Annotated in this window: 49 protein-coding genes and 3 pseudogenes (2 of these 52 cut by a window edge); 19 read left to right on the top strand and 33 right to left on the bottom strand. The window is 53.7% G+C overall.

The genetic code is table 11. The annotated features are described in order from the left end of the window. Positions 1-270: the 5' end (the start) of a trans-aconitate 2-methyltransferase gene (tam, locus tag L466_RS09880; protein WP_020884139.1), read on the bottom strand. 489 nt of this gene lie to the left of the window's left edge; only the first 270 of its 759 coding nucleotides appear in the window; the start codon lies at positions 268-270; its stop codon lies off the left edge, out of view. Positions 271-352: 82 nt separating this feature from the next. Further along, the gene (locus L466_RS09885) at positions 353-937 is read right to left on the bottom strand and encodes an NUDIX hydrolase (protein ID WP_032681003.1); all 585 of its coding nucleotides are present in this window, start codon (positions 935-937) and stop codon (positions 353-355) included. Between the two features lie 86 nt (positions 938-1,023). On the opposite strand from L466_RS09885, the gene L466_RS09890 reads away from it, so the two are divergent. Then, positions 1,024-1,797, top strand: a complete 774-nt coding sequence (locus L466_RS09890) for a DeoR/GlpR family DNA-binding transcription regulator (RefSeq protein WP_032681002.1) — start codon at positions 1,024-1,026, stop codon at positions 1,795-1,797. A 60-nt stretch (positions 1,798-1,857) separates the two neighbouring features. Here the strand turns inward: L466_RS09890 and L466_RS09895 are convergent, their stop codons facing one another. After that, positions 1,858-2,220 (bottom strand): TIR domain-containing protein, encoded by a 363-nt coding sequence (locus L466_RS09895; RefSeq protein ID WP_032681001.1) that lies wholly within the window; start codon positions 2,218-2,220, stop codon positions 1,858-1,860. A gap of 225 nt (positions 2,221-2,445) precedes the next feature. On the opposite strand from L466_RS09895, the gene L466_RS09900 reads away from it, so the two are divergent. Then, the gene (locus L466_RS09900; RefSeq protein WP_032681000.1) at positions 2,446-4,065 is read left to right on the top strand and encodes a mechanosensitive ion channel family protein; all 1,620 of its coding nucleotides are present in this window, start codon (positions 2,446-2,448) and stop codon (positions 4,063-4,065) included. A gap of 1,052 nt (positions 4,066-5,117) precedes the next feature. On the opposite strand, the pseudogene L466_RS0122540 reads toward L466_RS09900, so the two are convergent. Continuing rightward, positions 5,118-5,432, bottom strand: a pseudogene (locus tag L466_RS0122540) (LysR family transcriptional regulator); the annotation flags it as partial. A 139-nt stretch (positions 5,433-5,571) separates the two neighbouring features. On the opposite strand from L466_RS0122540, the gene L466_RS09905 reads away from it, so the two are divergent. The 5 genes from L466_RS09905 to L466_RS09925 all read left to right on the top strand — a co-directional run bounded on the left by L466_RS09905 (position 5,572) and on the right by L466_RS09925 (position 9,605). Next, positions 5,572-5,874 carry a hypothetical protein gene (locus L466_RS09905; protein WP_032680999.1) on the top strand — a complete coding sequence of 101 codons (303 nt, stop codon included), beginning with the start codon at positions 5,572-5,574 and terminating at the stop codon, positions 5,872-5,874. A gap of 94 nt (positions 5,875-5,968) precedes the next feature. Beyond that, positions 5,969-6,526 (top strand): NAD(P)H-dependent oxidoreductase, encoded by a 558-nt coding sequence (locus L466_RS09910; protein ID WP_032680997.1) that lies wholly within the window; start codon positions 5,969-5,971, stop codon positions 6,524-6,526. Positions 6,527-6,544: 18 nt separating this feature from the next. Then, positions 6,545-7,564: an aldo/keto reductase gene (locus L466_RS09915; protein WP_032680996.1), complete on the top strand. Its 1,020-nt coding sequence runs from the start codon at positions 6,545-6,547 to the stop codon at positions 7,562-7,564. A gap of 29 nt (positions 7,565-7,593) precedes the next feature. Beyond that, positions 7,594-8,325 carry a putative quinol monooxygenase gene (locus tag L466_RS09920; protein WP_032680995.1) on the top strand — a complete coding sequence of 244 codons (732 nt, stop codon included), beginning with the start codon at positions 7,594-7,596 and terminating at the stop codon, positions 8,323-8,325. Between the two features lie 77 nt (positions 8,326-8,402). Next, positions 8,403-9,605: a serine hydrolase domain-containing protein gene (locus L466_RS09925; protein WP_032681996.1), complete on the top strand. Its 1,203-nt coding sequence runs from the start codon at positions 8,403-8,405 to the stop codon at positions 9,603-9,605. Between the two features lie 155 nt (positions 9,606-9,760). Here the strand turns inward: L466_RS09925 and L466_RS09930 are convergent, their stop codons facing one another. The 5 genes from L466_RS09930 to L466_RS09950 all read right to left on the bottom strand — a co-directional run bounded on the left by L466_RS09930 (position 9,761) and on the right by L466_RS09950 (position 16,461). Further along, positions 9,761-10,072: a hypothetical protein gene (locus L466_RS09930; protein ID WP_032680992.1), complete on the bottom strand. Its 312-nt coding sequence runs from the start codon at positions 10,070-10,072 to the stop codon at positions 9,761-9,763. 221 nt (positions 10,073-10,293) lie between these two features. Next, on the bottom strand, positions 10,294-13,428 hold the full coding sequence (gene silA, locus L466_RS09935) for a Cu(+)/Ag(+) efflux RND transporter permease subunit SilA (RefSeq protein WP_032680991.1): 3,135 nt from the start codon (positions 13,426-13,428) through the stop codon (positions 10,294-10,296). 10 nt (positions 13,429-13,438) lie between these two features. After that, positions 13,439-14,689 (bottom strand): efflux RND transporter periplasmic adaptor subunit, encoded by a 1,251-nt coding sequence (locus tag L466_RS09940; protein ID WP_032680990.1) that lies wholly within the window; start codon positions 14,687-14,689, stop codon positions 13,439-13,441. An 11-nt stretch (positions 14,690-14,700) separates the two neighbouring features. After that, positions 14,701-15,042 carry a cation efflux system protein CusF gene (gene cusF / locus L466_RS09945; protein ID WP_014170083.1) on the bottom strand — a complete coding sequence of 114 codons (342 nt, stop codon included), beginning with the start codon at positions 15,040-15,042 and terminating at the stop codon, positions 14,701-14,703. 33 nt (positions 15,043-15,075) lie between these two features. Beyond that, positions 15,076-16,461: an efflux transporter outer membrane subunit gene (locus tag L466_RS09950; protein WP_032680989.1), complete on the bottom strand. Its 1,386-nt coding sequence runs from the start codon at positions 16,459-16,461 to the stop codon at positions 15,076-15,078. 190 nt (positions 16,462-16,651) lie between these two features. Between L466_RS09950 and silR the strand changes: the two genes are divergently transcribed. Beyond that, a complete protein-coding gene (silR, locus tag L466_RS09955; RefSeq protein WP_032670366.1) occupies positions 16,652-17,335 on the top strand; it encodes a copper/silver response regulator transcription factor SilR in 684 nt (227 codons plus the stop codon). After that, complete coding sequence (locus tag L466_RS09960; RefSeq protein WP_032680988.1) at positions 17,325-18,785, top strand: Cu(+)/Ag(+) sensor histidine kinase; 1,461 nt, start codon at positions 17,325-17,327, stop codon at positions 18,783-18,785. Before silR ends, L466_RS09960 begins: the two co-directional genes overlap by 11 nt. Here the strand turns inward: L466_RS09960 and L466_RS09965 are convergent. After that, complete coding sequence (locus L466_RS09965; protein WP_032680987.1) at positions 18,772-19,695, bottom strand: LysR family transcriptional regulator; 924 nt, start codon at positions 19,693-19,695, stop codon at positions 18,772-18,774. The genes L466_RS09960 and L466_RS09965 overlap by 14 nt on opposite strands. A 116-nt stretch (positions 19,696-19,811) precedes the next feature. On the opposite strand from L466_RS09965, the gene L466_RS09970 reads away from it, so the two are divergent. Beyond that, the gene (locus tag L466_RS09970; RefSeq protein ID WP_032680986.1) at positions 19,812-21,221 is read left to right on the top strand and encodes an MFS transporter; all 1,410 of its coding nucleotides are present in this window, start codon (positions 19,812-19,814) and stop codon (positions 21,219-21,221) included. Positions 21,222-21,256: 35 nt separating this feature from the next. Here L466_RS09970 and L466_RS09975 read toward each other — a convergent pair whose 3' ends face one another. The 3 genes from L466_RS09975 to L466_RS09985 are packed head-to-tail and all read right to left on the bottom strand — an operon-like array spanning position 21,257 to position 23,984. After that, the gene (locus L466_RS09975; protein WP_032680985.1) at positions 21,257-22,252 is read right to left on the bottom strand and encodes a DUF2891 domain-containing protein; all 996 of its coding nucleotides are present in this window, start codon (positions 22,250-22,252) and stop codon (positions 21,257-21,259) included. Between the two features lie 26 nt (positions 22,253-22,278). Next, positions 22,279-23,265 carry a DUF979 domain-containing protein gene (locus tag L466_RS09980; protein ID WP_014170090.1) on the bottom strand — a complete coding sequence of 329 codons (987 nt, stop codon included), beginning with the start codon at positions 23,263-23,265 and terminating at the stop codon, positions 22,279-22,281. After that, positions 23,262-23,984 (bottom strand): DUF969 domain-containing protein, encoded by a 723-nt coding sequence (locus tag L466_RS09985; protein WP_014170091.1) that lies wholly within the window; start codon positions 23,982-23,984, stop codon positions 23,262-23,264. Before L466_RS09985 ends, L466_RS09980 begins: the two co-directional genes overlap by 4 nt. Before the next feature lie 244 nt (positions 23,985-24,228). Here L466_RS09985 and L466_RS09990 point away from each other — a divergent pair, with 244 nt between their 5' ends. Continuing rightward, positions 24,229-24,777 carry a winged helix DNA-binding protein gene (locus tag L466_RS09990; protein ID WP_014170092.1) on the top strand — a complete coding sequence of 183 codons (549 nt, stop codon included), beginning with the start codon at positions 24,229-24,231 and terminating at the stop codon, positions 24,775-24,777. On the opposite strand, the gene glgX is transcribed toward L466_RS09990, so the two are convergent. Genes glgX through treZ form a run of 3 tightly spaced genes read right to left on the bottom strand, consistent with a single transcriptional unit; the run spans position 24,778 to position 31,122 of the window. Next, a complete protein-coding gene (gene glgX, locus L466_RS09995; protein ID WP_032680984.1) occupies positions 24,778-26,853 on the bottom strand; it encodes a glycogen debranching protein GlgX in 2,076 nt (691 codons plus the stop codon). Positions 26,854-26,869: 16 nt separating this feature from the next. Further along, entirely contained in the window at positions 26,870-29,338 is a 2,469-nt protein-coding gene (treY, locus tag L466_RS10000) for a malto-oligosyltrehalose synthase (protein ID WP_032680983.1), read from the bottom strand. After that, positions 29,335-31,122, bottom strand: a complete 1,788-nt coding sequence (gene treZ, locus L466_RS10005; RefSeq protein ID WP_032680982.1) for a malto-oligosyltrehalose trehalohydrolase — start codon at positions 31,120-31,122, stop codon at positions 29,335-29,337. The genes treY and treZ overlap by 4 nt, the downstream gene beginning before the upstream one ends. A 132-nt stretch (positions 31,123-31,254) precedes the next feature. Here treZ and L466_RS10010 point away from each other — a divergent pair, with 132 nt between their 5' ends. The 4 genes from L466_RS10010 (at position 31,255) to L466_RS10025 (ending at position 34,758) form a co-directional block, all read left to right on the top strand. Beyond that, on the top strand, positions 31,255-31,782 hold the full coding sequence (locus L466_RS10010) for a GNAT family N-acetyltransferase (RefSeq protein ID WP_020884118.1): 528 nt from the start codon (positions 31,255-31,257) through the stop codon (positions 31,780-31,782). A 178-nt stretch (positions 31,783-31,960) separates the two neighbouring features. Continuing rightward, positions 31,961-32,704 carry a 5'-nucleotidase, lipoprotein e(P4) family gene (locus tag L466_RS10015; RefSeq protein WP_369797155.1) on the top strand — a complete coding sequence of 248 codons (744 nt, stop codon included), beginning with the start codon at positions 31,961-31,963 and terminating at the stop codon, positions 32,702-32,704. A gap of 142 nt (positions 32,705-32,846) precedes the next feature. Beyond that, positions 32,847-33,833, top strand: coding sequence for an MBL fold metallo-hydrolase (locus tag L466_RS10020; protein ID WP_032680980.1), 987 nt, complete (start codon positions 32,847-32,849; stop codon positions 33,831-33,833). A gap of 13 nt (positions 33,834-33,846) precedes the next feature. Beyond that, positions 33,847-34,758, top strand: coding sequence for a LysR family transcriptional regulator (locus L466_RS10025; RefSeq protein WP_032680979.1), 912 nt, complete (start codon positions 33,847-33,849; stop codon positions 34,756-34,758). Here the strand turns inward: L466_RS10025 and L466_RS10030 are convergent. Continuing rightward, a complete protein-coding gene (locus L466_RS10030) occupies positions 34,749-35,633 on the bottom strand; it encodes a LysR substrate-binding domain-containing protein (protein WP_032680978.1) in 885 nt (294 codons plus the stop codon). The two genes, L466_RS10025 and L466_RS10030, sit on opposite strands and share 10 nt — an antisense overlap. A 115-nt stretch (positions 35,634-35,748) precedes the next feature. Here L466_RS10030 and L466_RS10035 point away from each other — a divergent pair, with 115 nt between their 5' ends. From L466_RS10035 to L466_RS10045, 3 genes are all read left to right on the top strand, one after another. Then, positions 35,749-37,239: a UbiD family decarboxylase gene (locus L466_RS10035; RefSeq protein ID WP_032680977.1), complete on the top strand. Its 1,491-nt coding sequence runs from the start codon at positions 35,749-35,751 to the stop codon at positions 37,237-37,239. A gap of 153 nt (positions 37,240-37,392) precedes the next feature. After that, complete coding sequence (locus tag L466_RS10040) at positions 37,393-37,680, top strand: VF530 family protein (protein ID WP_032680976.1); 288 nt, start codon at positions 37,393-37,395, stop codon at positions 37,678-37,680. A 7-nt stretch (positions 37,681-37,687) separates the two neighbouring features. Next, positions 37,688-38,980 carry a glycoside hydrolase family 10-like protein gene (locus L466_RS10045; RefSeq protein WP_014170106.1) on the top strand — a complete coding sequence of 431 codons (1,293 nt, stop codon included), beginning with the start codon at positions 37,688-37,690 and terminating at the stop codon, positions 38,978-38,980. Positions 38,981-39,027: 47 nt separating this feature from the next. Here L466_RS10045 and dsbG read toward each other — a convergent pair whose 3' ends face one another. The 8 genes and pseudogenes from dsbG to L466_RS24020 all read right to left on the bottom strand — a co-directional run. Beyond that, positions 39,028-39,786, bottom strand: a complete 759-nt coding sequence (dsbG, locus tag L466_RS10050) for a thiol:disulfide interchange protein DsbG (RefSeq protein ID WP_032678179.1) — start codon at positions 39,784-39,786, stop codon at positions 39,028-39,030. 42 nt (positions 39,787-39,828) lie between these two features. Continuing rightward, positions 39,829-40,440, bottom strand: coding sequence for a DsbA family protein (locus L466_RS10055; protein ID WP_020884110.1), 612 nt, complete (start codon positions 40,438-40,440; stop codon positions 39,829-39,831). A 7-nt stretch (positions 40,441-40,447) separates the two neighbouring features. Continuing rightward, complete coding sequence (locus tag L466_RS10060; protein WP_032680975.1) at positions 40,448-42,481, bottom strand: protein-disulfide reductase DsbD family protein; 2,034 nt, start codon at positions 42,479-42,481, stop codon at positions 40,448-40,450. 47 nt (positions 42,482-42,528) lie between these two features. After that, positions 42,529-42,900 carry a hypothetical protein gene (locus L466_RS10065; protein ID WP_014170111.1) on the bottom strand — a complete coding sequence of 124 codons (372 nt, stop codon included), beginning with the start codon at positions 42,898-42,900 and terminating at the stop codon, positions 42,529-42,531. An 87-nt stretch (positions 42,901-42,987) separates the two neighbouring features. Then, positions 42,988-43,548 carry an RNA polymerase sigma factor gene (locus L466_RS10070; protein WP_081308093.1) on the bottom strand — a complete coding sequence of 187 codons (561 nt, stop codon included), beginning with the start codon at positions 43,546-43,548 and terminating at the stop codon, positions 42,988-42,990. A gap of 5 nt (positions 43,549-43,553) precedes the next feature. Beyond that, the gene (locus L466_RS10075; protein WP_014170113.1) at positions 43,554-43,973 is read right to left on the bottom strand and encodes a hypothetical protein; all 420 of its coding nucleotides are present in this window, start codon (positions 43,971-43,973) and stop codon (positions 43,554-43,556) included. Positions 43,974-44,163: 190 nt separating this feature from the next. Continuing rightward, a pseudogene (locus L466_RS23490) lies at positions 44,164-44,433 on the bottom strand (baseplate assembly protein); the annotation flags it as partial. A gap of 238 nt (positions 44,434-44,671) precedes the next feature. Continuing rightward, a pseudogene (locus L466_RS24020) lies at positions 44,672-45,045 on the bottom strand (phage baseplate assembly protein V); the annotation flags it as partial. Positions 45,046-45,343: 298 nt separating this feature from the next. Between L466_RS24020 and L466_RS10080 the strand changes: the two are divergent. Further along, on the top strand, positions 45,344-47,107 hold the full coding sequence (locus tag L466_RS10080; RefSeq protein WP_032680972.1) for a GmrSD restriction endonuclease domain-containing protein: 1,764 nt from the start codon (positions 45,344-45,346) through the stop codon (positions 47,105-47,107). A 513-nt stretch (positions 47,108-47,620) separates the two neighbouring features. Here the strand turns inward: L466_RS10080 and L466_RS0122520 are convergent. The 8 genes from L466_RS0122520 to L466_RS10115 all read right to left on the bottom strand — a co-directional run. Then, positions 47,621-48,049, bottom strand: coding sequence for a WapI family immunity protein (locus L466_RS0122520; protein ID WP_081750647.1), 429 nt, complete (start codon positions 48,047-48,049; stop codon positions 47,621-47,623). A 199-nt stretch (positions 48,050-48,248) separates the two neighbouring features. Then, a complete protein-coding gene (locus L466_RS10085) occupies positions 48,249-49,799 on the bottom strand; it encodes a methyl-accepting chemotaxis protein (protein ID WP_032680971.1) in 1,551 nt (516 codons plus the stop codon). A gap of 97 nt (positions 49,800-49,896) precedes the next feature. Continuing rightward, complete coding sequence (locus L466_RS10090; RefSeq protein ID WP_032680970.1) at positions 49,897-50,913, bottom strand: LacI family DNA-binding transcriptional regulator; 1,017 nt, start codon at positions 50,911-50,913, stop codon at positions 49,897-49,899. A 28-nt stretch (positions 50,914-50,941) separates the two neighbouring features. After that, positions 50,942-52,348, bottom strand: a complete 1,407-nt coding sequence (locus tag L466_RS10095) for a sucrose-6-phosphate hydrolase (RefSeq protein WP_032680968.1) — start codon at positions 52,346-52,348, stop codon at positions 50,942-50,944. Continuing rightward, positions 52,348-53,718: a sucrose-specific PTS transporter subunit IIBC gene (locus L466_RS10100; protein ID WP_014170153.1), complete on the bottom strand. Its 1,371-nt coding sequence runs from the start codon at positions 53,716-53,718 to the stop codon at positions 52,348-52,350. Before L466_RS10100 ends, L466_RS10095 begins: the two co-directional genes overlap by 1 nt. 67 nt (positions 53,719-53,785) lie before the next feature. Beyond that, positions 53,786-55,303: a carbohydrate porin gene (locus L466_RS10105; protein ID WP_014170154.1), complete on the bottom strand. Its 1,518-nt coding sequence runs from the start codon at positions 55,301-55,303 to the stop codon at positions 53,786-53,788. 173 nt (positions 55,304-55,476) lie between these two features. Continuing rightward, entirely contained in the window at positions 55,477-56,382 is a 906-nt protein-coding gene (locus L466_RS10110) for an aminoimidazole riboside kinase (RefSeq protein WP_032680967.1), read from the bottom strand. A gap of 89 nt (positions 56,383-56,471) precedes the next feature. Continuing rightward, positions 56,472-57,671, bottom strand: the 3' portion of a protein-coding gene (locus L466_RS10115) for a diguanylate phosphodiesterase (RefSeq protein ID WP_025204149.1). 12 nt of this gene lie beyond the right edge of the window; the window shows 1,200 of its 1,212 coding nt (coding positions 13-1,212); its start codon lies off the right edge, out of view; the stop codon is at positions 56,472-56,474.

Here is a 57,671-nt window from a genome sequence, read left to right as displayed (position 1 = left end):
AGGCTTAAACTGACGGATATCGGCCTCAACAAAGTGGCAATCCGGTAAGGCGCTGCGGGCTTCGTCGAGCATCGCAGGTGAGTTATCGACCCCTGTGACGTGCGCTGAAGGCCAGCGATGTTTTAACAGCGCCGTACTGTTTCCAGGCCCGCAGCCCAGATCGACGATGGATGACACGTCATCCAGGGGAATTCTGGCGAGCAATTCAGCGGCGGGGCGCGTACGTTCGGCTCCGTATCGCAGGTACAGGGAAGGGTTCCAGTCGGCCATTTTTGCATCTCCGTTGTGCATGCTTCAGCAAGAATAGCACACGCAGACACCTGCACTGCGGCAGGTGTCTGTCCTGCAGCAATTACAGAATGCCTTTCAGGGCAACATGATAAAGCAGCATGATGGTTTTCCCGTCGACAATCCTGCCCGTTTCAATGCCGCGCAGTGCCTCTTCCAGCGTCATTTCCAGTACGTCGATATCCTCACCCTCCGCTTTGAGTCCACCGCCTTCACTGGTTCTGTCTTTCGGCTGGTATTCGGCGAGATAAAAATAGAGTTTTTCAGTGACGGAGCCCGGGCTCATGTAAGCTTCAAAAATTTTCTGAACGCGGGAAACGCTATAGCCGGTCTCTTCTTCCGCTTCTGCTTTAATCCGGCTTTCCGGATCCATGTTATCGAGCAAGCCCGCAGCAGCTTCAATAAGGTCATCTTCGTGCCCGTTAATAAAGACAGGGAAACGGAACTGGCGGGTCAGGATCACCGTCTTTTTATCCCGGTTATAAAGCAGGATGGTGGCTCCGTTTCCCCGGTCGTAAACTTCGCGATTTTGCCGCTGCCATTCGCCATCGCGTCGCTGCAGATCAAAGGTATATTTTTTCAGGATGTACCAGTTATCAGACAGTGTTTCACTTTCTATGATGCGTACATCTGCACGTTTTGATTGCACGTTTGTTCCTCCTTACGTAGAGTAATTATCATAAACAGCATTGTCGTGCAGTTTCAAGATTAAACGTGCAATATCAGGAATTCCTTATGCTCACAACGCAGCGAAAACAATTGATCCTTGAAAAGCTCGAGGCTGAAGGTCAGGTCCAGTCGAAAGCGCTCAGCACGTTCTTCGCGGTGTCTGAAGACACCATTCGGCGCGATTTACGCGAGCTGGCGGCAGAAGGGCGTTTACAGCGTGTTCACGGCGGGGCGCTGCCGTCATCCTCGGCCATTGCCCCGTTTGCTGAGCGTAAATCGGTAAAGATGGATGCCAAGAAAAATGTCGCCCGTAAAGGTGCGCAGCTCATTTCTGACGGCCAGGTGGTGATCATTGACGGCGGCACGACCACGTCAGAGCTGATTACGTTTCTGCCTCCTGATTTGAAGATAACCGTGGTCACGCACAGCCCAGGCATTGCACTGGGACTTGTCGAACATCCCTCCATTGAGGTTATCCTGATCGGTGGCCGTCTGTATAAACACTCTATTGTTGCGGTCGGCGCGGCTGCTATCGAAGGCATCGAAAAAATCCATGCGGACCTGTTCTTTATGGGAGTGACCGGCATCCATCCTGATGCGGGCCTGACGACCGGTGATTTTGAAGAGGCGAGTATCAAACGTGCATTTTCCGGCAGAGCCGCCGAAACGGTTGTGCTGGCTTCCCCCGAAAAAATCAATACCGCGTCATCTTTTGTGATTGGCGATCTGTCGCTGGTGAACACGATTGTCGTTGAAGACGATACCGATAGTGCCTGGATTAACGCGGTAAAAGAAAAGGGGGTTTCCGTGGTGATGACCTCTGAACCGGAAAAGGCATAACCCACGCGAAAAGCCTTTATGATCCGGCCTGTCGGTAAGCCGACAGGCCGGCAGGCAACATCAAACCTGAGGGATATTCTCAAGCGTAGTGTAAATCTTAAGCCCCAGCGTTTGCGCCACCTCAATGTCCATATCGGCCCCTTTGGATGCGCCGGCAATCCGGTAGATAGCATCACATTTCGCAATGAGTCGGTGCGCGACGGGATACAGCATTGCTTCACTGATTTCATCACCCATCGATTTCGAGCCAGCCGCTTTTGCCAACGGTAAGGCCAGCCATTCGCCAATAACCGGAACGTGGCCACGTTGATAGACGGCTAACGCCGCATTTTCAAGACGAGCAAGGTTTTCATCAATGCGCGCCTGCACGCCATCGGTGCCGCTACGATAGGGGCCGGCGATTAAAATCAACTGTTGTGTCATATCAACCTCAGTAAGTAAAAATGCATGAGTTTGCACGTTTGTGCGCCTTTTTTTCTGGCTTCATATTAATCGCCAGTTTCGTGCAATTTCAAGCAATATTGTGCATTATGGTTTTTTTAAGACAGTTGCAGAAGAGTAGAGCTGGTCTATGCTCAAAAAGCAGAGATCAGCCATTCTCTGGGCGTATTGAAAAATAACAATAATCTTGCGTTTCAGGGGGTGGAAATGGAGAGGATCCTGCTCGTTACAGTGTCATGCTTGCTCTCAGTAATCTCTTTTCTCAGCGTAGCCGCAGAGCCGCGCCAGGAGCCGACAGATCGGGAGCGCGCCAGAACGGTTTATATTTTCCATCAGCCGATTGTTATGCTGCAGGCAAAATTCGGTCTGACCACGCCTGAAGAGCGAGTTTTGCGCATTCGTAATACGCTGCGCAATTTCTCTCAACAGGATGTTCGGGAGCCCCTGAAAATGATTCCGGTTACCCGTTACAACCAACCGGGAAGACTGATTGTGATGAACGGCAAGCCGGTGATGTTACTGGCACAAGCCGATCTCGATGAGGGTGACGACCTGACGCTTGATGAAGCTGCTCAACGTGTGCTGACTCGAATGGAGGCACAACGTACGGCACTTCGCGATCAATATGACGCCGGGTGGCTGGCATTATCGGCAGGCAAAACGGCCGCAGGGCTGCTGGCACTGTTTGTTTTCTGGTACGGTGCCTGGCGGTCATGGCGTGGAGTAAGGCGTTTTTACCGAGGCCGCATTCTTGAGAACCGCAGTATCATTCCACAACGCTGGCGCAGGTTTGTCGGCGCGATTGAGACTCGTTTGTATGCTTTGCTGATGATTATTCTGGGTATTCTCGGGCTTTATATCTGGCTAAGTTGGTCATTCAGTCTGTTTCCCTGGACGCGCGTTTGGGGGGCATCGCTGGGTGACTGGACCATGCGTGTTCTGCGGGATATCGCACTGTCCATTGTCTCGGCTATGCCGGGCATTTTGATCGTCCTGATTATTTTTCTTATCACAGCCTTCATTCTAAAACTCCTTAAAGTCTTGTTAAATCAGGTAGAAGCAGGGCGTTTACACCTTCCCGGGATCCATCCTGAAACTGTCGGCGCGACGCGGAAGTTAATTTCTGTAGTGGTGTGGTTATTTGCTCTGTCCGCGGCATACCCGTTTTTACCCGGGGCCAATTCACTGGCCTTTAAAGGTATCAGTGTGTTCTTTGGGCTAATGTTGACCCTGGGGTCTGCCGGGGTGATGAACCATGCCATGAGTGGCCTGGTACTGATTTACTCGCGAGCCTTGAGAAAAGGCGACATCATTCGGGTCGCGGATAACGAAGGGTTGGTCACCGAGATAGGTATGCTCGCGACGAAAATCATTACGCGGGAGAATTACGTTGTAACCGTACCGAATGCTGTCGTAGTCAGCGGCAAAATCACTAATCTCAGCGCGCAAAATCCAGATGGTGGCGTGAACCTGACGACAGGTGTCACTATCGGATACGACACGCCATGGCGGCAAGTTCATGCCATGCTGGAGATTGCCGCCAGACGGGCGAAATGTATCGATCAGTCACAACAGCCGCTGGTAAGACAATTGAGTTTGATGGACTGGTATATTGCTTATGAACTTCAGGTGAAGCTGCGTGCCGGGCAGTCACTGGCGGAGGCCCGCAATGAACTGCACAGCAATATTCAGGATGTTTTTAACGAGTTTAATGTACAAATCATGTCGCCAAACTTTGTGATGCAACCAGAAGGCGCGGTCGTCGTGACGGAAGATAACTGGTATGCTGCGCCGGCAGAGAAGCCAGAGAATAAACAGCGTGAGTGAAGATGACTATGCAGGTTTAGAGGATTCGGAGCAGATAAGGTGCATTAGAGGCTGTCAAACACCAGAACAAGGATGACCACAAAAAGCCAGATTCTGCCTTAATCCATGCAAGTGCGCATAATGTATATTATGTTAAATATGCTAAGTTTGAAGTTAAGTACATGAGGACCGCTCTTTCAGCAACTTACCGGCGAATCAGTCGTTTGCTAAAATTCAGTTGTGGCTTTACGATAACTTCATAACGCAACAATTATGGGGATATCGCTAAGTTCATGGCATATTCCATCTTACATTTATCCAGGAACAACCAGAGAACTCATCTCATGGTTGATACCGTAACTACCCTGCCCGTCATGTTCACCACAATTTAATGCAGACGACAAAGTCATTCAGGGTATGGAGCTTGATGCTTACATCAAGGCCGAGTAACTAGCTATGGTACATGAGGGGCTCGAAAAATCCCCCATTCAGCCTTCGACACTACATGCTCGACTTAAAGCAAAAGGAATTATGATTGAATCCGTTTTAAGGTTGGCTGTACTTTCAATGTAGAGATTTCATGGCTTTTGTCATACAATTAACATGCAACTGCGGAAGATTATGCAAAGTGGATGGCCATCTTTATACCTCACGTTTTCGAGAAGAAGCGCAATGAGCATGACGAAGCATACGTCGTGTTTGTTAAGTCAGCTGGCAACCGGGGAAATCTTATCTATGGAGTGAGAATCTCCACTGCTATCGGATCCTTCAACAATGGCTCATTCCTGTACATCACGTATTACGGGACTTTGGCGATAGTTGAGTATATGGATTGAGTTCAAAAAGGAAAATAATGGCTGCATTTACAAGCGAGACAGAGCAATTTTTACAGCGCGTTGAGGGCGACAAAGAGCGCTGGACGTCACAGTACAATCCTGGTGACACTGTTCCTGTTTCAGGAATTTACCGTTGTACCGTATGTGGCAAAGAAGTGACCAGTAATAAAGATGATCCATTCCCGCCACAAAATCACCATCAACATAGTTCTCACTATGAAACGGATACGAAGAATGATAGGCGAAACGCGAGAGCGTAATTCTTACCACGCCAGAGGGTTCCTGATTCCGATCGCGAATGCTTTCCAGCGATTTTTCCAGCGAATCCACCGCGGCGGCAGTTTGTTCCAGCAACTGTTGCCCGGTTTCGGTCAGCTCAATACGCCGGGTCGTGCGCACAAAAAGCGGATGTCCAATATGCTCTTCCAGCAACTTAAGCGCATTGCTGACGGAAGGCGGCGTGATTTCAAGTTTCCTCGCGGCTGCCGAGATATTTCCTTCACGCGCAATGCTCTGAAAGATGCGGATCTGATTATAAAGAGCGTTATTCATAGCATTTTCCTTAAGCAATTACCGCCTGATTATTAAGTACAGGCTAAAGATGCTTAAGTCAATGCTCGCCTTATCTTCTCATATAGAGGCTCTTATACTTTCTGCTCTTCTCACTGAAAACTGATTACTGGAGCGACTGATGCGAATTTTATGTCTGGATATTCCCGCCGCGGGTGCATCGCCGGAAAAATATGCACCGCACCTTACTGCTGAAGCATTGCACGCCTGGGGACTGTATAAATCCGGCGTCATCCGCGACATCTACTTTCGTCAGGACAGACCCGGCGTCGCTATTTTCCTTGAATGTGACGCTGTCGAGGAAGCGATGAACGTAATGGCCGAATTCCCTCTGGCGAAAGCAGGCTTATTAAGCTTCGAGTGCATTCCTCTTGGCTCCTTTATTAACTGGGAAAATCTCTTCTCAGAAGAATTTAAAAACTAAAAGCACGGCGTGGCTGACGTCCCGTCTTTTTAAGACGCTGCATCTGAAAACACGCCTGAGTTAAACATTCATCAATTCTGCATAACTGATTGAAATGAAAAATATCCTTATCGTTTCCGGACATCCAGAGCTTAACCATTCTATCGCCAACGCCACCATCCTTGACGAGGTGGCGACAGCCCTGCCCGACGCTGAAATTCGTCGTCTGGACTGGCTCTATCCGGACGGCAAATTCAATATCGGTGCGGAGCAGGAAAGCCTGCTCAGGGCCGATGTGATTGTCTGGCAGTTCCCTTTTTCCTGGTACGGACTCCCGGGACTCATGAAACAGTGGCTGGATGAAGTTTTTGTTCACGGTTTCGCGCATGGTTCAACGGCGAAACTGGGTGGTAAAAAGCTGGTTCTCTCCTTCACAACGGGGGCACCGCAAGCGCTTTACACCGCTGACGGTTTCTTTGGCCATACCATTGAGGAGTATCTCATTGCGTTCGAGACGACGGCAAGGCTGTGCAATCTTGAGATGCTGGCACCGGTTTATACCTGCGGTATCAGCTACGCCGACAGGGATGCCGAGAAAATCGCCCAGCAAAAAACGCTTGCCCGGGAGCACGCGTCAAGGCTTGTCGACCTGCTTAACGCTATTGGTGAATAATTCGGAAGGAGAATAACGATGCAGTATACCCGGCTCGGTAAAAGTGACTTACTTGTCTCTCGCATCTGCATGGGATGCATGGGGTTTGGCGATCCGTTGACAGGCCAGCATCGCTGGACGCTGGACGAAACGGAAAGCCGGCACATCATTCGCTACGGCCTTGAACAGGGCATCAATTTTTACGATACCGCCATCGCCTACCAGAACGGTTCGAGTGAACGGTTTGTTGGCCGGGCGTTGCGTGATATGGCGAAGCGCGATGATGTGGTGCTGGCTACAAAGTTTCTGCCGCGGACGCCCGCGCAAATTGCCGAGGGGATCAGCGGAAAACAGGCAATAGCCCGCTCGCTGGATCTGAGTCTGCAAAATCTGGGTATGGACTACATAGACCTCTACATTTACCACATCTGGGATTACAACACGCCCGTTCTCGAGGTGCTTGAAGCGCTGCATGCCGCCGTTACTGCCGGCAAGGTGCGCGCTATAGGGATCTCAAACTGCTACGCCTGGCAGCTGGCTAAGGCGAACGCGCTTGCAGAACGCGAAGGGCTGACGCCCTTTGTTTCCATGCAGAGTCACTACAACCTGATTATGCGTGAAGATGAACGTGAACTCTTCGGTTTATGCGCTGAGGATGGGATCGCGTTGACGCCCTATAGTGCGCTGGCAAGCGGCCGTCTCTCCCGTAAAGAAGGCCACACGCGGCGAGCCGTCGAGGATGACTACGCCCGCGGGAAGTATGACCGGACGGCAGAACAAGATCGGATCATTATCGAACGCGTTGCCGAGCTTGCCGAACAGTATCAGGTATCCATGACGGAAATATCTCTCGCCTGGCTACTGACCAGGGTCACCTCACCTATTGTCGGTGCCACGCAAAAACGTCATGTCGAAGGTGCAGTAAACGCCGTGAGCCTGCAGCTGAGTCCGGAGGCGATCCGCTATCTGGAAGAATGCTATCAGCCCCACTTTCTGACGGGGGTTATGGCGCAAAATACGCCGCATACCAAAGACGTTAAGCAGGTCTGGACGCGGTAGCCTGTCTCTGGTTTAGAAAAAGGATCATCATGAAAAAGAGTCTCATGTTTTTAACTTGCCTGCTAATAAGCAGCCCTGCCTTTACAAAAAGTCAGGGCATACAGGATACGCCCGTGATGAATATCGTTGAGATAAGCATCACGCCCGATCGGGACAGGCATTTTGATGAGGTTGCCAGGCAAACAATCACCGCTTCGGTTGATCATGAAGTGGGCACGCTGGCGATGTACGCGCTGAAACGCAGTGACAATGCGCGTCAGGCATATATGGTTGAGCTTTATGCAAGCGAGTTGGCCTACCGCAAACATCTGGATGCCTCTCCGTACAAAGCGTTTGTTACTCAAGCACCTGATATGATTGATCGGAAGCTGAAAATCACACTGGTGCCGCAATTTACAGGGGACAAACACATCATACCCGATGAGCGGACCATCAATAATCTGGTGGTAGTCGAGGTGAAGCCGGAATATCAGACTGAATTCAAAAACATTGTCCTTCCTGAAATGGCTCAGTCGCTCAACATAGAAAAAGGCGTGCTTGCCATGTATGCCGCGACAGACGTAGATGATCCCCACCGCTGGTATTTCTATGAGATTTACGCCAGTGAGGAAGATTATCAACTCCACAGACAGACGCCGCACTTTAGGGATTATCTAAAGCAAACGGCGCACATGAGTACCCTTAAAACGTCTATTCCTGTCAAACCACTATTTCTGCGTAATAAAGGCGGGATAACCGCAGATATCGTCCCTGGCGGCTAAAGCGTAGAAAAATGGCGTTTACGCAGGCCAGGTGTGATACATTCCGGGCGCTCTAATGACCACCACACATGACAGGTATGCAGAACATAACTCAACATTTTCGCTGGCTTCTGCTTGTTATCCCGTCACTGAGCGGTTGTGGCACCCTCTCGCAAATGTCCTCCCCGGCAGGAACACAGGAACTCCTCACCCATAAATCGCTGGACGGCGACGTTGATAGCGTGGTCCGTCACTATATGGCGCAAAAATCCGTTCCCGGGATGACGGTTGCGGTGATCCATAATTACGGTTCTCCGCAGTTTTACAGTTGGGGCGTAACCGATGCGGCCAATCGCTACCCGATCGGGTCCAATACCTTGTTTGCCCTCGGTTCGCTCAGCAAAGGGATTACGGCGGAAGTGGTGGCTTGTCTGGTGAACGAAGGAAGGCTGAGTTGGGACGATAACCTGTCGACATTGCTGCCACCGGGTACGCCCTTAAGCGCAGATGCACAAAAAATTACTCTACTGGAACTGGTGACCCACACCTCTGGCCTGCCCCGTCAGAATATGGATGTTCCGATGCTGGGAAAATTCATCAGCTATTTAAGCAGTGGCGATAACTTTTATGGCGAACTGGATAGCGATAACGTATTGCGCTATTTAGCCAACTGGCATGCACCACAGCATAAAATGCCGCAATACTCTAATACCGGCTATGCCCTGATTGGCTATATCCTGAAACACAAAACCGGCGAAGATATTCAGAGTTTAGCCTCGCGCTATATTTTTCAACCGCTGCAAATGGCTAACAGTAGTTTTACTCCCCAGACGTTAAAGGGATACCCGCAGCGTGCGCTTGGCCACGCTGGCGATCAGCCCAAATTCATCCCGCGCGGTCAGCTGACGCCCGACTGGCATTTTTCCAACAACATGGTAGCGGCAGCGAGTTTGTACAGTAACGCCGAAGATCTGGCCGCGTATGCCCGCTATCATGTGGCGACAACCGACAATCGCTTATTGGATAGCGTCTTTGCTGAAGTCAGTAATACCGATATTCAACGCTCCGACGGTGTACAGGGTATTGCCTGGACCACCGACTTTATCGGTCTGGAAAAAATTACTTATCAGGTAGGCTATATTGGCGGCTACTCAAGCTTTATCGGTTTCGATAAACAAAAAGGCAATGCGGTAGTCGTGCTTCAAAATGCATTTAACTGGAGTAACTATATTGGTATCGCACTATTAATGGATATGGCGAAAAACGATAACCAGAGAGAAGAACATTCTCGCGCGCTGTAACCTCGCCAGGTCATGTCTGCAAACCAACTGCAACGCTTCTCCGTATCGGCATGATACTGCTCAGCGGTGGCTGCATCTTTAGAAGAACTTCTAAAAGATGCTGAAAACGCCCCTCACTCGAGGGGCGTATAGCCGTGACATCCACCACGCGCCAGTTAATTCGCCTGATTCATACGGCGATGTTTCTCTGCCTGTTGCTGGTGAATAGCAGAAGACTGCCCATTGTTCGCCGTTTCATGCACAACGGCGGCCTTCTCATGCTCATTCATCGCAGAGAAAGACTTTGCCGATTCGGGAGTAGTATTACAGGGGCCAGCTTTGAGCATTTTCTTGTGCATCTCAGCCATGGTTTGATGCGCAGTTGCCTGAGCGTTATTAACCTGGTCGTGCATGTTGATCGTTTCTGCTGCCCAGCCAGATGAGGTGACAGCCATAATGGTGACAATGGATAACAGGATCTTTTTCATGGTCGAATCTCCTAAGTTTACATGCTCTGCAATATCGCTGAATGAAAAGTCAGAGATAAATGCATCGGCGTCTGAATTATCATTGATTATAAAAACCGACCTCTGTTTATCCCGTGACGGGCTGATGACATTTCTGTCACTGGGCCATACGGGGAATAACGCCCTGCCCCATACGCATAAAAAAGGACACTCCAGCGTGTCCTTTTAATATCGTCGCGCGTTTATTTATGTCTTCGCAGCCAGATTAATTTGTAGGCGGCCGGAATAATGAACAGGGATAACAGCGGAGCCGTAATCATTCCTCCAATCATCGGCGCGGCTATCCGGCTCATGACTTCTGAGCCCGCACCGGTTCCCCAGAGGATGGGCAACAGACCGGCAATGATAACCGCTACGGTCATCGCTTTCGGTCTCACGCGGAGTACCGCCCCCTGATAAAGGGCTTCATCGAGCCCTTCCGCGGTAAAGGTTTCCCGCTGGGCTAGCGCCGGATGGGCTTCAATGGCATGACGCAAGTACATCAGCATCACCACGCCAAACTCTGCTGCCACCCCGGCCAGGGCAATAAAGCCGGTTCCGGTCGCCACGGACATATGGAAGCCCTGCCAGTACAGGAACCAAATTCCGCCGACAAGGGCGAATGGCAGACTCATCAGAATAAGCAGTGCCTCATCAACACGACGGAATGCCAGATATAACAAAATGAATATGATCATTACCGTCATCGGCACCATCATTTTCAGTTTTTTATTGGCGTGTTCCAGCAATTCAAACTGTCCGGAGAAAGAGACACTGGTGCCCGGTCTTAATTTTACGTGCTGGCTGATAGCGGTTTTAATGTCGTTTACAACCGACACCATATCCCTGCCACGGGCATCAATATAAATCCAGCTGGCAGGACGGGCATTTTCCGTTTTCAGCATGGTAGGTCCGGAAACGACACGAATATCAGCGACATCGCCCAGGGTAATTTGCTGTTTCATGGGCGTCAGAATGGGCATCTGTTTCAGTGCCTGTGGGCTGTTTCGGTAATCCTGAGGGTAGCGGATATTGATCGGGTAACGGGCTACGCCCTCAACCGTCTCGCCGGTTGTTGCGCCACCGATGGCTGATGAGACAAACAGCTGCACATCACCCACCGTCATTCCGTATCGGGATGCTTTCTCGCGGTTGATATCCACGTCGATGTAGCGTCCGCCTTCCAGACGTTCTGCCAGTGCTGAAACCACGCCCGGCACGGTTTTGGCCACCGCTTCGATACGTTGTGCCGTGACATCAATATCAGACAAAACGGTGCCAGACACCTTGATACCGATTGGGCTTTTAATGCCGGTGGAGAGCATATCTATACGGTTACGGATCGGCGGTACCCAGAGGTTAGCCAGGCCGGGCAAACGCACGGTCTTATCCAGCTCATCAACGATCTTGTCAATCGTCATTCCTGGTCGCCACTGATCTTCAGGTTTGAGCTGAAGGGTGGTTTCGACCATTTCCAGTGGCGCGGAGTCGGTCGCCGTTTCGGCCTTACCGGTCTTACCAAATACGGACGCCACTTCAGGGACGGTTTTGATTAATTTGTCTGTCGTCTGCAAGAGCGCGGCAGCCTCCGCCGGCGATACGCCAGGTAACGTTGAAGGCATGTACAGCAGGTCGCCCTCATTGATCTTTGGCAGAAACTCCCCCCCGACCTGACTCAGCGGCCATATGACCGTAAAAATTGTTAACGCCGCAACCAGCAAGGTCGTTTTCGGCCAGTGGAGCACGCGAAGCAATAACGGGTGATAGGCATTAATCAGCAGTCGGTTCAGCGGGTTGCTGGTCTCCGCGGGGATTTTCCCTCTGATCCAGAACCCCATCAGTATAGGAATGACGATGATTGCCAGCGCGGCCGCGCCCGCCATGGCATACGTCTTCGTGAAGGCCAGCGGCCCAAACAGGCGCCCTTCCTGTCCCTCAAGCGTGAAAATGGGGATGAACGACAAGGTGATGATCAGCAGGCTGATAAAGAGCGCCGGGCCCACTTCAACGGACGCATCGGTAATGACCTTCCAGCGGGTTGCGTTGTCTATCTGCTCCCCAGGGTGTTGATGATCCCACTCTTCCAGTCGTTTATGCGCATTTTCAATCATCACAATGGCGGCATCCACCATCGCCCCCACGGCAATGGCAATCCCGCCCAGAGACATAATATTGGCGTTTAGCCCCTGGAAATGCATGACGATAAAGGCAATGCACAGGCCAAGCGGCAGAGAAACGATCGCCACCAGCGCAGAGCGGATATGCCAGAGGAACAGCGCACAGACGATGGCCACCACGATAAACTCTTCAAGGAGTTTGTTACTCAGGTTATCAATGGCGCGGTCAATTAACTGGCTGCGATCGTAGGTAGTCACCACCTCGACACCCTCTGGCAGGCTGGCTTTCAGCGTCTCCAGTTTGTCTTTCACTGCGGTAATAACTTCACGTGCGTTTTTCCCCGAGCGCAGGATCACGACGCCACCAGCAACTTCGCCCTGGCCGTTAAGTTCTGCAATGCCACGCCGCATTTCCGGGCCCGTTTGCACGCGGGCCACATCGCGCAGATAAACCGGCACGCCGTTCTCGCCCGTTTTCAGGACGATATTATTGAAATCATCAATGGACTGAAGGTAACCGCTGGCGCGGACCATGTACTCCGCTTCCGCCATTTCAATGGATGATCCCCCTGCTTCCTGGTTAGATGATTCGAGAGCCTGTTTAACGTCGGGCAGCGTGACACCGTACTGCGCCAGCTTCAACGGGTTAACCTGAATCTGATACTGCTTAACCACGCCGCCTACTGACGCAACCTCCGCGACGTTAGGGATGGTTTTCAGTTCGAATTTCAGGAACCAGTCCTGAAGGGAACGCAGTTCTGCAAGATCGTGTTTTCCGCTGTGATCCACCAGGGCATATTCAAATATCCAGCCGACACCGGTGGCATCTGGTCCTATTTCTGAGCTTACACCGGCAGGCAATTTGCCCTGAACCTGGTTCAGGTATTCCAGAACGCGCGAGCGAGCCCAGTAGAGGTCAGTACCGTCTTCAAAAATGACGTACACATAGGAGTCACCAAACTGGGAAAAACCACGCACGGTCTTTGCGCCGGGTACCGACAGCATGGTTGTCGTGAGCGGATACGTGACCTGATTTTCAACAATCTGCGGAGCCTGACCGGGATAGCTGGTTTTAATGATCACCTGCACATCAGACAGATCGGGCAATGCATCCACAGGGGTATTGATGATAGTCCATGTTCCCCAGACGCTGAGAAACAAAGCGCCCATCATCACCAGGAAACGGTTGGCGACGGAGCGCCGGATAATCCATTCAATCATCATCGTCTCCTTAATGGCCCGAATGCGCGTCGTCAGTTTTTTCAGGATGACGCATGCGCTCCAGCGCACCGCTAATATTGGCTTCGGAGTCAATCAGGAACAGACCGCTGACCACGACAGAATCGCCTTCGCTCAGTCCGCTGCCAATCGCGGACTGTTGCTGAGATTCATGCAGAACATGAATGTTTTTTGGCACAAAACGCCCTTCCGCATCGACCACAATCACCCGCTGTTCTTTGCCCGTATCAATCACGGCCTGGGATGGGATCAGCAGCATCTCCTGGCTCCTGGCGTTCAGTTTCAGGTAGGCGTTCATGCCGGGTTTCAGGCTTTCGTCTTGGTTGGAGACCTGCAGACGGACCTGCAGCGTGCGGGTAGTTTGATCCACGCTGGGGAGAATGTTCCATTTTTCAACGGCAAACGATTTATCCGGGTACGCGGGCACTGAAATTTCAAATTGCGAGCTGTCTTTGAGAAGATACGCAATGGATTCCGGCACGGCCGCACTGATCCAGACCGGATCCATCCCCTGAATTTGTGCCACCACATTATCTTTGGTAATGTTCATGCCCGCGCGCAGGTTAAACGCCGTAATCACGCCATCTATGGGGGCCTTGATAGTAAAACGGGTCTGGATACTCCGGGTCGCACGCAGTCGTTGAACATCCTCTTCCGGCATGCCGGCAAGACGTAGTCGCTCCAGAACACCTTTTATCTGGGTAGGGGTTCCGCCGGTACCCGATAACAACAGGAACTCGCTTTGCGCTTCTACCCATTCCGGAATGGTGATATCGATAAGCGGCGTCCCTTTTTTAACATGATCGCCCACGGTCAGTGGGTACACTCTCTCAACGAAACCCTCAGAACGCGCCTGCACAATGACAAACTGATATTCGTTATAACTGACGTTGGCCGGTATGGTCTGGGCGTAATTCAGCGATCCCCGCGTCACTTTCTGCGTTTTGAGTCCCAGGTTCTGAACCTGCGTCGGGTCAATACGAATACCCTCACTGCTTTTTTCGTCATTTTCATCGGCATATTTCGGCACCAGATCCATATCCATAAACGGAGATTTGCCGGGTTTATCAAACCGGGTATCCGGCTTCATCGGGTCATACCAGAAAAGAACTTTTCTCTCCGTCGTGGTCTGTTCTGTTTTTTCTGCGGGATACACCGACTGCCAGGCGATAACTGAAATCAGCCCTCCTGCAATAAGGCTGCCGATGATGACGGCAGCAAACTTTATTCTTAAAGAGGCCATGCTTTTTCTCGCTATTTAATGCTCTTGAGTAAAGAGATATTGCCCTGCTGAACAAACGTAAAATTAACGTGGCTGCCGGCTTTTAAGGCGAGAATAGTTTCGTCTGCCTGGACAAAGGTGAAACGCATGGTCATGGCGGGCCAGCCAATCGCTGGAATAGCATCATGCGCGATAGTGATTTTTTTAGTGCTCAGATCAACCGCTTTCACCACGCCGGTTCCCGCGATAACCTGCTCTGGCGTGGCTTGTGCTGCTGTGCTCATCTCCCCGTGCTGATGTGTTTCAGCATGCAGGCCTGCAGAAAATATAACGGAGAGTGCACCCAGTACGACCGCGTTAAATAAACTGTTCATTTTTTGATTTCCTGATGGAGTAATTAAAAGGAATTACTCAACCCAACCGCCACCCAGCGCGGTGAATAAGTTAATTTCATTCACCTGTCGGGAATAGATAAGGTCGAGAATGGTTTGTTGTGTTGCAAAAAGAGAACGTTCAGCATCGAGCACTTCAATGTAACTGACCGCGCCACTGGAATATAAACCTCTGGCTCGCTGCAGGGTGATATGTAGCGAATCAAGATAACGCTGCTGGGCGTCGAGTTGCTGACTGATGCTGTCCCGCAATGCGAGCGCGTCGGCGACCTGTTTAAAAGCCGCCTGAATTTTTTGTTCGTAATTGACGATTGACTGCTGCTGGCGAATTTCAGCCAGTTTGAGGTTGGCTTTATTCCTTCCGGCATTAAAAACAGGAATGTCAATTTTCGGAATAAAATTCCACATCCCGCTTCCTGCGGTGAAGAGGCTGGATAATTCCGTACTGCTTGCTGAAAGCCCGCTGGTTAGCGTAATGGACGGGAAAAAGGCGGCGCGCGCCGCGCCAATATTGGCATCAGCCGCTTTCAACTGATACTCCGCTTCCATAATGTCCGGGCGCTGAAGCAATATTTCTGACGGCAGACGAGGCGGCAGTTTGACGGGTGAAATCTCATCGACGCTGCCTCCTTTCTCTGCCGGCAGCGCGCGATAGGTTCCCAGAACCTGCTGCAGGGCATTATTGGCCTGAGCCAGCTCGCCTTCTCTTTTCGCTATGTCTGCACGGGTACTTTCAATCTGCCCCCGGGCCTGTTCAAGTGCCAGAACGTTGGTGCTGCCCGTTACCAGCTGTTGTTCAACAAAAGCCCAGGATTGTTGATAGTTTTTTAGCGTATCGCGGGCAATACGACGTTGTTTGTAGGCCAGCTGCTGGCTGAAATAGCTCTGCGACACGCTGGAGACGAGCAGGATATGCACGGCACGGCGAGCCTCCTCGCTGGCAAAATAGTTCTGTCTGTCAGCATCACTCATATTCCTGAGTTTGCCGAAGAAATCGAGTTCGTAACTGAGGTTCAACCCTGCGTCGTACTGCTGTGTGGTCGGCTTGTCCGTTTTCAGCCCGCCGCTGTAGGTCACACCTGACGAGGCATTCACCTGCGGATACCGGTCGGCATCCGTCACGTTGAACTGCGCACGCGCCTCTTCAACCTTGAGGGCGGCCATTTTTAAATCACGGTTGTTATTCAGGGCTTCGGCGATCAGTGCTGCGACCTGAGGATCGGTAAAAAAGCTACGCCATCCGCTGTCGTGATACCCCGCCACCACCGGCGTGAGGCTATTTCGGGATAACGAGAACTGCTGCGGAACCGGTGCTGGCGGACGCGCATATTCTGGTGCCAGCGAGACGCAGCCTGCCAGGAAAAATATTGTGCTAATGCTAAGTCGTTTTAATGTGCACATCACGCTTCTCGTCCAGGCAGACCTGGTAAATGTTTCAAATGAAGTCCAGAGTATTACCAGGGTTACTCTACAGCGTGCTTCCTGTTTGCCTGGTGACAGGATAATGACAATGTTGTCATTCTTAACGTAAGTCATTGATAACGGTTTGAGGCTCTCTAGAATGTCCAGAGCAGCCAGTCAGGGGAGTAAGATGAAAATACTGATCGTTGAAGACGAGATAAAAACCGGGGAGTACCTCAGCAAGGGGCTGACTGAGGCGGGGTTTGTGGTGGACCACGCTGACAATGGCCTGACCGGATATCATCTCGCCATGACCGCCGAGTATGACCTCCTGATTCTGGATATCATGCTTCCCGACGTGAACGGCTGGGATATCATCCGCATGCTACGTTCCGCCGGGAAGGGAATGCCGGTTCTGTTACTCTCAGCCCTTGGCACTATTGAACACCGGGTGAAGGGTCTTGAACTGGGCGCGGATGATTACCTGATCAAACCCTTTGCCTTTGCGGAGCTTCTCGCCCGCGTCAGGACGCTTCTGCGACGGGGCAATACGGTGATCACGGAAAGCCAGTTTCAGGTGGCTGATCTGATGATTGATCTCGTGTCCAGAAAGGTGAGCCGCGCGGGAAACCGCATCCTGCTGACCAGTAAAGAGTTCAGCCTGCTGGAGTTTTTTATGCGACACCAGGGGGAAGTGCTGCCCCGCTCCCTGATTGCATCCCAGGTCTGGGACATGAATTTTGACAGCGACACCAACGCGATTGATGTCGCCGTCAAACGGCTTCGCGCGAAAATAGACAATGATTATGAGCCGAAGTTGATCCAGACGGTCCGCGGCGTGGGGTACATGCTGGAGGCACCGGATGCGCGTTAAATTACCCAGACGCCCTTTTTCATTAGCCCTGAGGCTGACGTTTTTTATCAGCCTCTCCACGATACTGGCATTTTTCGCCTTCACCTGGTTTATGCTGCACTCCGTTGAAAAGCATTTTGCCGAGCAGGATATCAACGATCTGCAGCAAATCAGTACCGCGATGCACCGTATCCTGCAGTCCCCGGCAGATCCGGACGAGAAGAAAATCAGTAAAATCAAAGAGTCAATTGCCAGCTATCGTAACGTTGCGGTTCTGCTTCTCGACGCGCGTGGAGAGGTGTTGTTCAGTACGGCGCAGGGGGCAGCGTTACGCCCTGCCGTGAACACGGCGGCATTCAGCACGCACAGCCGGGCACGGGATGTGTTTCTCTGGACGGTAGATGCCCCCACCCTGCAGAGTCATTCCGGCGCTGAGATGAAAAGTGACACGTACCGGATTATCGCCTCGTCAGGCACGGCAACGCTGCAGGGAAAAGCGCAGAATTACGTTATGCTGATCGGGCTTTCTATTAATTTCCATCTCCATTACCTCGATGCGCTGAAAAAGAACCTGATTGCGATTGCCGTGGTGATCAGCCTGCTGATTATTCTTATCATTCGAATCGCGGTCCGTCAGGGACACCTGCCGCTGCGTAACGTCAGCAATGCCATTAAAAATATCACCTCTGAAAATCTCGATGCGAGGCTGGAACCGTCGCGCGTTCCGGTTGAACTGGAGCAACTGGTGATATCGTTCAATCATATGATTGAAAAGATTGAAGATGTGTTCACCCGCCAGGCGAATTTTTCTGCCGATATCGCCCACGAAATCAGAACCCCCATCACCAATCTGGTGACCCAGACTGAAATCGCACTCAGCCAGAACCGGACGCCGAAAGAGCTGGAAGATATCCTCTACTCCAGCCTTGAAGAGTATAACCGGATGACCCGGATGGTCAGCGATATGCTGTTCCTGGCGCAGGCGGATAACAATCAGCTGATCCCGGACAGGGTGATGTTTGATTTAAGCGCGGAGGTCATTAAAGTCTTTGATTTCTTCGAGGCCTGGGCGGAAGAACGTCATATCACGCTGACGTTTCACGGGATGCCCTGTCTGATCGAAGGCGATCCGCAGATGTTCAGACGCGCAATCAACAACCTGTTATCCAATGCCCTGCGCTATACGCCGGAAGGCAAGACGGTAACCGTCTCAATCGCCGAACGGGAAAACGATTTTGAGCTGATGATTGCCAACCCCGGGAAACCTGTCCCGCAAGAACATCTACCCAGGCTGTTTGACCGTTTTTACCGGGTGGATCCTTCCAGGCAGCGAAAAGGCGAAGGCAGCGGGATTGGTCTTGCCATTGTGAAGTCAATTGTCACCGCGCATCATGGCAAAGTCCGCGTCGAATCGGATGCTCAGTCGACGCGCTTTATCTTGTCCGTGCCTAAGCGGGTTACCCAGTACTGAGTGGTTGCTGCACAGCCCGACACACGTCCAGCACTTTCTCTCTCAGCCAGCGGTGCCCCGGATCCCTTTCCATTCGCGGGTGCCACATCTGCGATACCGTAATGGTTCGGGTTTTAAACGGCAGTTCAAAGACATGCACACTCTGCGCCATCGGCTGGTTCAGCAGATACAATGCCGGAACCATGGCGATCAGATCGGACGCCAGCGCCACGGATAACGCCGTCGGGAAACCGGGCACGACGCTGGCAATTTTGCGCTTCATCCCCACTTCTGCCAGCGCATCGTCGACAAAGCCGTGTAGCGACCCGTCGGGCGCGGCAACCACGTGGCCCCAGGAAACATAATCGTGAAGGCTGACCGTGGGGTGTGCCGCCAGCGGATGTCCCTTACGCACCGCGGCAATGAACCGATCCTGAAATAATCGCTGCAGGCGTATTTCAGGTCCCATGTTGCTCTGCACGCCAATTTCCAGGTCAACCAGCCCTTCCCGTAGATAGCGTGACGTTTTCTCGGGCTTCGGCGAGAACCGAATACACACATCGGGCGCAGCTTCGGCCACGGCGGCAATCAGCAATGGGCCAAATGCAACCACAAAACCATCATTGGCTCTGATGGTGAACAGCCGCTCGAGGTTTTCCACCTTCAGCGTTTCAGTGGAGGGCTGCAGTACGGCTCTAGCCTCATACACGGCGCCTCGGGCTCGCTCCCGGGTGGCCTCGGCCCAGGGCGTCAGCACCATATTACGCCCTGCCCGCACCAGGATCGGGTCGCCGGTCACCTCTCGCAACCGGCTCAGGGTACGGCTCATGGCTGACGTACTCAGGTTTAAACGCCGCGCCGCGCCCGCCACGCTGGCTTCGGCCAGCAGGACGTCGAGGGCGACAAGCAAATTAAAATCCGGATCGGACATGATGCATCCTCAGATAGGGCGTTGTATGCAACTGAACAGTGCAACTGCTGCGTCTTCCGCCTTGTATATCCCATGATTATAGTTTCGTCATCAACATTCTTTCCGGAGTTACGACGATGACGCTATTTTCAAACCAGCCCGGCGACGAAGGATTGCCCGGCCATGAACGCGCCCGGGTGATGGCCGCGGTAATGACCACCACGCTGATGGGCGTTTTTGATGGCACCATGATCAACATCGCCTTGCCTTCGATGGCAAGCGCGATGCAGGTGCCCGCGAATGTGGCCGTCTGGTTCGCCAATGGGTATCTGTTGTCCGCGGCCATGACTCTGGCCATCTTCGCTGCCCTGGCGGCCCGGGTTGGCTACCGCCCGGTGTTTCTGACCGGACTTGCCGTCTTTACACTCACCTCGCTCGGCTGCGCGCTGGCCCGCACCCCGGACATGCTGATCGGGATGCGGATTTTGCAGGGGATTGGCGGGGCGGCCACACTGAGTATTGCCCCAGCGATACTGCGCGCCGTCTTTCCCGGTCGACTGCTTGGCCGCATTCTGGGACTGCACGCCCTGCTGATCGCCTCCAGCACGGCCATTGCACCCGTACTGGGCGGGACGATCCTGGACGTACTGCGCTGGCAGTGGTTATTCGCCATTAACCTTGTTCCCGGAACGATTGCCCTGCTGTTGGCCTGGAAGGCCTTACCACGACAGCCGGCTTTAGATCCTTCTCCGTTCGATGCCCCGGGGGCACTGCTCTCCGCGGTCCTGTTGGGGGCAATGATCATGACGGCCAACAGTTTCCAGCGTGCTTCGCACCACATCAGCCACGAGGCTATCAGCTGGGCGCTGCTCGCCACGATTAGCGCCATCACCTTTGTCTGGCATATTCGCCGCGCCCGAAGCCCCATACTGCCTCCCGTTATTTTTCACAATGGACGCTTTACGCTCGCCGCGCTCACGTCGCTGGCCTCGTTTGTGAGCCAGGGCATCACCTTTATCGCCCTGCCGTTCCTGTTTCAGAGCGTGTACGGCTACAGTCCGGTGGTCTCCGCGCTGCTGTTCACGCCCTGGCCGATAGGCATCGTACTGATCGCGCCGCATGCGGGCCGCTGGGCAGACACAATTTCAGCCCCGCTGATATCTACCCTTGGGCTTATCGTGTTTGTGGTGGGGTTGATCCTGCTCGCGACACTGCCCGCCAGCCCTTCCGCATGGAATATCTGCCTGAGAAGCCTGGTGTGCGGGATCGGTTTTGGCTGTTTCCAGAGTCCCAATAACCGGGAAATGCTCTCTAACGTGGTACGGGAGTATGCCAGCTACGCATCCGGTGTACTGGCTATCGTGCGGACGTTTGGACAATGCCTGGGGGCTGCCGTGGTCGGCGTTCTGCTGGCCACAACGCAGAATCAGCCGGCTTTTGACGATCGGGCCGTTCATTATTCACTGTGGATTGCGGTCATTGCTTCGGCGGTTTCTGTCGTGTTTAGCGTGAGCCGGCTGCGCGCCACGCGTCAGGCTACGGCATAAACACGGTGCAGCGCACTACGCGCTGCACCTGTGATTTACTCCAGCGCCAGCAGCGCAAAACTCGCCAGCCAGTGTCCACCGCTGTAGTGGCTTCCCACCACATGCTCGACGCTTGCCGCCAGATGTCGGTTGACTGCCTCGCGCAGCGCCTGTTGTCCCGGATGGTTATCCGGCAGCGCGCGGGCAATATGCTTCATGCACCAGGCGCGGCTGAGGTTTAACCCATCCAGATGGGCAATTTTCGGGTCGGTACGATCGCTCACTTCTGCCGGGTGCATCAGGGCCGAAACAGACCCCACATCAGGAAGAAAGGCGTCAAACCACGCCGGGAAATGCTCCGCCACCTTACTCATCAACAGCGCTTCCGTCAGCGCGCCGGAAATGTACTCATCACCACCCGGTTCATAGTGGGCCGGGTAATGCGTGTCAGCCAGATAAAAGCGCGTCGCCGCCGTCAGAATAGCCTGTTCAAGGGCGTTATCCTGCACTTCACGGGCGTAATCAATCCCCAGCGCCAGGGCAAAAGCGGTGTTGTAATGCGTACCGACACGGATCGGATAGGTGAGCTTGCTGAGGTAATCCACCAGTCTGTCGCGAATGTCCTGCGTTAACGGCTGCAGTGTCTGATACCAGCTGGCGGCCTGAGGTAACGCGGATTGCTTCAGCTCCTGCGCCAGCGCCAGAAGCCAGCCGTAGCCATAAGGGCGCTCGAACGAGGCGCGAAACGGTGCATTGAAATAGGCCAGCTCTTTCGCCACCTTCTCCTGCGTGATGTGTTCATCAAACAGGGCAACAATTTCATCCCGGCACGACAGTTCAGGGTAAAGCCGCACGCAGCGCAGCAGCAGCCAGTAGCCGTGCACCGCCGAGTGCCAGTCGAAGCAGCCATAAAAAATGGGGTGCAGTTCGCGAGGTGGCAGGACATCACCGTCATCATTAAGCAGGTGCATAATGTGGTTCGGATATTCCTGGCGTAAATAGGTCAAAGGCATGCGGGCAAACGCGTCGGCCTGGTGTTGCGTTAATTCCATATCAGCTCCTTAGATCGTTGCCGCGCTTAGCGAAAAACGAGGAAATACATTAAGAACACGTTGACCACCAGCAGGGTTAACGCCGTTGGGATCTGGATCTTGATCACCTGGTACTTATCTTTAAGCTCCAGCAGCGCGGCCGGAACGATATTAAAGTTGGCCGCCATCGGCGTCATCAGCGTGCCGCAATAGCCCGCGTACATGCCAATCGCCAGCAGCGGTGCCGGGTTACCATGGTGAACGTTAATCAGGAACGGCAAGGCGATACCGGCGCTGAGCACCGGGAATGCCGCGAAGGCGTTGCCCATGATCATAGTGAAAAGCGCCATGCCCACGCAGTAAATCACCACCAGCATGAACCGGCTATCGGGGTTCACAAACAGGCTTACGACCTTCTGGACTGACTCGCCGGTGTTCGCCACCACAAATACCCCGCCCAGCATGGCCAGCATCTGTGGCAAAATCACCGCCCAGCCAATGGTGTCGACCAGGCGTCGGGACTGGCGAATAGCCTGCAATGGCGTGCCTTTGGTCAGCCACCAGCCGGTCAGGATCGCCGCCACACAGGCGACGCACAGTGCCGCCAGCGTGAGCTGTTTCTGGTCAAGAAGGAATACGCCCCCTATCGACACCCCTTTCAGGAATAATGTCCCGATCACCGTAACCACCGGGATCATCAGCGCAGGCAGGAAAAGCCAGTTTTTCAGCCGCGTTGACGAGGCTTCGCGCTCGGCATCGGTAGCCATTTTATAATGCCCCTTCCCGACCAGACCAAAGCCCGCCAGCAGAGCAATCACAATGACGCAGCCGCCGATAATTCGATAAGCAAGGGATTTGCCCAGCTCCTGCACCATCAGGTCACCAAACAGGAAGATCCCGCCGAACAGGAACCAGAACAGCGCGGTGGTAAAACGTTTAGGATTCGCGCGATCGCGCAGGGTCATCACGACCAGCAGCATCACGACAAAGCCGATCAGGTAATACACGCGGTTAATGGTGATCAGGGTCATCATGGCGCGATCTCCTGTGTACCCTGCTCAGCGCGCCAGGACATAACGTCACGACGGATGCTGGCATCCAGACGCAACAGGCGCGTCATATGAATAATCAATGCCGCGATGGCGGTCGGAATGGCCCACAGACCGATATGCAATGGTTCAATGCCCTGTATCCCATTCTCTTTCAGGAAAGCGTCGATCAGCAGCACCGCGCCAAACGCGATAAAAATATCTTCGCCAAAGAAAACCGCGATGTTATCGCACGCCGCGGCATGCGCTTTGATCTTGTCCCGGATATGTTGCGGCAGTTCGCCATACTCATTGAGCGCTGCGCCTTCGGCCATCGGTGCCAGCAGAGGACGAACGGTCTGAGCATGCCCACCCAGCGACATCAATCCCAGCGCGGCCGTCCCTTCACGCGCCACAAAATAGAGCATCAGAATACGTGCCGAGGTGGCGCTGGCAATCTTTGCCACCCACGCCTGCGCCCGCTCTTTCAACCCGTAATATTCCAGCAGGCCAATAACCGGCAGGATCAGAATAAAGGTTGCCAGGGAACGACTGTTGACGAACTTCTCGCCAAAGGTCTCCAGCAACATCCCAAAATCCATGCCAACCAGCAGTCCGGTAGCCAGCCCCGCCACCACAACCACCAGTAGCGGGTTGAAACGCAGAGCAAAACCAATAACCACCACCGGTATACCGATGAGCGGCAACAGTGTCGAACCGTCCATAAACGTTTACCCTATCCAAAGTGAGCGTTGCGCGCCGGCGGCTATTTTTTTAATACTTCGCATCATGGCGAAGCGGGATGCAGTGCGGCGCGCGATGTTGTGTTTTGCGTCAGGCTCCGCAGAACCTGCACTAAAAAGCTATATCTGAACCACAAAAACATGTAAACAATTTATCAATAAAATGTTCTTATTTTATCGATGAGTTTACATTTCCGGGCCAACGTCACCCCCCGTAAGGAACGTTATGACTGCAAAGAAGAGTGCTGGATCATCAAATCACGACGATATAACCGATGGCCGTATCGTGTCCTCTCGCCATCTGGTATCGGAACGTTGCGCGGAATTATCAGAGCTGGAGTACGCGTTGATCATGACCAGCAACGCGTTTAACAAATGGATGGTGCGCTGCATGACCGCAGCCGGTGAGCCAGATATGGGCGCTTTTGATGTCTCGCTTCTGCATCACGTGAACCACCGCGATCGCAAGAAAAAGCTGGCCGACATCTGTTTTGTCCTGAACGTGGAAGATACCCATGTGGTGACGTATGCACTGAAGAAGCTGGTCAAGGCGGGCTACGTGACGAGTGAAAAAGCCGGAAAAGAGCTCTATTTCTCAACGACGGAGGAAGGGAAAGCGCTATGCATGAAATACCGCGACGTGCGGGAAGCGTGCCTGATCAATATCCATGCGGAGAGCGGGATTTCCGGAGCGTCTATTGGTGACACCGCGCAGTTGCTCCGGACCATATCTTCCCTGTATGACACCGCCGCGCGGGCGGCGGCATCGCTGTAGTTAAGGGCGTCTGAAAAGCGAAATACTTCGTCCGGCCAGATGGTATTCCACGGCTTTGGTGATGACCGTCCCGGGGACAACGTCATCCGCCGTGGAGAGTTCCAGTACCCAGCCTCCTTCGCCAAACTGGGGGATCTGGAACGGCACGGTGCCTTCAAACGGGTTAAACAGCATCAGCACATCGTGCCAGAGGCCCGGCTCCTGTCTGAGGTCCGGTCTGCTGATGGATACGCCGAGGGTTGAACCTTCATCCCACTGCTCATCCTGCTGCGGGCCGCCGCCGGCGTTAAACCAGCGGATCTCAAGTCCGTCGCGCCAGCTTTCTCGCCGCAGCAATGGCTGTTTCGCGCGAAGGGCAATCAGATGGCGGGTAAAGTCGCGCAGGGCGGTGTCGTTTTCCGATAACCCCTTCCAGTCGATCCAGGAGATCTCGCTGTCCTGGCAATACCCGTTATTGTTCCCCTTTTGCGTACGGCCAAACTCGTCCCCGGCCAGCAGCATTGGCGTGCCGTGAGAGAACAACAGCGTGGTGAGGAAATTACGCTTCTGCCGCTCCCGGGTAGCGATAATATCCGGATTCTCTGTCGGCCCTTCCTCTCCGTAGTTATACGACCGGTTATCGTTGTGCCCGTCGTTATTGTCTTCACCATTGTCGGCATTATGCTTTTCGTTGTAAGACACCAGGTCGTTCAACGTAAAGCCGTCGTGGGCGGTAATAAAGTTGATGCTGGCCCACGGACGGCGTCCGCGCAGGTCGTACAAGTCACCGGAACCGAGCAGGCGCGCGGCGAAGTCGTTAGACACGTTATCGCCCTTCCAGTACTCACGTACGGTATCGCGGTATTTGTCGTTCCACTCCCCCCAGCCTGGCGGGAAGCCGCCGACCTGATAACCGCCGGGGCCGATATCCCAGGGCTCACCAATCAGCTTCAGACGGGATAACACCGGATCCTGCGTGACGGCATCGAAAAAGCCACCGCGCGGATCAAAGCCTTCGGGCTCACGGCCCAGAATTGTCCCGAGGTCGAAACGGAAACCGTCAATATGCATCGATTCGGCCCAGTAGCGCAGTGAATCCATCACCATCTGCAGCACTCTCGGGTGGGAGGTATTCACCGTATTCCCCGTGCCGGTGTCGTTAATGTAATACCGGTGTTGATCGGGTAAGGTGCGGTAATAGCTGAAGTTATCGATGCCCTTAAACGACAGCGTTGGGCCGAGCTCATTGCCTTCTGCCGTGTGGTTATAGACAACATCAAGGATCACCTCGATGCCTGCGTCATGATAGGCGCGCACCATATCGCGAAAACCCTGGATCCCCGCCGGACCGTAATAGCGTGACGCCGGCGCAAAGAAGCCGAGCGTGTTGTAGCCCCAGAAGTTTTTCAGCCCCCTGTCGAGCAGGTGTTGATCGTCCGGGAACCAGTGAACCGGAAGCAGTTCAACCGAGGTGATGCCAAGGCTTTTGATGTAATCGACCGAGGCTTTGTGTCCCATCCCTTCAAACGTACCGCGAAGTTCAGGCGGGATCGCCGGGTTAAGCTGGGTAAAGCCCTTCACGTGGCTCTCATACACAACGGTATTCGGCCACGGAATGGTTGGCCGGTTATCATCCTGCCAGTCAAAAGCATTGGGGTCGATGACCTTGCATTTTGGCGTGAACGGCGCGCTGTCGCGGGTATCAAAACTGAGGTCGAGATCGTCATGACCCAGCTCATAGCCGAAATGGGCGTCGTTCCAGTCGATATCGCCCACCAGTTCACGGGCATACGGATCGATAAGCAGTTTATTGGGGTTGAAGCGATGCCCGTTTTCCGGGTCATAGGGGCCGTAGACACGATAGCCGTACAGCGCGCCAGGCTTCAGATCCGGCACATAGCCGTGCCACACTTCATGGGTATATTCCGGCAGCTCCAGCCGGGCGATTTCGGTTTTTCCTGAAGGGTCAAACAGACAGAGCTCAACTCGCTCCGCATGTGCTGAAAACAGCGCAAAGTTGACCCCCTTCCCGTCATAATTTGCGCCTTGCTGCTGGCCATGACCGGCCCGAATTTCAAACGTATTATCCTTTGGCATTTTTTGTTCTCCACGATCATTCGCAGGTAAGCAGAACCATTAAGCATCCCGTTTCAGACGTTACATCCAGCGTCTCTTGCAGAACCCGGCTTTCACCGGTGAACAGATCCCGGTAGCGTTTTCCTGCCAGCGCATCGGGTATAGCAATAGTGGTATTGGCCCACAGTGCTTCATGGGTTGTCACGTCGAAGACCCGCCGCGGCACGGCAACAATCAGCGCCTCCTCGTCTTTCACGCGTGCGTAAACAATCAGGTTCTCCGCCCGCTCGCCGCTCACCTTCAGTGGCAGCCAGTCACCGTAATGGAATAGCGCGGCATAATGTGGACGAAGCCGTAACAGCGTGGCGGTGACATATTGCTTAACGCTTCCGTCTCGCCAGCATTCCGGGCGGGCAAATACCCCGGCATCCGCCGTGCTGAGGTGGTGCACCAGCGCGGGGAAATCCGGTTCCCGTCGGTTATCCGGGTCGACAAGGCTAAAGTTAAGCGCTTCGCAGCCCTGATAGATGTCCGGTACCCCGGGTGCGGTAAGTTTGATCACCGTCTGGCTGAGGCTGTTCATCAGCCCTGCACGGATAAAAGGCTGCATCGCCTCACTGAAATCCTTCAGGAACAGCGTGTTGTCCGGTGAAAGCAGATGCCGGGCATAGCTCAGCACCACGCTCTCATAGCTTTCGTTGCTGTCTATCCAGTCTGTGCGTTGTTTGGCTTCGCGCAGCGCTTTCTCCAGGAAGCCGAGGAAGCGCTCTTCGAGTGATTTCAGCCCGTCGACATCGTCAGGTGACAGCGTGGCGGGCCAGACGCCGGCCAGAGCCTGATAAATCATCCAGGTATCGGCAGCGTTCGGCGCGGTACCGTCGCTCAGAAAACGCACGTGGGTTTGATTCATCTGCCGCCAGCGGGCCAGATTTTCGCCCCATTGTTCCGGCGCTTCCGTCAGGGTATAGAGGCGTGCCCGGGCATCTTCACCGCGCTTCGTGTCATGGGTGGATGTCCCGAGTAAGGCGTCAGGCTGACGGGCAAGACGGATGCGCATTTCCTGATGAAAACGCGATAGCGAAAAGGCGCGCGGCGTCGGGTCTGCCCCCACTTCGTTAAGCGCCAGCTCCAGGTTATGGCGAAAGAACAGCGTATCTTCCACGGATTTCGCCATCAGTGGCCCGGTGAGCTGCTGGAAGCGGGTTCTGAAACGAGCCGCGTCGTCGTGGCAATTTTCAGGAAGATCGCCGGTGAGAATGCACACGATCAGGCTCAGGGCCGCTTCAGAGGTGTTAACGCTTGCGACAACGCGATTGAGCAGCGCCACGTCAGAGGCGGTTAATCCTTCACGGGTGCCGTAGGTCCGATACACCGGAAACGCGATCAGCAACTCGCGCAACGCATGGTGGATCTCGTCGGGTTGCAGTTCAACCGCATTGCGTCGGGCAAGATCGGTGGCGATAGTTAACAGGGTAGTGAATTCGCCCTCAAAATTGCGATCGGTCATTAGCCCTTTGGCATCCCGTAACGCTGCAAACCGATCAACGGTTTCCCCGAGCGTGTCGTCATGGATTTTCTCCAGGCGGTCAAGGCGGCTGTCGTCCACCAGAACTTCCGCCAGCGAGGCAATAAACTCGTACCCCGTGGTGCCAGAGACTGGCCATTCGACGGGCAGCTGTTCCCCTTTGGCGAGAATTTTTTCAACCGTGATGTAACAGGCCGGTCCGGTTGCCTGGCGCAGACGCTGCAGATAGCCCAGCGGATCGGCCAGACCGTCGATATGGTCAATTCGCAGACCGTCAACGACGCCAGAATGAACCAGTTCAAGGATCAATCGGTGTGTATCACTAAATACCGACGCGTCTTCAACCCGCACGCCCACCAGGCCGGTGATTTCGAAGAAACGCCGCCACGAGAGCTGTTTCGGGGCTTCACGCCAGGACATCAGCCTCCAGCTCTGGGCCTCGTGCAGCGCCGCAATGCTTTTACCCTCCACAAAGGTACCCGGGTTAAGAGGATAGGCGGTGTCGTAGTAGACCAGCGCGGCTTTGCCCGTGACAGGGTCACGTTTTACAGTGATGGCGCCCTTCTCAAGCTCCGCCTCAAAGGTGTCGCCCAGAAACGGCAGCGTAAGCGGCCGTGACCAGTCAATATCGAAATAGCGTGCGTAGCGGCTCTGTTTGCCATGCTCAATCACGTCTCGCCACCAGTGATTCTCCAGCGAGGTCGACATGTGGTTAGGCACAATATCCAGTATCAAGCCCATTCCCGCCTGCCTGAGCGCGGCCGCCATACGGTCGAATCCTTCTCGTCCGCCAATGGCGGGGTCGATTTCATTCGGGTCGGTCACGTCATAGCCGTGCGTAGAGCCGGTCGTGGCGGTGAACACAGGTGAGGCGTAAAGATGGCTGATGCCGAGATCTTTCATATACGGCACCAGTTCCACGACACGGTCAAACGTCATGCCGTTACGGAACTGAATACGGTAGGTCGCGGAAGGGATCATAACGATGCTTCTCCATCAGCAAAGCGAACAACAATACTGTTCGGCGGTAACACCTCGTTCACCTCCGGCCAGCTAAAGAGCGTTTCTCCTGCCAGTGCAGGCACATCAACAGCCTTATTGCCGGTATTGAACGCCAGAGACAACGTTCCGGTCGGGAATCGCCAGCTCACTGCAATCATGCCGGGTGCCGTTCTGATGACTTTGCTCTCCACCGTGACGCCCTTTCGCAGTAACGGAACGATATGACGATGGCGCAACGTCAGCAGCGTTCGCGTGAAGCGAAGCCACGTTTTACCGTCATCGGTGGCGACCTTATTCCAGTCAATTTTGGAGCGAACAAAGGTCTTCACGTCATTCGGGTCGGGGACGGACGCATCGTGCCCGGCATGGCCGGTAAACTCTTTTGCGCGCCCTTCTCGCACTGCTTTAGCAAGCTCACCGTGAAAATCGGTAAAGAACAAAAACGGATTGGTTTCACCAAACTCTTCCCCCATAAACAGCAGCGGAATATGGGGCGAAAGCAGCAGTGCAGCAAGCAACACCCGTGTTTTATCGGCCCCCGCGAGGGCGATCAGTCTCTCTCCCTGAGCGCGGTTGCCGGTTTGATCGTGGTTTTGAATAAAATCGACAAAAAACTGTGGCGGCTGCGTGTGACATTCCACGCCGCGCGATTTGCCGGTCTGGAGAGAAACCTCGCCCTGATAGACAAAACCTTCCGTCAGAGCACGGGCGAGTTTTTTCTCCGGTTCAAAGGCAAAATCCTGGTAGTACGCATGCGTTTCGCCGGTGGCAAAGACATGCGCGGCATTGTGAAAGTCATCGTTCCACTCCGCGGTAAAAAGCGGGGTCGCACCGTGTGCGTCACGCGGATGCAGGAAGATAACGTTACGGCTGTCTTCGGTGGTGAGATGGATCTGCCGCCCGGGAATAGCCTCGCGAATGTGTTCGGCAATCTCCTGCAGGATATGTTTATCCGACGCGTCTTCAATCTGGTCGATAGCATCAAACCGTAATCCATCAAGATGGTATTCCGTCAGCCAGAACAGCGGGGCTTCGGTAATGTATTGCCTGACCGGCTCAGCCTCGTAAGCAATCCCGTTGCCCCAGGGCGTCATCCGTTCCGCGTCGAAAAACGCGGGTGACAGCACAGGCAGATAATTGCCTTCCGGGCCGAAGTGGTTAAGCACAATATCCAGCACGACAGAAAGCCCAAGCCCATGCGCAGCATCGATAAAGGCGTGGAAGTCTTCTGGCGTGCCATAGGCAGCGTGCGGTGCATACAGCAATACCCCGTCATATCCCCAGCCGCGCGATCCGCCAAACTGTGAGACGGGCATGACTTCAATCTGGGTAATGCCAAGTTCAGCCAGGTAAGGCAGTTTTTCAATGGCGGCCCGGAAGGTGCCCTCCGGGGTAAAGGTGCCGATGTGCAGCTCGTAAATCACCGTGTCTTCCCACGGACGCCCTGCCCACTCGCGGTTGCCGGGCGGATACCGTCTGGCATCGATAACAACCGAGGGACCGTTAACATCCCCAGCCTGGGCGCGCGACGCCGGATCGGGAACGGCCATGCCGTCCTGCAAAACATACTGATACTCTGTGCCGTGCGTGACGCCGGGGACTTCAATCTGGAACCAGCCATTGCCGACCGCCGTCATTGGCAAGTCGTTTTCTGCCAGACGTAGCGTAAGTTCTTTCTGCCCTTCTGCCCAGACGCGAAAACGTACAACGTCATTGGAAATAAACTCAGCACCCCAGTGTTTTTGAAATGTCCTGAATTCCATTCATTGTCCTCGAATGACCCACATTTTACGCGGAATGAAGTACAAGCTTAGTTCAGGATCAAAAGAGTGTTACGCCAGCGGTTTTAATGACTTCATCTATTATTTATAAAAATATTCGCCACAAGGAATACCATGCAGATTCGAAAAGGATTAAATACCGACCTCGCACGTCTTGAATGCTGTGACTTTTCATTCACCGTCAGTCACGTTGCGCGGGAGCCTTTTATACATTGTGATTTGCATATCGACGCTGTCGCCGTGCCTTATCGTAAAACGTATGAGCTCGATATGCAGACCCTTGAAAATCATTGCGTTAATCCGGATGCCATATTTCTTGTGGCCGAAACAGATGAGGGAGAAATTGCCGGTTTTATCACCGCGTCAATGAGCTGGAATAAATTTATCGCCGTTGACTATATTGCCGTTGAGCGCACGAAACGCAGGGCTGGCGCGGCGCAAAAATTGATGGCGGCCGCACACGTGTGGGCGCGCAGCGTCAACGCGGCTGGATTAAGGCTCGAAACCCAGAATGTGAATGTTTCTGCCTGCCTGTTCTACCGTCATTATGGCTTTACGTTAGGCGGATACGATCGTTTCCTCTACAACGCATTACCGGAAAAAGACGAAATCGCCCTGTTCTGGTATTACATGCTGATCTGACCCTGGCTCTAACGGATATTGGCGGACGAAAGCGATTAGTCTGAAAATTATCCACCCGGCGCGCAAGGGAATGTGCGTCAGAATATGACTCACCTGCCTCCCTTCATTTTTCTGTCACTTAATTTCAATACGCTTACATGATTTTGACAATGACGTTAAGGAAAGAAGAGTGAATTCAATGGCTAAGGCATTACTGCTGGCATTACCTGTTTTGAGCGCGACCGCCACGGCAGCCGACCACGATATCTGTGAGCCGAAAGCGTATGAGATGGCGCTGCGCTATCAACAGAAATCGGCAGAAATCATGGCACTTCAGCTGCAGACCTATCGTTTCGCCACCGAGCGTTTTAACGAAAAAATAAAAGGGCTGACTGCACCTGAGAACTATGCCGTTGTGATGGATCTTGATGAAACGGTGCTGGATAACACCCCCTTACTGGCGCGTGATGCCGAACAGTGCCACGACTACACGAAATGGGACACCTGGAGTGACTGGGAAAAGCAGGGAAAACCGGGATTAATTCCTGGCGCGAAGGCGTTTCTTGATCGCGTGAATCAAAGTAAGGTCCGTATTTATTATGTATCTGACCGCATGCAGGAAAACAAAGCAGATACGCTCAATACGTTAAAATCCCTTGGCTTACCGCAGGTTTCAGAGGATAGCGTTCTGCTCGATACGGTCAGTAAAGAAGCCCGCCGCCAGAGCATCCTGAAGAAACAGCAGATAATCATGCTCTTCGGTGACAGCCTGCCTGATTTCGCCGCGCAATTTAAAAACAAAAAGCCGAGCGAAGCGCAGCGTGAACTCGTTGAGGCCAGTGCCGATCGCTTTGGCAGTGACTGGATTGTGCTGCCCAATGCCGCGTATGGCTCGTGGTCAAAAGCCACGCTTGAAGGCTGGAAAGCCCCGCTGAAGCAATAACGTCTGGCTTGCCGGGTGGCACATTGCAGCCACCCGACATTTGATCCGACCTATTCATCCCGTTTATAGGTCCTATCATTATCAGGCGGGTTCATATAATTTTACGGAGAAGTAAGATGAGCTCTTTCTGAAGGAGACCCTTATGCTGACCGTAAAAAAACTAGCCCTGACAACGCTGATTTCCAGTTCGTTATTGTTCTACCCTGCGCTTCAGGCTTCGGCAGAAACGCCCCAGCACGTGGTTAAACAGCCTGCCGGGGGGTACAGTGTGCAGGTTGGCGATATTATGGTGACCTCGTTTACCGACGGTACCGTGGCGCAAGACCTGCACAAATTACTTCGTCGGACGACCCCGCAGAAAACCGATGCGTTGCTCACACAAAATTTCCAGACCAACCCGGTAGAGGCGTCCATTAACGCTTTTCTGATTGCGCTACCCGGCCACAAGATTCTGGTGGATACCGGCTCAGGCCAGCTTTTTGGCCCCGCTAACGGCGGGCGACTGATTGAGAGTCTGGCAACGCAGGGGATCGCGCCGCAGGACATCACCGAGATTTTACTGACCCATGCACACTCCGACCATGCCGGTGGCCTGGTCAAAGATGGCAAGGCGGTGTTTACCAATGCGCGCGTTTTTGTCGGCAAACCTGACATCGACTTTTTCTTTAACAACGATAATCAGAAAAAAACCGGCTACGACCAGAACTACTTCGATGTCGCGCAGAAAACCTTAAAACCGTATCGTGATGCCGGCAAGGTGGTTCCTTTTTCCGGAACCTCGCAGATTCTGCCCGGGATAACCGGCACGGTTCACCCGGGCCATACGCCTGGTTCGGCCTTCTATACGCTGGAAAGTAAAGGCGAGAAAATCACCTTTGTCGGCGATATTATCCACGTCGCGGCGGTACAGTTCCCGCAGCCCGCCGTGACCATCGCCTACGACCAGGATCAGGACGGTGCGGCACGTGTCCGCCAGGATGCTTTTGCTGATTTTGTGAAAAACAGAGACCTTGTCGCAGCCCCCCACCTGCCGTTCCCGGGTATCGGTTATGTCACGAAAGGCGAGCACGGCGGTTACGCCTGGGTGCCCGTCACCTATACCAATCGTGACAGCCACAGCGCAAAGTAAAACGGATAACACGATGACGCCCGTTGCTGAGATGGATATCGACCTGATCCTGACGCTGGATGCATTGCTCCAGGATCAGAACATCACCCATGCGGCCGCGCGGCTCGGCATCAGCCAGCCCGCGATGTCTGCCCGTCTGGCGCGCCTGCGCTCGCTCTTTGGCGAACCGTTGTTTATCCCTTCCCCACATGGACGTGGGGTGTTGCCCACGCCCAGAGCGGAGGCGCTGAGGCCGCAGGTCATGACCGTATTGCGGGGCATTAACGCGATGTTTGCCCCCACCACCTTTGATGCGCAAACCAGCCAGCGGACATTTGTGATTGCCCTGCATGAAAATCCGGCCCTGATGCTGGGTGCGGAACTGCTTAATCAGTTCCGGGCCCATGCCCCGGGGATCCGCTTGCGGTTCGCGCTGCCAGAAATGGCAACCCTGCCACAGCAGCTGGAAAAGGGTGATGTGGATGTCTATATCGGTGTGAGCGCCGGCGCGCACGACGGCTGGGTCAGACGCAAACTTTTCGATGACCAGTTTGCAACAGCCCAGCGAAAAGGCCACCCCCGCGGTGTTGGGCCACTGGATCTGGAGCACTATTGCGCACTCTCTCATCTGGTGGTCTCTTCAGAGGGTGACCCGTTTACCGGCTTTGTGGATCAAACCCTGGGCGGACTGGGGTATCAGCGCAACGTGGTGATGTCCACGCAGAGCTACGCCATGGCACCTCCGCTTGTCGCCAGCACGGACCTGCTCTGCACCTTACCGGAACGTATGCTGCAACGCTTTGCCTCGACGCTGGATATCTTTCTCCCGCCGCTGCCGCTGCAGCCGATTACCATCAGCATGTACTGGCACCCGAAAAACAGTCAGGATCCGGCAAGCCTCTGGCTGCGCGAGCAACTGCTGCTGGCCGCGGGACGTCAGATGTGATCGAGGGTGTGCAGAAATTTCTTTAACACCTCTGAGCGAATGATCCGGTGGCACACCAGCTTCAGCTCGCTTTCCCTGAGCCTGTCAATGATGTCGACGTACACGACATTCTCCACGCTGACTGCCCTGGCCGAGGCCGGCAATAGCGCCATGCCAAACCCCGCAGAGACCAGGCTGATGACAGTAGGTACGTCGGTGGCGTTTTGTACCACCTCAGGCTGGAAACCTGCGACGTAACAAACGTCATAGAAGTACTGTTCGAGGCCCATTCCCTCCGGGTCGCGCAGGGAGACCCATTTTTCATCTTTCACCGAGGCGAGCGTAAGCGCGGACGATTTCGCCAGAGGGTGCTGTGAAGAGAGTGCCAGCACCGTTTTCTCGGACGTAAACGGGCGGCTTTGCAGGTCGTCAGGCAGAGACGGCAGCGGCGCCCGGATGATGGCCACATCCAGCTGGTTGCTTTGCACGGCGGTATAGAGCGTCTGCACATTCCCCGTCATTAGCGACATGGTGATGGCAGGCCACCGACTGTGCATCTGGCGCAGCGCGGCAGGCAGCCTGGTGTCAAACATGGCGCTCGATACGCACCCGAGATTCAACACCCCTTGCTCCCCCCTCGCCGTTTGCCTGGCGTCCAGTACCGCCTGTTCCGTCAGGGCGATCGCCAGCCTGGCTTTCTCCAGGAAAGCTTCACCGGCCGGCGTCAGGGTTAAACGGCGATTCGCCCGGCTAAAGAGCGTAACGCCTAACCGTTCCTCTAACGTTTTAATCTGCTGACTCAGCGCGGGTTGTGCCATGTTCAGGCGCTCCGCAGCCCGGTGCATGTGAAGCTCTTCCGCAACGACAATGAAATTACGCATCTGACGAAATTGCATAACGCTTCCCCGGATTTTTTGATAATAAATTTCTTATCAAAATAGCAGTAATGATGCAATTGATGCTATGGGCTGTTGCCATAAAAATGGAGGCATGCAAACACGGGAGGAAAAAATGGAAAGCCCAGTCAACGATCTCAGAAGTGCCATCGCGTTACTGCAACGCCATGAAGGACAGTATATTGAAACGGATCATCCGGTCGATCCCAACGCGGAGCTGGCGGGTGTTTATCGACATATTGGTGCGGGCGGCACGGTGAAACGCCCTACCCGAACGGGCCCGGCCATGATGTTCAATAACGTTAAAGGTTATCCGGATTCGCGTATCCTGGTGGGCATGCACGCCAGCCGGGAAAGAGCGGCACTCCTTCTGGGATGTGAACCCTCGACGCTCGCGCAGCACGTCGGTCAGGCCGTGAAAAACCCGATCGCGCCGGTTGTTGTTCCGGCATCGCAGGCCCCTTGCCAGGAGCAGGTATTCTACGCTGACGATCCTGATTTTGATCTGCGTAAACTGCTTCCGGCCCCGACCAACACGCCGATTGATGCTGGCCCGTTCTTCTGTCTGGGGCTGGTACTGGCAAGCGATCCGGAAGACAGTTCGCTGACTGACGTCACGATTCACCGTCTCTGTGTTCAGGAGCGCGATGAGCTTTCCATGTTCCTGGCCGCGGGGCGCCACATTGAGGTCTTTCGTAAAAAGGCTGAAGCAGCCGGAAAACCGCTGCCGGTGACGATCAACATGGGGCTCGACCCGGCGATTTATATCGGTGCGTGCTTTGAAGCGCCCACGACACCGTTTGGTTATAACGAACTGGGCGTTGCCGGGGCTCTGCGTCAGAAACCGGTCGAACTGGTACAGGGCGTGGCGGTAAAAGAGAAAGCGATCGCGCGGGCTGAAATCATTATCGAAGGCGAACTACTGCCAGGCGTGCGCGTTAGAGAAGACCAGCACACCAACAGTGGCCATGCAATGCCGGAATTTCCGGGCTACTGCGGCGAGGCAAACCCTTCTTTGCCCGTCATCAAAGTGAAAGCCGTCACCCTGCGTCACCAGGCAATCCTGCAAACGCTGGTGGGGCCAGGTGAAGAGCACACCACGCTCGCAGGCCTGCCAACGGAGGCCAGCATCCGCAATGCCGTTGAAGAGGCCATTCCGGGCTTCCTGCAAAATGTCTATGCGCATACCGCGGGCGGCGGTAAGTTCCTCGGCATTCTGCAGGTGAAAAAACGCCAGCCATCCGATGAAGGACGTCAGGGACAGGCGGCGCTTATCGCACTCGCGACCTATTCCGAGCTGAAAAACATCATTCTTGTCGACGAAGACGTAGATATTTTCGACAGTGACGACATCCTGTGGGCGATGACCACCCGCATGCAGGGAGATGTCAGCATCACCACTATTCCAGGGATCCGCGGCCACCAGCTGGATCCGTCGCAGTCGCCGGATTACAGCACGTCGATTCGCGGAAATGGCATTTCCTGTAAGACCATCTTCGATTGCACGGTACCGTGGGCGCTGAAGGACCGCTTCGAACGCGCGCCGTTTATGGAGGTTGACCCACGTCCGTGGGCACCAGATTTGTTTGGCACAAAACACGACTAGCGCGTTCGCGATACAGAAGAGCGTATGGCTTTCGGGTCATACGCTCTTCTGTTTTTCATCGCAGGCAAAAAGGGAAATTGCCGCTTCCCCTGCTTTCTTGTACCCTTTCGTCGTTAACCCCAACCCCACAAGAACTGAGACATCCGGACGCTTATGACTGCACACCTTTCTAAAGACCCTTTACATGGCGTAACGCTGGAGATGCAGGTCAATGCCCTTGTTGCACGATATGGCTGGTGTGAGTTGGGCGATCGAATCAAAATTAACTGTTTCAGAAAAGACCCAAGCGTTAAATCGAGCCTGAAATTTCTGCGCCGCACGCCCTGGGCTCGCGCAGAAGTTGAAGCCCTGTATCTTGATTCCCTGAATGATGAGGGGATCGCAGAACCGGACGAACCCGCCTTTAACCCCTGGGCTAACAGTCGGATAACCAAGAGCTAAAACGCAAATGACGCGACATGTAAAACGGATTGGTGCGCTGACTGCCTGCGCACTTTTACTTGTTAGTTGCTCCTCAAAACCACCAAAATCACTGGTAACGCCTCTCCCGACCGCGAGTAAACCGACCCAGCAGGCTAACGAGCCGATGCGTGGGATCTGGCTGGCAACCGTCTCACGCCTGGACTGGCCCCCGGTGGCCTCAGTGAATGGCCGCGATGCGCAAGACCGCATCGCGATGCAAAAACAGGCCCTGACGAACAAGCTCGACAAGCTTAAGCACCTCGGTATCAATACCGTGTTTTTCCAGGTCAAACCGGACAGCACGGCGCTCTGGTCGTCTAAAATTCTGCCGTGGTCAGATATGCTCACCGGCAATATCGGCGAGTACCCGGGCTACGATCCGCTGCAGTTTATGCTCGATGAAGCGCACAAGCGCGGCATGAAAGTCCATGCCTGGTTCAACCCTTACCGCGTTTCAACCAATACCAAACCGTCGACCATTGCCGCGCTGAACCGCACGTCGTCATTGCACCCTTCCAGCGTTTATGTCCAGCATCCGGAATGGATCCGTATTGCCGGCGATCGTTTTGTACTCGACCCCGGCATTCCGCAAGTGCGCGACTGGATAACGCAGGTGGTCACCGAAGTGGTTGCGCACTATCCCATTGATGGCGTGCAGTTTGACGACTATTTCTATACCGAATCACCGGGATCCGCGCTCAATGACGCGCAGACTTTCAGACAATACGGTCAGGGCTTTGCCTCTAAAGCAGACTGGCGCCGCCACAATACACAGCAGCTGATTGTGCAGGTCTCCCGGGCCATTAAGCAGACTAAACCTGGCGTGGAGTTTGGTGTCAGCCCGGCTGGCGTATGGCGTAACCGCTCATTCGACCCGGCAGGCTCAGACACGCGCGGTGCCGCAGCCTACGATGAATCCTATGCCGACACGCGTCAGTGGGTGCAGCAGGGTCTGCTGGACTATATCGCGCCACAAATTTACTGGCCTTTCTCCCGGGATGCGGCGCGCTATGACGTGCTGACGAAATGGTGGGCAGAGGTGGTGAAACCGACGCATACCCGCCTGTATATCGGCATTGCGTTCTACAAGGTAGGTGAACCGTCGAAAAATGAGCCGGACTGGACGGTTCAGGGCGGCGTGCCGGAGCTGAAAAAACAGCTCGATCTCAACGATTCACTGCCCAACGTGAATGGCACGATCCTGTTCCGCGAAGATTATCTTAATCAGCCGCAGACGCAGGAAGCCGTCAGCTACCTGCGCGGACGCTGGGGTAGCTGACCGGTCAACATCAGGCAGAAACACCCTGTTTCTGCCTGTTTTTTTTACTACGGCTTCGGCCCAAACATCGCCTCAAGCTGTTTCTCATCCGGCATGCCGACCACCTGCTGAAGCTCATTATCGGCATTCAGATAATAAATGGCGGGCGTAGCGTTCGCGCCCAGGTTGTCCATTAACGTCTGGTGTTTTTGCAGTATGTCGACGGTTTCACGGGATGCAGTGCCCTGCGGTTTTGGCAATTTTTTCCCGCCAGAAAGCTCGTAATCACGCCATGCCGAAACGGGATCTTTCGCATTCAGGATAGCGGAGGCATTACGCCCACTGTTGGGGTTGAGAAACGCCACCAGCAGCGTATTAAGCTGCACCTTGCCCGCCTTCACCCACGGCTGCGCCTCGGACCAGAATTGCTTACAGTACGGGCAGAACGGATCGGCAAAGACGAAGACTTTGCGCGGAGCGTTATCCGCCCCCTCTTTCAGGGGATGCGCCGCGTTCAGTTGCTTCCACATTTCGCGTCCCATCGGGGCGTAGATCTCTTTCTGGAAATAGCCTTCACTCAGGTTTTTTCCCTTTTCATCGTACAGATAGCCAGAAATTACGTGCTTGCCGTCAGGGGTTAAAAACAGCGTAACGCCCATATCCTGATACTGCCCCAGCCAGGCCGGCGCGCCCCCTGGTGCATCAATTTTCTTAATGATTTTGATATTCTGCTGCTCGCTGAAGAGCTTCACCACATCCGGTATCGCTTCAGCGGCCTGTGCCAGCCCTGACGTTGCCAGCACCGACAGTAACAGTAATTTTTTCATTTTCCGCTCCGGGATTATTGGGGGCGAACCGCCCCCTTCACGTTAACGATTTTTCAGTGCGTCACTGACCATTTCATCGAACTGTTCAAAAGGAACCCAGCCCGGGAGTAACCCTTCGCCAATCAGCGTGGCCGGTGTTCCCTGGATACCCATCTTTTCGGCGATGATCAGGCTGCGTTTGATCGTCACCAGGCTCTCATCATCAGGCGTTGTGACGTTCACCCCGGCCCGTTTTTGCGCCTCCTGAATGCTGGCGTCATCGTGATATCCCTTTTTGGCCATCAGGGTATGGTTAAATTTCATAAATTGCTCAGGATGCGCGCGCCAGACGGTTAAGGCATCGCGTGCTGAGGTCAGTGAACTTTCCGACCGAAAAGGCAAAAACTTAAATACCACCGCCACATCCGGGTGTTTTTCGACAATCTTTTCCAGGTAAGGATCGAATTTCTTGCAGTACGGGCAGTTGTAATCCGTAAAGACCACCAGGGTGAGCTTCGGATCCTTAGCGCCAATGCGCGGCGAGTCCGGGTCGTTAAACAGAAAGTCATAAACCATCTTCTGTGCACGTTGCTCCTGTTCCGGCGTCATGGTCTGCGCCGCCATCACCTGCGCTGAGGTCAACAGTAGCAGAAGCGTAATAAGGATTCTTTTCATAATACATTTAGCCTTTAGCGTTGTTCAGGGTGGCAATAAGCGTGTCTTTATCCAGCAGCGGCGAAAGCATCTCCCCCTCAGGGAAGCCCGGGCCGTACACCTCGTTAAACGGGATGGCGTAACGGTTTCGCTTTTCAAGGAATTCGGCGATAAACGCTGAAGGCTTGCTCCAGTCGCCACGCAGCGCCACCACGTCAGGCTGGCTAAGCGCGGCAATAACGTCAGGCTGGTTCAACACCCGATGCTCGTTTACCTTGCAGGTAACACACCAGTCCGCGGAGATATCCACGAAGACCCGTTTGCCCTGCGCAAGGGCACCCTGAATAGCGTCTTCACTTAGCGGTTGCCACGGGATTGCCTGAGCGACGCTTGCGGTGTTTGTTACAGGCGGTGAGGTAAGCAACCCACGCAGCTGGTACCCGCCAAAGGCTGACAGCGCGATCACCACGCACCAGAACAGCGGCGAGGTTTTCTGCCCGGTCATCGCAAGCAGTGCGATAGCGACGACGATAAGCACTAACATCACGCTCTGGCTCACCGCCTCACCCAGATGCGGGCTAAGCAACGTCACCAGCCACAGGCTGGAAGCCAGCATCATCAGGCCAAGAATAATCTTCAGGCCGTTCATCCAGCGACCGGGTTTCGGCAGCAGCATGGCGGTTTTTGGAACCAGCGCAACGAACAACCACGGCAAACTCATCCCCACGCCGAGCATCAGGAAGATAAGCCACAGGGAATGCAGTGGTGCGCCAAGGGCAAAGGCCACCGCCGTGCCGAGGAACGGCGCAGAACATGGTGTGGCCAGCAGCGTGGCAAACATCCCTTCGCAGAAACTGCCGGCAAGCCCCGTTCCCCCTGCCGTTGCCAGCCGTCCTGCGGCGGCAGAAGGCAGCAGCATCTCAAACGCCCCGAACAGATTGAGTGCGAAGAGGAAGGTCACCGCGACCATCAGGCCAATAAACCACGGATTCTGGAACTGAATACCCCAGCCCAGCGAGGCACCGGTCAGCTTAAGCGCGGTCACCATTGCGGCCAGCAGCATAAAGGAGACCAGGATCCCGGCACTGGTTGCCAGAAAACGGAGCCTGATCATCCGTCTGTCTGAGCCCGCATGGAGCACGCTGTTGAGCTTCATGCCCATCACCGGCAGCACGCAAGGCATCAGGTTCAGGATCAACCCGCCCAATAGCGCAAAGAGCACCATTTTGCTGGTTCCCTCAGACACGCCCGCCGCTGACGGTTCCGCGGGCGTTGCCCCGACGGTCATCACGGTTTGCTGCGCTTTATCGCCATTGGTAAGCACAAATGACAGCGCTTTTCCCTGCAGTGAAGTGGGTTTATCTCCCCACTCATCGGTCACGGGCACCGTTACCCGAAGCTGATTGCCGTCGGCTTTGAGGGTCGGTTCACCGGGAAGAATGTCGCCTTCCAGCGGGTCAAAATAGATCCCCGGCTTGTCCCATTGCCCTTGTGTGGTTCCCGTAATGATCAGCTTGTCGTCTGATAACCAGGCTGACAGGTCTGCGGACACGCCAGATGTCGCGGGAATGGCCTGCATCGCGCGTTCAAACGCGTGGCTGAATCCCTCATCCACCGGCTGGTTAAAATCAAGGTGCAGCTTATAGTCCGTCAGCAGACAGACATTACTGCACGTGGAAAGGGTAAGCGTCCCGTCGAGCGCATCCCCCGCCGCACCGTCGAGGGTGATGGGGATGATGACCTTATCGTGATAGCCCTGGGTGGTCATCCCGGAGATATCAAAGCGCGAAGGCACCGGCCAGTGCCAGTCATCCGTTACGCCAGCCGGCCAGGTGATTTTCGGGGCTACGCCGCCCTCGCCGGGTGAACGCCAGTAGGTTTTCCAGCCGGGCTGCAGCTCAACGGTGAGCAGCGCGAGGATGCGGTTTTGCTCCCTTTCCGCCTGAACGCGGATCCGGGCATGATCGTTTTGCGGGGAAACCAGCCAGCCTGTATCCGCCGCATGGACAATGCCGATGCAGGACAGCCACAGGAAGACGAATCCCCTGAAGAGGTTAAACATGTTTTACTCCGTGAATAGTGAAAATTATCGTGTGGTGACGATGCTTTTCATTCACGGAAAACGCAGTTTTTGAGGTGTATTCGGGGAGGCGGTGCCTGAACGGGCTGTTCTCTCGGAACGCATGCCCGCCCTTGCGTAAACAACTGAAGTAGCGCGAAGAAGATGATAATCGCCGGTAGCGCACCATCAAAGAACAGAGGCTGAGCACAAAGCAGCGAGTGTGCGCCTAACTGACACGGCGATGGCCCGGACGGCTCAGCGTCGCTGGTTTGAACCGGGGCATCAGCAATCAGGGTCGTTTGCGGATCCAGTCCCTGCAAAAAATGGTTGAGATAAACCGCACGCTGCACCAGGCAAATAGCCATCGCCAGACATGTGATTATCAAAAGCCATTTTCCCAGAAGCTGACGGTTGCGCATAACGTTCCAAATTTACCAGACGCCCCGATCATAAACGATAGTGATGAATCTACAAGTCCTGACAATGTAAGGTTTTGTCTGTCGGCGTTAGTCACCGGTCAACGCATCATAGACGTCCCGCAGTCGCGTGCGCAGGAAAAGCACCGCCTTGTGCTTACGCGATAACAGCGCCTGCTCGCTGGCCCCGGTTTCCTCTGCCAGCATTTTAATGCTGTAGCCCTGGAGCTCCGTTTTTTCAAAAACCTCGCGCTGAGGCGGCGGAAGTTCAGACAGCGCCTGGCCCAGTTCTTCCCACAGCAGCGTTTTGAGGTACTCCTCCTCCGGCGTATGCGGGACACCGAACAGGGTTTCCGCCAGTTCATCTTCGGGGAAGTCCTCATCATCATCCCCGGTAAAATATCCTGAAAGAGAGATCTCACGTTTTTTCCGTGCCCGGTCGGTCATCTCATTACGCGCCGCGCGAAACAGCCAGGCGGCGACGTTTTCGACCGGCTGCTCCACTTTCATCAGCTGATAGGTGACTTCCTGCAAAATATCGTCGGCATCATCGCGCACGGACGTTCGTACGCGGATAAAGGCTTTCAGCCGGGCGCGGCAGGCATTAAGCGCCGACATCAGCAATGACTCTCCCGCCAGCCCGGTTTTCATCTCGCTCACTCTGCTTCCGGCGTTTTCGGCGCGCTGTCGTCGCGTTTATCTTCGCGATGACCGTGCCAGCCGCAATGCCCGCGACCATGGCGACCAAAGCCTTCGCGACGCTGCTGAATAAACGCCTCACGCTGTTCGGGGGTCATGTTCATCCAGCGTTCGTGCATACGCCGGTGCGCGCCGAACATCCCCGGGCGGAAACCCAGCCCGCCGAACAGGATCCGGCTTAATACCAGAATCCCCAGCGCCTGCCAGAAACCGATGGCTTTCACGCCAAGAATGGCCGGGAGTAAGGCATTCCACAGGGTCATGACCACCAGTCCCAGCACAAGGACGATTACCGCGCCTATCACCAGCCCTTTACCCATACGGTGGCGGCCAAACCCGCGTCCGTGCCCTCTTCCGTGCATATCGAAATCTCTCATGGTGTTGACCTCATTTACAGTGATTGAGTATGGCTTGTGATGAGGTAGACGGATGAGGCAGGGAAATATTGCTGGAGAGAATATAAAATTTTTTGTGCTTACGGATTTTAACGCATATCGCTCGCGACGGGTGGGCGCTATGCGTCGCCTCCCGACATATCATCTCGTACGAAAAATTCGTTTAACTAATTAGCCCCTCTAAGGACTGCTGAATGCGCAGACGGTGGTCAGTGTCCGATTCCATGAAGGCATGCGCGGCCTCGTTGACGCGCTGTCGCCAGATAACTTCCCGGTAGGCGATTTACTGCAGCAGAGTAAAAATCGGCTCTGCTTCGAGCGTCAGATTGTGCGCAAGCGAGACGAGCGTCGCCTTACGCCCTGCGAGAATGGTCTCATAGTCGAGTACCTCCACTACATCAGGATCAGGCGCGGCAAGCTGGTTAAGGTCAACAGTTGCCATAACGTTTAACTTAGTAGGCTCATAAGGGAAAATGACTGGTCGCCGGTCGAGCGCGTGCCGGTGATATCGACATACAGCCCGCTGTCGGTTTCTAACTGCTCAAAGGTGATGGTCGTCAGGCTGATGCGCAGTTCCCATTTAGGGATCGCGGATAACACATTGCCATAATCTGCAGTCGCAACGCCGGCTCTGAGGCTGGTCAATCAGCCCGACGCAAACGAGCCGTATTCACGACACATGACACGGTGAACGCGCCGTTTTCGGGATCGTATTCAATAACAGCCCTATAAGGAAAGGACACATTAAACCCATAGGGTGAGGCGACTTCGCGGGATGGTCATCCGAGAAAATGTCGGGCAATACAAAATCGGTATTGAGCTCACCGACCGAGGGAGCCCTCCACTCGCGAGAGCGACCGGCACGACTGGTGAGTCAGTTTATTAACGAGGTGGTTTGTATGCAGCCAGTCTAGACACGACACAGATCCTAGTCGTGGTCGACGTCGGTCACGATGCTGGTGCGGATTAGGTTACAGATCTCGCGTGCGATTTCCTGCAGAGAATTTAAATTATTCGTTGGGAAAGGTTGCCACGTGTAGAGACTAGCGGCAATGCAGTGAGATTTTGCGGTGGCTCAAACAACGTGATTCATGGGTTGCAATGAATCGATAAACATTTAAGACTTAACTCATGTATAGGCTTGTTTGCTTCTACATAAAGATCAACCATCCGCAACTACAAATGCTTGCAGTCACATTTTACACCGTCGATCTTTTTTTAACCCCCGAGATCAGATAGGCTTGTTCTAGAGGATGTGCACTTTGGGATGAATTTATTAAAAACGTGCATTTTTAACCTAAACCCAGCTTAATGATAAATATCATTAAGCAGACAATTTAAAAGAGGACGCTATGGCTATTGTAGCTAGAGGGATGTTAATTACAGAAGCTTACCGTGACTTCAAGAATGGTAAGTTCATTATCAATAGAAAATACCAAAGAAAATTAGTATGGACTGTTGAGGAAAAACAAAATCTTATAGATAGTATAATGCGAGGATACCCCATCCCCCTGATACTTCTCGCGCATACAAAAGACGACAAGTATGAAGTTATAGATGGCATGCAGCGTTTAGATGCAATATTCAGTTTTATAGATAATAAATATTCGCTCCCCGATGGTTCATACTTCAACACAAATGAGTTTCCAACATCTAAACTCTATAACAGCGAACCTATGCCAGACGGCACCGCATTCATAAGTCAGCAAGATTGCGCCAATATAACTGAGTATCAACTAGCAGTAACAGTATTTCCAATTGAAGATGATAGCTCAGTTACTGACATATTCGGCCGTATTAACTCTGGTGGGCGCCAACTTAGCAACCAAGAGAAAAGGCAAGCTGGAGTTGATAATGCATTATCAAATTTCGTCAGAAAAATATCATCAAAAATGAGAAAGGATATAACAGATGATATTATTGAACTTTCAAACATGCCATCTATTAGTATAGACGGCGTAAAAAAAAGCGATAAGCAAGGTTATGGTATAAATGCTGAAGAAACCTTTTGGGTGTACCAAGGAATATTGACTTCAAAAGATCTTAGAGATTCTGTTGACGAACAGATAATAGCGGATATCACAGCATCTATTTTAGAAAAAACACCTTTCGCATCTAGCAAGGAAAAACTTGATGAGCTTTATGATATCTCGAGTAATTTATCACAAACAATAACTAGTGCATTGCAAGCATATCCAGAAACTAGGCTAGAAGAAGAAATCAACACAACAGTTTCTACAATCGTAGATGTAATCTCGCACTACGATGGCAGTAAGTATGCGTTCAAAAATCTCGTAATACCCGATGGACGAGCAAACTCATCCAGGACCCCTTTCTACGCAGTGTTTATGGCTTTCTATCGACTGATCGTTACTGAAGGGAAAAAACCTAAAGACTATGATGAAATTTGCAAAGCATTAATTGGTGTAAATGAAAGGTTATCTAAAGACAAGCATCATGTAACACCAGAAGATCGAAGTACAAATATTAGGTTAACTTATGGTCTTATTGCAGATCATTTTATTACCGCATCTCCAAGCTTAGTGGGTCATGGTCAAGGTTTGATAATAGAATTCGAAGCAGCAATTACTCGTTCAAAAATAGAGTCTGCTCGCTACGAAATGAAGCAAGGGATTCTTAACCTTATTGAAGGCACAAGCATTAATGAAAAATTAATCAATAAGATTATAGAAATCATTTGCAGCATGGCTAATATCGGCCCCAGCAGTACTGGAGGCAACATATTTCTTGGGATTGCAGACTGTGAGGGTGACGCACAGAGAATTGAAGAAATATACGGCATTAAGCCTCAGTTAATTTCTGACAAGTACATATATGGAATCGAAAGAGAATGCGATAAATTAGGTATAGATCTAGATGGATACTTAAGATTAATCGTAGATAAGATTCGTAAATCAGAGTTATCTGAGGAAGTTAAAGCAGACGTGTTAAGCAATATTGATCACATTGATTACAAAGGCAAAACCGTTATTTGGATCAAGGTCCCCCCTCAAAAAGTAATGGCATGGGTAGGAGAAAAAACCTTCCATAGGGAAGATTCGAATACAGTCCCTGCTTCACCGAGGCTATCAACATTGATCGATAAGCGCTTTTAAATATTGTTATTTAGTTAGCGCTCGCAAGAGTGCTAACTAAAATTTTAACCGCATGCATTTCAATTATGCTAACTCCATAACAAACTAATTATCTCAAAATATTGAAATAATTACCTTTTAATGATTTTGCATGCCTTTTGACTATATCTTAGTAACTTTCGCTCAGCATACATCACACCACGAGCATTGGGGCTGGGCCGGTCTTTAAGACCGTACTAATGGATGCGCACAATAAGCTGCACTTGGCCGGTAAATTTCACCACTACCCTGTTTTCACGGGTGCTAACTTTCATGTACCTGCTCATGCGCAGCTTTTGAAATATTGCCCATGCAATCCCTCCGGCCAGTTTCCAACGTCCTGCTGGTAACAGGGAATCAATCAGCACAGCGAGCTGGTCGTCAAAAGCCTTAAACTCACTTGTCCCACTTACTCACCAGTTAGTCGTTGATATAGACATCTTTTGGCAAGGTGATGAGTTACGGCAGCGGAGGCTCAGGGGCATAATCCAAGCATCAATTTTGCCATGAAATGATGTCGTCCAGACCTGAGAGCATGCCGGGAAAGTAACTTTCATCAATATCGAAGGAATCGTCAAGGGTAATACTGTCAGCATGGTTTTCAGGCTTCAGTACCATACTAACGCCAACAGCACCGGCAAAATGCGCCTGATGAAACTTAAGCATAACCTGCTCGAATGCCGAGGTTAAACTAATATCCTTAGACTTTCCCCCTGTCTTTAAAGCCTGATGGAGAGCATGTGTATCATTCCTGAATTGCTCGAGTTGACCGACAAAAAACTCTGCAGCAAACTCAGTTTTTAAGACAGGGATTGAGAATTCAACCCATACCATAATACGGCTATAGGCAGGCACCTCCTCTTCAGTCAGCCTTTCATAGGGTGTTAATTTAAGATGCCTGTCACCACTTGTGATATCTATCATGATCCCCACTTCACGGCATGTACTGAAAATTCATGATTGTCCAGTTAGTCTCCCTGAACAGAACCTCAAAACGATTAGACTCTTAACTATAAGTGCCTTTGTTTTTCCTGTCTTCCACAAGCTGCAACCTGGGTGCTGTCGCGATTTTCCAGTTACGCCAGACATTAAAAAGGCTCCCTCAGGAGCCTCTCATTATCTATCAAGCCTGCACCGGCAAACTAAAGCTCGAAATACTCCTCGAGAGCTGCTGCGCCTGCTCTTCCAGGGAAGCGGCGGCTGCGGCGGATTGCTGAACCAGCGCGGCGTTCTGCTGGGTCACGCCATCCATCTCTGTTACCGCCTGTCCGACCTGGCTGATCCCACGGCTCTGCTCTTCAGAGGCCACGGAGATCTGCTCCATCAACGTATTCACTTTATTCACGGAACTGATAATTGAATCAATGACCTCGCCTGAGCGGTTCACCAGTTCAGCACCGTTTTTGACGCTGGAAACCGACTGGGCAATCAGGCTTTCAATGTCTTTCGCGGCAACCGCGCTTTTCTGCGCAAGGGTGCGCACTTCACTGGCCACCACGGCGAAGCCGCGTCCTTGTGTGCCGGCGCGTGCTGCTTCAACCGCGGCGTTGAGTGCCAGAATGTTGGTCTGGAAAGCAATGCTGTTGATGACGCTGGTGATGTCCTCGATGCGCTTAGAGTTCGCCGCGATGGTATTCATCGTTTCGATCACTTCGCGGGTCACGGCCTCACCGGTGTGTGCATTGTTCACCGCGTCCTGCACCAGTTTTCCTGCCTGGTGAACGTTATCGGTGTTATTCGCCACGGTCGCGCTCAGCTCTTCCATGCTGGCCGCCGTCTGGGTTAACGCGGAGGCCTGCTGCTCGGTGCGTGAAGCCAGATCGATATTCCCGGAAGCAATTTCCTGCGCGGCATGGGTGACGGTATGGCTCGCGTCACGCACCTGAGCGATAGTCGACAGAAGCGCCTGGCGCATCTGCTCCATTGAGCCCATCAGGTGATCGATTTCATTGCCGGAGGTGCCTTTTACCGGCACTGGAATGTCCAGTTTACCGGCGGCAATCTGGCTGCAGTGCTCGCGTGCCAGGTTGACCGGTGCGAAAACAAAGCGCTTCATCAGCAGGCTGACGGCAACAATCACGATTACAAACAGGAAAGCAATCGCCGCAATGATCGCCAGACCGGAGATGAAATTACTGCTCGCATCCTCGTTCAGGGTTTTGGCATATTTCTGGTGAACGGCAAGCACCTGGTCGAGAACGATTTCATACTGACGGTCGAGGCGGGACACCTCCGGGATAAGCGCATTAAACTTCGCGACATCGTGCGCAGCGGCGGCATCAATCAGCGGTGCCAGCCCCTGGTTACGGTAGTTTTGCCAGGCATCCTGATACGCGCTCACCAGCGGCGCTTCATCCGACAGGCGCGGAGACGCCATAAACGCCGCAAAGGCATGATCCGCTTTTGTGAGGGCCTCTTTAACTGCGGAAAGTTTCGCTGACTCATCAGCCGAGTTCCCCGCTTCCACCATCTTCACGTACTCCATCACCCTGACACGCAAGGTACGGCTGTGGTTGATGGGGTCAATGATCGACAGCACAACCTGGATTTCTTTGTTCACATTATCCAGGGAATTATTACTTTTAATGATGAGGCCAACGCTGGTAATGGTGCTGACGACAAAGAAGAAAAGCAGAGCAAAAAGGGCAATCAGGGATGATTTTTTTAACGACATGGACCGATACCTCAAGAATAAACATTCCCTATCGTTATCGGCCGATCCAAAACTTAAATTAATTAAAGTTATTAACGTTTCCCTTCAGCAGCCAGGGCTATGCTTTCGCTTTATAGCGCCGCAGCAGGGTGGCATCCAGTTTTCGCTGTAACGGTTGTGGCGTTTCGCCGTCGATCAGTTTGCCAATCAGATCAAAGCAGTGCCACGCCAGCTGGCGGTTATCCTGGCGAATGGTATCAACCGGAATGGTGAGCGAGTCGTAAAGGTAGTGATCGTCAAAGCTGGCTAACCGGATATCACTTTGCATCAGGTTATGCTGCCCCATATAGCGCAATACCCCTTCCAGCAGACCACAGGCGGCAGTGAACAAGGCTTTTGGCGGGCGTCCCAGGCGGGCGCACAGCTCGGCGAACATCTCGTAGCCGGAGCTCGGGTGATAGTTGCCGTGAATGATCCACTCCGGGCGCAGCGCCACATTGGCCTCCTGCAGCCCTTGCTTAAACCCTTCCAGACGATCGCGCGTCGGGGAAAGCCGCGGCTGCCCGCCAAGGAAGTAAATTTCATCAGGATGCTGGCGCGCAATGTCGGCCACCAGTTCCGCTGTCGGGGTAATGGAATCGGTGATCACCAGCGGCAATGTGCTGTCGTTCATATGGCGGTCAAAAAGGACGACCGGCAACTGTTCGCTCAGCTTCTGGTAGTCGGCATCATTGAGCATACTGGAGGCCACAATAAGCCCGTCCACCTGACGCGCCACCATGTTATTAACCACCACCGTCTCCTGGCCCGGGTTTTCATCACTGCAGGAGATGAGCAGTTGAACGCCCGACTCACGGCACAGCGTCTCCAGTTCGTGAGAAAACACCGCAAAGCCGTAGTTAGTGATCTCCGGCACTACCAGACCGATGGTGTGGCTACGGTTATCACGCAGCGAACGCGCGTGAATGCTGGGCTGGTAGTGATGCTCTTTCGCAATCGCCAGCACGCGCTCACGCGTCTCTTCCGCCACGCGAAGCTCTTTGCTGCGCCCGTTCAGTACCAGGCTGGCGGTGGCTTTTGATACCCCCGCCAGTTCCGCGATGTCTTTAATTGTGACGCGTTTTGTTTTTCTCACAACGACTTAGATCCGGCTGCCAAAACCCTTATTCTACCATGCAGCCGCGCAGCGACCAGTAGCGTAATGTGATGTCGGACCCACCTTCGAATCGCACCCGTGCCGGATAGTCAGGAAAATAGCGGCTGCTCATCACCCCTTCGCCATGATTGATGAAAATTTCAACGCTGGAGCTGTCACACAGAACGCGTAAATGATGAACGTCGCCCCGCCAGTAACGGGTCAATGTCTCCCCGGTTTTCAGGCTGGCGCGTTCCAGACGCAACCCGCTGTCCTCGACGATAAGGCGCAACGCACCGGCGAAATCCACGGTTACTGAAGATGAGGTGAGCTCGAACTCAAGGCGCGTCGCATCAAGAGCCGGGGCATCGCTGGCGTTACCCTGCCAGCGACATTCCTCTTCGCGCAGTGCGTGTATTTCGCGCACCGGCGTCTGCCACAGTTTGCCGTCACGGAAGTGTAATTCTCGCGGACAGGTCATCTGATGTATCCACCCTTGCGCCCGTGTGGGCTGAAGCATCTCTTCTCCGTCCGGCACGCCCATCCAGCCGATCAGGATCCGCCGTCCGTCTTCCGCCACCGTGGTTTGGGGAGCGTAGAACTCGAAACCGGCGTCCAGCTCGTGCAACTCGCCATGTTCAAACGAAGCGCGGGTATGGTCGAACGCCCCGCTCATCCACGTGGCCGGATAAGTATTGAGATAGCGATGCGGTTCGCGCGCCAGCCCCTGCGGGCAGCAGATCAGTACGTGTGTCCCGTCGAGGGCAAACAGGTCCGGGCACTCCCACATGTATCCCGCCTCGGTCAGGCCGTTCACGCCATGACCGGCAATCTCTCCGCAAGACGCCCAGTGGTGCAAATCGGCAGATGTGAACAGCAGCACCTTGCCGCGTTTTTGCAGATCCTGCGCCCCCAGTACCATGTACCACACCCCGTCGTGCTGCCACACTTTTGGGTCACGCACGTGGCCGGTGTAGCCTTCCGGCAGCGCAAGAACCGGACCGAGTTTTTTGAACGTACCGTCAGCCTGTTGCGTGGCAAGGCACTGCCAGGCGGTGCGGCTGCCATCATCAAATTTCACGTTGCCGGTATAACACAACGTCAGGACACCGTTGTTATCGACGGCGCTGCCGGAATAGCAGCCGTTGCGGTCATACTCCTCATCGGGCATCAGCGCCATCGGTTCATGCTGCCAGTGCACCAGGTCTGAGGAGCTCCAGTGTCCCCAGCACTTATAGCGATGGTCGCAATCCAGCGGATTCCACTGATAGAACAGGTGGTAGCGCCCGGCAAACCAGATAAACCCGTTAGGATCGTTCATCAGCCCCGTCACCGGTGCCGGATGCCATTGCGGATAATGGCTGTCGGCGTAAGCACGCGGCTGGCCTTTCATGACGGCCTGCAGGATGGCAGGCCAGCGGGAAGGTAACGTCATTATTCAGAATCCGTTTTATATTTCAGCAGCAGCGAGACGGTAAACGCCACGCCGAAGGCAATCACCATGCCGATAATATAGTTGAGTAGCGAGCTTGCCTGCACGATCGCCATGCCCGGGATGGCAGTCAGCCCGACGGCGGTCATATAAACATGCACCGAGACCACCCACGCACCGCCTGCCGCACCGCCAATCAGCGCGGCGATAAACGGTTTCACGAAACGCAGGTTGATACCAAATATTGCCGCTTCGGTAATGCCCAGCATGGCCGAAAACGCAGACGGTAACGTAATGGCTTTAATTTTCGCGTCTTTGGTTTTAAACCAGACCGCCAGACAAGCTCCCCCCTGCGCCACGTTGGCCATCGCCCAGATAGGCAGCAGGAAGTTAACGCCAATCGACGGATTCCCCAGCAACCCGGCTTCAATGGCATGGAAACTGTGGTGAATACCGGTGATAACGATAACCGAGTAAAGCCCGCCAAATAACAGCCCGGCCAGCCAGCCCGCATGGGCGATCAGGGTGCTCAGAACAAAGGAGATGCCATCCCCTAACGCACGCCCGGCCGGGCCAATGATCAGCAAGGCAATAAAGCCGGAGAGAATAACGGTGAGGAACGGCGTCAGGATCAGATCTAACGCATCCGGAATAATACGGCGCAGGTTTTTCTCCACGATACTCATAAACCAGACGGCCAGCAGCACCGGGAATACCGTTCCCTGATAGCCAATCATGGCAATCTCAAGGCCGAAGAAGTTCATGGTGTGGAAGCCAGACGCCACGCCCCAGGCGTTTGTCAGCGCCGGGTGCGTCAGAATGCCGCCGAGGGTCGCCCCCAGATAAGGGTTACCGCCAAATTCACGCGCGGCCGTGAAGCCAATCAGGATCGGCAGAATGATAAACGCCGCTGAGCTGCACATATCCAGCATGATATAGAGCGCGTTATCGGCATTGACCCAGCCGTAGGTTTTGACCATCCCGAGCAGGCCCATCAGTAAACCGGAGGCCACAATCGCAGGAATGATCGGCACAAAGATGTTTGAGAGCAGTCGGGCAATGCGCTGGAACGGGTTCAGCTTGCGTGCCGCCATGTCGGCCGCTTCGGACTTGCTGGATTCGCTAATCCCTGCCGCCTGGATAAACGCGGCGTAGACCTTGTTAACCACCCCCGTACCAAAAATCACCTGCATCTGCCCGGCGTTGCGAAAACAGCCTTTTACGCCGTCAACCTTGCCGATGGCCTGCTGATCGGCAAGCGTGTCGTCGACCAGCACCAGTCGAAGACGCGTTGCGCAGTGCGCCGCACTGGCGATGTTCTCTTTGCCACCGAGCAGCGGAATGAGCGCGCGGGCGATATTATCAAAATCCATAGATACCTCTGCCTGACTGTATTTTTATGATGTGAAAAACGCTCCCGCACTGCGGGAGCGTAAAAGGTTAAAACCAGGTTTCCATCTGTACCCCAAAGTTCCATTCCCCGCCGGCGTTGAAACCGCTGCTGCCAAAGGCATCATCGCTGGCGTAATTATCCAGTTTGCTGCTCCAGTCCATCCAGGTGGCGAACAGACGCAACTCAGGACGGCTGAAGAAATCGCCGATCTTGCCCGCTTTTAACGTTGGGGCAAAGGTCAGCTTGTAGAAACTTCCGTTGACGGCGTTTCGGTCTTTATACCCTTCCGGGTTTAAATCCATGTACTGATAGCTGCCCTCAAACGCCAGGGCAAAATTCTGCGTGACCTCTTTAATCAGGCGGGTATTGAGCGTGACCCACTCATAGCTGTCGCCTTTGACATAGCGGTCTTTACTGCTCTGGGCCAGTACGGCAGGCGCGATATGCCAGCCGCCACCAAGAGGCGTGACACCGTAACTTGCAAAGCGCCAGGTATCGGCTTCAGAGAGCAATGCGCCATCGGAACCGATGCTCTTCACCTCTGCCCCCAGCCCGTGGCCGTACAGCAGCGCCGTTTTGGCTGAACCTTCGCGCAGGCCGTAGAAACTTTCATTGTGCAATCCGACCAGGGCATGAACGCCATTGTTGGCGGCGTCGGTTTTTATCAGATCGCCATTGCTGTCTTTGCGGTCGTCGTTGTCTTTTGCCCGCAGGCCGCTCACCATCAGCTGGAACGGCCCGGCGAAGTGGTTCATGCTCAGGATGTAGTTTTGAACGTTATTGTCGATTTGCTCTTCGCTGCCGAAGTTACGCCCGTAAAGAGAGAAGTTGCTGCGCAGCGATTCATTCCATTTCACGTCATACACGCCACCACCGGTACCGGCCAGGAACACCACATCGGAATCCAGCCAGTGAATATCAAAGTTATCCCGGTCGAAGCGTTTACCGGCCCAGAAGGTACTGCCCTTCAGCGCGCCGGTAAAATCAGGCAAATTGCCCAGTTCAGCAAACGCCTGACGAATATTGAGATCGCTGGTGTCAGCGGACCAGTCGTTATAGGTTTTCTGACCATCCGCCAGCATGGCCTTGAAGCGCGTGGTCGCCCCGTTATCCAGGGTCTGTTTGTGTTCCACATTCAGCTCAACGTAGGTATCGGCTTCATTCCCCAGACGCCCGACCGCGCCACCGGTTTCCCCGGCTGGCGTCAGATAAGGGCCGCTTTTACTGCTCGACGCCGCATCGTTCATCAGCAGGCCAGAACGGGCATAGCCATGAAACTCAAACCCACTGCTCTGATCGGCTTTCTTCTCCAGTGCGGCGGTACGTTGCGCCACTTGCTGGGTTGTTGTTTGCGCCTGCTGCTGGGCAGTCACCAACTGCTGCGTTTTTTGTTCTGCGTCGGTGGCGCGTTTCTCCGCAACCTGCGCGCGGGTTTCCGCGGCCTGAAGACGCTGCTCCAGAGCAGCAAGACGCGCTTCGATACTCGTCATATCCGTTTGGGCAAAAACAGAGGTACTCCCGGCCAGCATGCCTATCATCACGGCAAGTCTGCGTTTTTTATACATTTTGTCGCATCCCTAAAAGAAGTCATTGAAAGTGCTAAATTGCTAAACCGGTTTAGGTTGATGATACTAAACCTGCCAATTTTGGATCGGCAATCTTTTTTGCTAAACCGATTTAGTAAGTGTGATCGAGGCGACAATTCAGGCCGCCGACGGACGGCCCGTTGCGGGAGGAATTACAGTTGCGGGTGATAAGGCAGCGCGGTCATCGCCCCTTTAGCCGTGGTGGCTAACGCGCCGCAGCGCTGGGCTAATGCGATCACGCGTGGAAGATCGTGGCTGTCGATACTTCCAGCGAAAGCCAGTCCATAAAGCAGTCCCGCCACGAAGGCATCACCTGCGCCGGTGGTGTCCACGCATTCAACGGGGGTTGCCGGATAATGCTTCATCGTTCCGTCATGCCAGGCGATGACCCCATCTTTGCCCTGAGTGACCAGCACCAGCCGGGCCGGACAGCGGCGCATCAGCGCGGCCAGCCCTTCCGTGACCCCAAGGTCGGCGGTTAGAAAAGCCAGTTCTTCGACGGAGAGTTTGACGACGTCAGCGCATTGCAGCGCCTGTTCGAGGCAGCGGCGCAGGTCGTCCTCATCCGGCCAGAGATCCGGGCGAATATTGGGGTCGAAACTGACATAACCCCCCGCTTCCCTGACCGCGTTCATGGCCTGAAACGTTGCAGAACGGCTCGGCTCAGCGCTCAGGGCAATGGAGCAGACATGCAGCCACTCTCCTGCGCTAAAGGGCGGCAGGTCGGCTGACGCCAGAAACAGATCGGCGCTCGGGCAAACCATAAAGGTGAAAGAGCGTTCGCCCTGTTCGTCCAGATCCACGACCACGGTTGACGTGCGGTGTGCCGGGTCGAGGCGCATCCAGTTTACGTCAACCTGCTCGTCAGCCAGCGTTTTATGCATAAAGCGACCGAAAGGATCGTCGCCGACTCTGCCGATAAAGGCGCTTTTCCCGCCCAGACGGGCAATACCGACCGCCACGTTCGCCGGCGCGCCGCCGGGGCATTGCAGCAACCGGCCTTCTCCCTCCGGTAATAAATCCACTACCGCATCGCCAAGTACCCAGATTTTTTGCATGTGATCCTCTAAGCTAAACAATGTTAAACCGTTTTAGCTATTTAAGCACAGGCAGAACGAAGGGGAAATAATACGGAAGGAAAATTGGCTTAACGCACCAGGTGTGGCCAGCTAATATCGCCTACGCCATTCAGCGCTGGACGAGCAAACAGAAAGCCCTGAAAGCGTCGGATCCCGGCAGATTCAAGCCAGCACCACTCTTCCAGCTTCTCGATGCCTTCCGCCACCAGGGTGATTTCAAGGTCGGTGCAGCAGCTGACTATCGAGCGCACAATCGCCTGTTTTGGCCCACTGAGATGAATATTGCTGACAATTTCGCGGTCAATTTTAATTTTATCCGGCTGGAATCGGGTCAGCAGTGAAAGCCCGGCGTATCCGGAACCGAAATCATCGATCGCCAGGCCAATGCCTTCAGCGCGCAGGTGTTTAATGGCGCTATTAAACTTGTTGAACCCGGAAATCATCTCGTTTTCGGTCACTTCAATGACCACCTGCTCCGGCTGAAGCCCATGTTGTTTAATCTGTTCAACCAGAAACTCCACGGCGCCAGGCACTTTCACCAGCGACATCGGGAGAAGATTTACCGCGATTTTATGGCTCCCGATCCCCAGTTTATCGGCCAGCGCAAAAGCCCAGGCTTTGGTCTGGAGATCGACTTCATAGATTTTGTCCTGATCGAGGCGGCTGAAAAAATGCTCCGGGCTTCCCCCGTCATTACCGCGGATAAGGGCCTCAAGCGAACTGATTTTCCCTTCCAGCGGTTCGACGATGGGCTGGAGGGCGAACTGGCAGGTTTGTTTGTCCAGCAGACCCAGACTCTCGCCAAACGGCGATTTCTCACGCGAGAGCGTCCATTTCTCCGGGGCAAAACGCGCCCCCGACGGGGCCGGACGTTTGCCGGTAATAAACGTCTGAATAAATTTGAACACCCGATCATCAGATGTCAGATAACTGTCCAGTTTGCTGTAATGCAGCACCGATTGCAGAACGTCTTTCGGCGACTGGTTCTGCAGGTCAAACAGCAGCATACCGACATTCTCAAAACGTCTGCGGGGGCCGTAATCCCGCATAAGCTCAACCACGCCGCTGTGCCGCTTATCCTCACGGATCTTCTGAAACAGCCTTACCACACTCTCTTCCGAGCCTTCGAGGAGTTGCAGGACATCATCTCCTTTTGAAAGAAGAACGCCGGTAATATTCAACCCGGCATTGCGCGTCCTGGCCTGTTCAACCAGCGCCTGGAGTTCGGCGGATCGGCAGGATAAATTCAACTGGCTGCGGTAAATAAG

It is taken from the genome of Enterobacter sp. BIDMC 30 (assembly GCF_000534355.1).
GTDB classification, from domain to species: domain Bacteria; phylum Pseudomonadota; class Gammaproteobacteria; order Enterobacterales; family Enterobacteriaceae; genus Enterobacter; species Enterobacter ludwigii.
This window is presented reverse-complemented; position numbering and strand designations above follow the sequence as displayed.

What these genes read in the sequence shown, in the direction of transcription:
- L466_RS10030 (WP_032680978.1), bottom strand. Translation starts at nt 35,633, where the DNA reads ATGCAATTTCGTCAGATGCGTAATTTCATTGTCGTTGCGGAAGAGCTT.
- glgX (WP_032680984.1), bottom strand. Translation starts at nt 26,853, where the DNA reads ATGCCAAAGGATAATACGTTTGAAATTCGGGCCGGTCATGGCCAGCAG.
- L466_RS10060 (WP_032680975.1), bottom strand. Translation starts at nt 42,481, where the DNA reads ATGTTTAACCTCTTCAGGGGATTCGTCTTCCTGTGGCTGTCCTGCATC.
- L466_RS09950 (WP_032680989.1), bottom strand. Translation starts at nt 16,461, where the DNA reads ATGTGCACATTAAAACGACTTAGCATTAGCACAATATTTTTCCTGGCA.
- L466_RS10105 (WP_014170154.1), bottom strand. Translation starts at nt 55,303, where the DNA reads ATGTATAAAAAACGCAGACTTGCCGTGATGATAGGCATGCTGGCCGGG.
- treZ (WP_032680982.1), bottom strand. Translation starts at nt 31,122, where the DNA reads ATGGAATTCAGGACATTTCAAAAACACTGGGGTGCTGAGTTTATTTCC.
- L466_RS09975 (WP_032680985.1), bottom strand. Translation starts at nt 22,252, where the DNA reads ATGGAATTAACGCAACACCAGGCCGACGCGTTTGCCCGCATGCCTTTG.
- L466_RS10035 (WP_032680977.1), top strand. Translation starts at nt 35,749, where the DNA reads ATGGAAAGCCCAGTCAACGATCTCAGAAGTGCCATCGCGTTACTGCAA.
- L466_RS09895 (WP_032681001.1), bottom strand. Translation starts at nt 2,220, where the DNA reads ATGACACAACAGTTGATTTTAATCGCCGGCCCCTATCGTAGCGGCACC.
- L466_RS10065 (WP_014170111.1), bottom strand. Translation starts at nt 42,900, where the DNA reads ATGCGCAACCGTCAGCTTCTGGGAAAATGGCTTTTGATAATCACATGT.
- L466_RS09910 (WP_032680997.1), top strand. Translation starts at nt 5,969, where the DNA reads ATGAAAAATATCCTTATCGTTTCCGGACATCCAGAGCTTAACCATTCT.
- L466_RS09990 (WP_014170092.1), top strand. Translation starts at nt 24,229, where the DNA reads ATGACTGCAAAGAAGAGTGCTGGATCATCAAATCACGACGATATAACC.
- L466_RS10040 (WP_032680976.1), top strand. Translation starts at nt 37,393, where the DNA reads ATGACTGCACACCTTTCTAAAGACCCTTTACATGGCGTAACGCTGGAG.
- L466_RS10070 (WP_081308093.1), bottom strand. Translation starts at nt 43,548, where the DNA reads ATGAAAACCGGGCTGGCGGGAGAGTCATTGCTGATGTCGGCGCTTAAT.
- L466_RS09905 (WP_032680999.1), top strand. Translation starts at nt 5,572, where the DNA reads ATGCGAATTTTATGTCTGGATATTCCCGCCGCGGGTGCATCGCCGGAA.
- L466_RS10045 (WP_014170106.1), top strand. Translation starts at nt 37,688, where the DNA reads ATGACGCGACATGTAAAACGGATTGGTGCGCTGACTGCCTGCGCACTT.
- L466_RS09925 (WP_032681996.1), top strand. Translation starts at nt 8,403, where the DNA reads ATGCAGAACATAACTCAACATTTTCGCTGGCTTCTGCTTGTTATCCCG.
- treY (WP_032680983.1), bottom strand. Translation starts at nt 29,338, where the DNA reads ATGATCCCTTCCGCGACCTACCGTATTCAGTTCCGTAACGGCATGACG.
- L466_RS10095 (WP_032680968.1), bottom strand. Translation starts at nt 52,348, where the DNA reads ATGACGTTACCTTCCCGCTGGCCTGCCATCCTGCAGGCCGTCATGAAA.
- L466_RS09890 (WP_032681002.1), top strand. Translation starts at nt 1,024, where the DNA reads ATGCTCACAACGCAGCGAAAACAATTGATCCTTGAAAAGCTCGAGGCT.
- L466_RS09985 (WP_014170091.1), bottom strand. Translation starts at nt 23,984, where the DNA reads ATGGACGGTTCGACACTGTTGCCGCTCATCGGTATACCGGTGGTGGTT.
- L466_RS0122520 (WP_081750647.1), bottom strand. Translation starts at nt 48,049, where the DNA reads ATGATAGATATCACAAGTGGTGACAGGCATCTTAAATTAACACCCTAT.
- L466_RS09970 (WP_032680986.1), top strand. Translation starts at nt 19,812, where the DNA reads ATGACGCTATTTTCAAACCAGCCCGGCGACGAAGGATTGCCCGGCCAT.
- L466_RS09900 (WP_032681000.1), top strand. Translation starts at nt 2,446, where the DNA reads ATGGAGAGGATCCTGCTCGTTACAGTGTCATGCTTGCTCTCAGTAATC.
- L466_RS10010 (WP_020884118.1), top strand. Translation starts at nt 31,255, where the DNA reads ATGCAGATTCGAAAAGGATTAAATACCGACCTCGCACGTCTTGAATGC.
- L466_RS09915 (WP_032680996.1), top strand. Translation starts at nt 6,545, where the DNA reads ATGCAGTATACCCGGCTCGGTAAAAGTGACTTACTTGTCTCTCGCATC.
- L466_RS10110 (WP_032680967.1), bottom strand. Translation starts at nt 56,382, where the DNA reads ATGCAAAAAATCTGGGTACTTGGCGATGCGGTAGTGGATTTATTACCG.
- L466_RS10085 (WP_032680971.1), bottom strand. Translation starts at nt 49,799, where the DNA reads ATGTCGTTAAAAAAATCATCCCTGATTGCCCTTTTTGCTCTGCTTTTC.
- L466_RS10075 (WP_014170113.1), bottom strand. Translation starts at nt 43,973, where the DNA reads ATGAGAGATTTCGATATGCACGGAAGAGGGCACGGACGCGGGTTTGGC.
- L466_RS09940 (WP_032680990.1), bottom strand. Translation starts at nt 14,689, where the DNA reads ATGGCCTCTTTAAGAATAAAGTTTGCTGCCGTCATCATCGGCAGCCTT.
- L466_RS09960 (WP_032680988.1), top strand. Translation starts at nt 17,325, where the DNA reads ATGCGCGTTAAATTACCCAGACGCCCTTTTTCATTAGCCCTGAGGCTG.
- L466_RS10055 (WP_020884110.1), bottom strand. Translation starts at nt 40,440, where the DNA reads ATGAAAAGAATCCTTATTACGCTTCTGCTACTGTTGACCTCAGCGCAG.
- dsbG (WP_032678179.1), bottom strand. Translation starts at nt 39,786, where the DNA reads ATGAAAAAATTACTGTTACTGTCGGTGCTGGCAACGTCAGGGCTGGCA.
- silR (WP_032670366.1), top strand. Translation starts at nt 16,652, where the DNA reads ATGAAAATACTGATCGTTGAAGACGAGATAAAAACCGGGGAGTACCTC.
- L466_RS10025 (WP_032680979.1), top strand. Translation starts at nt 33,847, where the DNA reads ATGACGCCCGTTGCTGAGATGGATATCGACCTGATCCTGACGCTGGAT.
- L466_RS10015 (WP_369797155.1), top strand. Translation starts at nt 31,961, where the DNA reads ATGGCTAAGGCATTACTGCTGGCATTACCTGTTTTGAGCGCGACCGCC.
- L466_RS10020 (WP_032680980.1), top strand. Translation starts at nt 32,847, where the DNA reads ATGCTGACCGTAAAAAAACTAGCCCTGACAACGCTGATTTCCAGTTCG.
- L466_RS10100 (WP_014170153.1), bottom strand. Translation starts at nt 53,718, where the DNA reads ATGGATTTTGATAATATCGCCCGCGCGCTCATTCCGCTGCTCGGTGGC.
- cusF (WP_014170083.1), bottom strand. Translation starts at nt 15,042, where the DNA reads ATGAACAGTTTATTTAACGCGGTCGTACTGGGTGCACTCTCCGTTATA.
- L466_RS09930 (WP_032680992.1), bottom strand. Translation starts at nt 10,072, where the DNA reads ATGAAAAAGATCCTGTTATCCATTGTCACCATTATGGCTGTCACCTCA.
- L466_RS10080 (WP_032680972.1), top strand. Translation starts at nt 45,344, where the DNA reads ATGGCTATTGTAGCTAGAGGGATGTTAATTACAGAAGCTTACCGTGAC.
- silA (WP_032680991.1), bottom strand. Translation starts at nt 13,428, where the DNA reads ATGATTGAATGGATTATCCGGCGCTCCGTCGCCAACCGTTTCCTGGTG.
- L466_RS09980 (WP_014170090.1), bottom strand. Translation starts at nt 23,265, where the DNA reads ATGATGACCCTGATCACCATTAACCGCGTGTATTACCTGATCGGCTTT.
- L466_RS09965 (WP_032680987.1), bottom strand. Translation starts at nt 19,695, where the DNA reads ATGTCCGATCCGGATTTTAATTTGCTTGTCGCCCTCGACGTCCTGCTG.
- L466_RS09920 (WP_032680995.1), top strand. Translation starts at nt 7,594, where the DNA reads ATGAAAAAGAGTCTCATGTTTTTAACTTGCCTGCTAATAAGCAGCCCT.